Origin of the sequence: Bradyrhizobium sp. 4 (assembly GCF_023100905.1) — a bacterium.
Lineage (GTDB): Bacteria > Pseudomonadota > Alphaproteobacteria > Rhizobiales > Xanthobacteraceae > Bradyrhizobium.
On record NZ_CP064686.1, the window covers coordinates 5952831 to 6009464 of the forward strand.

The 56634-nt window shown below is 65.2% G+C and carries 49 protein-coding genes and 1 other RNA gene; 12 read left to right on the forward strand and 38 right to left on the reverse strand.

The annotated features are described in order from the left end of the window. Positions 1–53 precede the first annotated feature (53 nt). The 16 genes from lpxC to rsmH all read right to left on the reverse strand — a co-directional run bounded on the left by lpxC (position 54) and on the right by rsmH (position 20658). Positions 54–1016, reverse strand: coding sequence for a UDP-3-O-acyl-N-acetylglucosamine deacetylase (gene lpxC / locus IVB45_RS28415; RefSeq protein ID WP_026232696.1), 963 nt, complete (start codon positions 1014–1016; stop codon positions 54–56). A gap of 361 nt (positions 1017–1377) precedes the next feature. Beyond that, a complete protein-coding gene (gene ftsZ / locus IVB45_RS28420) occupies positions 1378–3183 on the reverse strand; it encodes a cell division protein FtsZ (protein WP_027570708.1) in 1806 nt (601 codons plus the stop codon). Between the two features lie 87 nt (positions 3184–3270). Further along, positions 3271–4593: a cell division protein FtsA gene (gene ftsA / locus IVB45_RS28425; protein ID WP_247358669.1), complete on the reverse strand. Its 1323-nt coding sequence runs from the start codon at positions 4591–4593 to the stop codon at positions 3271–3273. Further along, positions 4590–5630: a cell division protein FtsQ/DivIB gene (locus IVB45_RS28430; RefSeq protein WP_027570707.1), complete on the reverse strand. Its 1041-nt coding sequence runs from the start codon at positions 5628–5630 to the stop codon at positions 4590–4592. Before IVB45_RS28430 ends, ftsA begins: the two co-directional genes overlap by 4 nt. 350 nt (positions 5631–5980) lie before the next feature. Further along, on the reverse strand, positions 5981–6967 hold the full coding sequence (locus IVB45_RS28435; protein WP_247358668.1) for a D-alanine--D-alanine ligase: 987 nt from the start codon (positions 6965–6967) through the stop codon (positions 5981–5983). A 22-nt stretch (positions 6968–6989) separates the two neighbouring features. Beyond that, the gene (gene murB, locus IVB45_RS28440) at positions 6990–7910 is read right to left on the reverse strand and encodes a UDP-N-acetylmuramate dehydrogenase (protein WP_247358666.1); all 921 of its coding nucleotides are present in this window, start codon (positions 7908–7910) and stop codon (positions 6990–6992) included. A 4-nt stretch (positions 7911–7914) separates the two neighbouring features. Then, a complete protein-coding gene (gene murC, locus IVB45_RS28445; RefSeq protein ID WP_247358665.1) occupies positions 7915–9318 on the reverse strand; it encodes a UDP-N-acetylmuramate--L-alanine ligase in 1404 nt (467 codons plus the stop codon). A 137-nt stretch (positions 9319–9455) separates the two neighbouring features. After that, positions 9456–10556 carry an undecaprenyldiphospho-muramoylpentapeptide beta-N-acetylglucosaminyltransferase gene (gene murG / locus IVB45_RS28450; protein ID WP_247358662.1) on the reverse strand — a complete coding sequence of 367 codons (1101 nt, stop codon included), beginning with the start codon at positions 10554–10556 and terminating at the stop codon, positions 9456–9458. 117 nt (positions 10557–10673) lie between these two features. Then, complete coding sequence (gene ftsW, locus IVB45_RS28455) at positions 10674–11825, reverse strand: putative lipid II flippase FtsW (RefSeq protein WP_247358659.1); 1152 nt, start codon at positions 11823–11825, stop codon at positions 10674–10676. An 87-nt stretch (positions 11826–11912) separates the two neighbouring features. Beyond that, positions 11913–13313 carry a UDP-N-acetylmuramoyl-L-alanine--D-glutamate ligase gene (murD, locus tag IVB45_RS28460; protein ID WP_027570701.1) on the reverse strand — a complete coding sequence of 467 codons (1401 nt, stop codon included), beginning with the start codon at positions 13311–13313 and terminating at the stop codon, positions 11913–11915. A 7-nt stretch (positions 13314–13320) separates the two neighbouring features. Next, entirely contained in the window at positions 13321–14424 is a 1104-nt protein-coding gene (mraY, locus tag IVB45_RS28465; protein ID WP_027570700.1) for a phospho-N-acetylmuramoyl-pentapeptide-transferase, read from the reverse strand. Positions 14425–14588: 164 nt separating this feature from the next. After that, positions 14589–15968: a UDP-N-acetylmuramoyl-tripeptide--D-alanyl-D-alanine ligase gene (gene murF, locus IVB45_RS28470; protein ID WP_247358657.1), complete on the reverse strand. Its 1380-nt coding sequence runs from the start codon at positions 15966–15968 to the stop codon at positions 14589–14591. Next, on the reverse strand, positions 15965–17437 hold the full coding sequence (locus tag IVB45_RS28475; protein ID WP_247358653.1) for a UDP-N-acetylmuramoyl-L-alanyl-D-glutamate--2,6-diaminopimelate ligase: 1473 nt from the start codon (positions 17435–17437) through the stop codon (positions 15965–15967). The genes murF and IVB45_RS28475 overlap by 4 nt, the downstream gene beginning before the upstream one ends. Before the next feature lie 84 nt (positions 17438–17521). Next, positions 17522–19276 carry a penicillin-binding protein 2 gene (locus IVB45_RS28480; protein WP_247358649.1) on the reverse strand — a complete coding sequence of 585 codons (1755 nt, stop codon included), beginning with the start codon at positions 19274–19276 and terminating at the stop codon, positions 17522–17524. Further along, the gene (locus IVB45_RS28485; RefSeq protein ID WP_027570696.1) at positions 19273–19665 is read right to left on the reverse strand and encodes a hypothetical protein; all 393 of its coding nucleotides are present in this window, start codon (positions 19663–19665) and stop codon (positions 19273–19275) included. The genes IVB45_RS28480 and IVB45_RS28485 overlap by 4 nt, the downstream gene beginning before the upstream one ends. Positions 19666–19668: 3 nt before the next feature. Next, on the reverse strand, positions 19669–20658 hold the full coding sequence (gene rsmH / locus IVB45_RS28490) for a 16S rRNA (cytosine(1402)-N(4))-methyltransferase RsmH (RefSeq protein ID WP_247358647.1): 990 nt from the start codon (positions 20656–20658) through the stop codon (positions 19669–19671). A gap of 523 nt (positions 20659–21181) precedes the next feature. Here rsmH and IVB45_RS28495 point away from each other — a divergent pair. Continuing rightward, the gene (locus IVB45_RS28495; RefSeq protein ID WP_247358645.1) at positions 21182–21964 is read left to right on the forward strand and encodes an N-acetylmuramoyl-L-alanine amidase; all 783 of its coding nucleotides are present in this window, start codon (positions 21182–21184) and stop codon (positions 21962–21964) included. A gap of 50 nt (positions 21965–22014) precedes the next feature. Here the strand turns inward: IVB45_RS28495 and IVB45_RS28500 are convergent, their stop codons facing one another. Further along, positions 22015–23247, reverse strand: a complete 1233-nt coding sequence (locus IVB45_RS28500) for an RNA polymerase sigma factor (protein WP_247287992.1) — start codon at positions 23245–23247, stop codon at positions 22015–22017. A 22-nt stretch (positions 23248–23269) separates the two neighbouring features. Further along, positions 23270–23623, reverse strand: a complete 354-nt coding sequence (locus IVB45_RS28505) for a YciI family protein (protein ID WP_007600836.1) — start codon at positions 23621–23623, stop codon at positions 23270–23272. Positions 23624–23772: 149 nt separating this feature from the next. On the opposite strand from IVB45_RS28505, the gene rnpB reads away from it, so the two are divergent. Further along, an RNA gene (rnpB, locus tag IVB45_RS28510) (RNase P RNA component class A) lies at positions 23773–24203 on the forward strand. 114 nt (positions 24204–24317) lie between these two features. On the opposite strand, the gene IVB45_RS28515 is transcribed toward rnpB, so the two are convergent. Beyond that, positions 24318–25031: an alpha/beta hydrolase gene (locus IVB45_RS28515; protein ID WP_247358643.1), complete on the reverse strand. Its 714-nt coding sequence runs from the start codon at positions 25029–25031 to the stop codon at positions 24318–24320. A gap of 72 nt (positions 25032–25103) precedes the next feature. Continuing rightward, positions 25104–25568, reverse strand: coding sequence for a DUF983 domain-containing protein (locus IVB45_RS28520; RefSeq protein ID WP_256464269.1), 465 nt, complete (start codon positions 25566–25568; stop codon positions 25104–25106). 49 nt (positions 25569–25617) lie between these two features. On the opposite strand from IVB45_RS28520, the gene IVB45_RS28525 reads away from it, so the two are divergent. Further along, positions 25618–26988: a PLP-dependent aminotransferase family protein gene (locus IVB45_RS28525; protein ID WP_247358639.1), complete on the forward strand. Its 1371-nt coding sequence runs from the start codon at positions 25618–25620 to the stop codon at positions 26986–26988. A 7-nt stretch (positions 26989–26995) separates the two neighbouring features. On the opposite strand, the gene IVB45_RS28530 is transcribed toward IVB45_RS28525, so the two are convergent. After that, positions 26996–27256, reverse strand: a complete 261-nt coding sequence (locus IVB45_RS28530; protein ID WP_247358637.1) for a hypothetical protein — start codon at positions 27254–27256, stop codon at positions 26996–26998. Between the two features lie 231 nt (positions 27257–27487). Between IVB45_RS28530 and IVB45_RS28535 the strand changes: the two genes are divergently transcribed. Next, entirely contained in the window at positions 27488–28231 is a 744-nt protein-coding gene (locus IVB45_RS28535; protein WP_247358636.1) for a sulfite exporter TauE/SafE family protein, read from the forward strand. On the opposite strand, the gene IVB45_RS28540 is transcribed toward IVB45_RS28535, so the two are convergent. The 5 genes from IVB45_RS28540 to IVB45_RS28560 all read right to left on the reverse strand — a co-directional run bounded on the left by IVB45_RS28540 (position 28228) and on the right by IVB45_RS28560 (position 36255). Beyond that, the gene (locus tag IVB45_RS28540; protein ID WP_247358634.1) at positions 28228–29496 is read right to left on the reverse strand and encodes an O-antigen ligase family protein; all 1269 of its coding nucleotides are present in this window, start codon (positions 29494–29496) and stop codon (positions 28228–28230) included. The genes IVB45_RS28535 and IVB45_RS28540 overlap by 4 nt on opposite strands. A 69-nt stretch (positions 29497–29565) precedes the next feature. Beyond that, the gene (locus tag IVB45_RS28545; RefSeq protein WP_247358632.1) at positions 29566–30972 is read right to left on the reverse strand and encodes an MATE family efflux transporter; all 1407 of its coding nucleotides are present in this window, start codon (positions 30970–30972) and stop codon (positions 29566–29568) included. 78 nt (positions 30973–31050) lie between these two features. Then, positions 31051–32850 (reverse strand): ABC transporter ATP-binding protein, encoded by a 1800-nt coding sequence (locus IVB45_RS28550; RefSeq protein WP_247358631.1) that lies wholly within the window; start codon positions 32848–32850, stop codon positions 31051–31053. 473 nt (positions 32851–33323) lie between these two features. Next, positions 33324–34910 (reverse strand): DHA2 family efflux MFS transporter permease subunit, encoded by a 1587-nt coding sequence (locus IVB45_RS28555; RefSeq protein WP_247358629.1) that lies wholly within the window; start codon positions 34908–34910, stop codon positions 33324–33326. A gap of 25 nt (positions 34911–34935) precedes the next feature. Next, the gene (locus IVB45_RS28560; protein ID WP_247358627.1) at positions 34936–36255 is read right to left on the reverse strand and encodes an HlyD family secretion protein; all 1320 of its coding nucleotides are present in this window, start codon (positions 36253–36255) and stop codon (positions 34936–34938) included. A 195-nt stretch (positions 36256–36450) separates the two neighbouring features. Here IVB45_RS28560 and IVB45_RS28565 point away from each other — a divergent pair, with 195 nt between their 5' ends. The 4 genes from IVB45_RS28565 (at position 36451) to IVB45_RS28580 (ending at position 38614) form a co-directional block, all read left to right on the forward strand. After that, positions 36451–37086, forward strand: coding sequence for a TetR/AcrR family transcriptional regulator (locus IVB45_RS28565; protein WP_247287981.1), 636 nt, complete (start codon positions 36451–36453; stop codon positions 37084–37086). A 52-nt stretch (positions 37087–37138) separates the two neighbouring features. Then, positions 37139–37480, forward strand: a complete 342-nt coding sequence (locus IVB45_RS28570) for a DUF6665 family protein (RefSeq protein WP_027570682.1) — start codon at positions 37139–37141, stop codon at positions 37478–37480. Between the two features lie 372 nt (positions 37481–37852). After that, complete coding sequence (locus IVB45_RS28575; protein ID WP_247807532.1) at positions 37853–38221, forward strand: response regulator; 369 nt, start codon at positions 37853–37855, stop codon at positions 38219–38221. A 15-nt stretch (positions 38222–38236) separates the two neighbouring features. Beyond that, on the forward strand, positions 38237–38614 hold the full coding sequence (locus IVB45_RS28580; RefSeq protein ID WP_247358624.1) for a response regulator: 378 nt from the start codon (positions 38237–38239) through the stop codon (positions 38612–38614). A 133-nt stretch (positions 38615–38747) separates the two neighbouring features. On the opposite strand, the gene IVB45_RS28585 is transcribed toward IVB45_RS28580, so the two are convergent. From IVB45_RS28585 to IVB45_RS28615, 7 genes are all read right to left on the reverse strand, one after another. Continuing rightward, complete coding sequence (locus tag IVB45_RS28585; RefSeq protein ID WP_247358621.1) at positions 38748–39476, reverse strand: Crp/Fnr family transcriptional regulator; 729 nt, start codon at positions 39474–39476, stop codon at positions 38748–38750. A 47-nt stretch (positions 39477–39523) separates the two neighbouring features. Beyond that, positions 39524–40903: an amidase family protein gene (locus tag IVB45_RS28590; RefSeq protein WP_247358619.1), complete on the reverse strand. Its 1380-nt coding sequence runs from the start codon at positions 40901–40903 to the stop codon at positions 39524–39526. 61 nt (positions 40904–40964) lie between these two features. Next, on the reverse strand, positions 40965–41972 hold the full coding sequence (locus IVB45_RS28595; protein WP_247287976.1) for an aliphatic sulfonate ABC transporter substrate-binding protein: 1008 nt from the start codon (positions 41970–41972) through the stop codon (positions 40965–40967). A 29-nt stretch (positions 41973–42001) separates the two neighbouring features. Beyond that, a complete protein-coding gene (locus IVB45_RS28600; protein WP_027570676.1) occupies positions 42002–42841 on the reverse strand; it encodes an ABC transporter permease subunit in 840 nt (279 codons plus the stop codon). Continuing rightward, positions 42838–44136, reverse strand: coding sequence for a M20 family metallopeptidase (locus tag IVB45_RS28605; RefSeq protein WP_247358616.1), 1299 nt, complete (start codon positions 44134–44136; stop codon positions 42838–42840). The genes IVB45_RS28600 and IVB45_RS28605 overlap by 4 nt, the downstream gene beginning before the upstream one ends. A 318-nt stretch (positions 44137–44454) precedes the next feature. Further along, positions 44455–45645, reverse strand: a complete 1191-nt coding sequence (locus tag IVB45_RS28610) for an extensin family protein (protein WP_247358615.1) — start codon at positions 45643–45645, stop codon at positions 44455–44457. A gap of 306 nt (positions 45646–45951) precedes the next feature. Beyond that, positions 45952–46800: a DUF2147 domain-containing protein gene (locus IVB45_RS28615; RefSeq protein WP_247358613.1), complete on the reverse strand. Its 849-nt coding sequence runs from the start codon at positions 46798–46800 to the stop codon at positions 45952–45954. A gap of 195 nt (positions 46801–46995) precedes the next feature. Here IVB45_RS28615 and IVB45_RS28620 point away from each other — a divergent pair, with 195 nt between their 5' ends. Beyond that, positions 46996–47772 (forward strand): DUF2147 domain-containing protein, encoded by a 777-nt coding sequence (locus tag IVB45_RS28620; protein ID WP_247358610.1) that lies wholly within the window; start codon positions 46996–46998, stop codon positions 47770–47772. 271 nt (positions 47773–48043) lie between these two features. Continuing rightward, entirely contained in the window at positions 48044–49507 is a 1464-nt protein-coding gene (locus IVB45_RS28625) for a FecR domain-containing protein (protein WP_247359181.1), read from the forward strand. A gap of 156 nt (positions 49508–49663) precedes the next feature. Here the strand turns inward: IVB45_RS28625 and IVB45_RS28630 are convergent, their stop codons facing one another. After that, a complete protein-coding gene (locus IVB45_RS28630; RefSeq protein ID WP_247358608.1) occupies positions 49664–50230 on the reverse strand; it encodes an NUDIX hydrolase in 567 nt (188 codons plus the stop codon). Positions 50231–50297: 67 nt separating this feature from the next. Then, a complete protein-coding gene (gene asd, locus IVB45_RS28635; RefSeq protein ID WP_247358607.1) occupies positions 50298–51161 on the reverse strand; it encodes an archaetidylserine decarboxylase in 864 nt (287 codons plus the stop codon). A 35-nt stretch (positions 51162–51196) separates the two neighbouring features. On the opposite strand from asd, the gene IVB45_RS28640 reads away from it, so the two are divergent. After that, a complete protein-coding gene (locus IVB45_RS28640) occupies positions 51197–52861 on the forward strand; it encodes an aminotransferase class III-fold pyridoxal phosphate-dependent enzyme (RefSeq protein WP_247358605.1) in 1665 nt (554 codons plus the stop codon). A 146-nt stretch (positions 52862–53007) separates the two neighbouring features. On the opposite strand, the gene IVB45_RS28645 is transcribed toward IVB45_RS28640, so the two are convergent. The 3 genes from IVB45_RS28645 to IVB45_RS28655 all read right to left on the reverse strand — a co-directional run bounded on the left by IVB45_RS28645 (position 53008) and on the right by IVB45_RS28655 (position 55564). Next, positions 53008–53667, reverse strand: coding sequence for a hypothetical protein (locus IVB45_RS28645; protein ID WP_247358604.1), 660 nt, complete (start codon positions 53665–53667; stop codon positions 53008–53010). Positions 53668–53787: 120 nt separating this feature from the next. Next, complete coding sequence (locus IVB45_RS28650) at positions 53788–54477, reverse strand: methyltransferase domain-containing protein (protein ID WP_247358602.1); 690 nt, start codon at positions 54475–54477, stop codon at positions 53788–53790. Between the two features lie 34 nt (positions 54478–54511). Next, complete coding sequence (locus IVB45_RS28655; protein WP_247358600.1) at positions 54512–55564, reverse strand: glycosyltransferase family 1 protein; 1053 nt, start codon at positions 55562–55564, stop codon at positions 54512–54514. A 273-nt stretch (positions 55565–55837) separates the two neighbouring features. On the opposite strand from IVB45_RS28655, the gene IVB45_RS28660 reads away from it, so the two are divergent. Continuing rightward, positions 55838–56545, forward strand: a complete 708-nt coding sequence (locus IVB45_RS28660; protein WP_247358598.1) for a L,D-transpeptidase — start codon at positions 55838–55840, stop codon at positions 56543–56545. Positions 56546–56634 lie beyond the last annotated feature (89 nt).

Genomic DNA, 56634 nt, shown 5'->3' on the forward strand with positions numbered 1-56634 from the left:
CGCCTGCGGCGACGGGGCTCTTCAGGCCCGTCTCTCTTCGGGAATGTCTCGCTTCAGGAAACGTCCGGCCCGTAGACCGCGGCGATCCGGCCGCCGACGATGCCGCGACCGGTTTCAGCCACCGGACGCGTGGTACGGCGGGCTGCCTCGCCCTCGACCACCCGCCACGCTGTACGGTCGGCGAGCAGCGCGGTCAGGACGGCGTGGTTGAGCTTGTGGCCGCCACGCACCGAGCGGTAGGCGCCAAGCAGCGGCAGACCAGCCAGCGCGAGGTCGCCAATCACGTCCAGCACCTTGTGGCGGGCGCATTCGTCGGCGTAGCGCAGGCCTTCGGTGTTGAGCAGCCGCTCCTCGTCGAACACGACGGTGTTGTCGAACGAGGCGCCGAGCGCATACCCCGCGCTCCAGAGCCGTGCGACGTCGCACATCAGACCGAAAGTCCGGGCCCGACCGACTTCGCGGCGGAAACGCTCCGGGTTGAGGTCGAAGGCGTAGCTCTGCTGGCCGATGACAGGATTGGTGAAGTCGATCTCGACCTCGGCGCGGAACCCGTCAGCATAGGGCCTGATTTCGCCGAAGGAGTCGCCGATCTTGACCGAGATCGGCTTCAAAACCTGGATGAAGCGGCGCTGTGCCGGCTGGGTCACGATGCCGGCCTGGTCGATCGCCGCAACGAAGGCTGCCGCGCTGCCGTCCATGATCGGCACTTCCGGCCCGTCGATCTCGATGATGGCGTTGTCGACGCCCATGCCCCGCAGCGCAGCAAGCACATGCTCGGCGGTGGAAACCAGCGGGCCGTTGCGATCTCCGAGGACGGTGGCGAAATCGGTCGCGATCACCTGCTCGGCGGTGGCCTGAACTTCGCGGTCACTTCCCTCAAGCCCGGTGCGGATAAAAACAAAGCCCGCGTCGACAGGCGCGGGTCCAAGCGTGAGCGTGACGGGAAGACCGGAATGAACGCCGACGCCTGCCACACTGGCTTGCGCACGAAGCGTTGTTTGCCGGCTAAATTTCATCAGGAACCGCCCCACTACGACCACTGCGACTTATACTGAACCCGACTGAGCGGCCCAGACCGCTCGCTTCCGAATCCGTATCCCCAAGTCACGGCAAACCATAGTCACTGCCTCAAACAGCGCCAACTCACGCTTTTTTACCGATTGTTACCCCAAACCCGCCGTATTCGCGCCAAGGCTTAACCAAATTGGACCGGAGTTTGGGACCGTTTTCGGTAGTTTTACTGAACCATCGAATATGTAATTAATTATTTAAAATCAGTTGCTTGGCGACGCAATCCGGATACGCACGGGGCAAAAGAAAAGGTCCCGGCAAGCTTCCCGCCGGGACCCTTTTTCGTCTGCCTTATTGTAACAATCCTCAGGTCGCCTGCCGCCGCAGGAAGGCCGGGATATCAAGATGGTCGTCTCCCTGTGGCGCCGGGGCAACAGGCGCGGGACGGCCGTGCATGTCCAGGCCCTGCGGCGCGGGACGACGGGCATACTCCGACACCGGCTCGGTGGAAGCGATTTGCTGCGCCACGGTCTTCTGAGGCCGGCGATCGGGCAGCGGCGGCATCGCGGGACCGGCGGTGCGGGCCGCGATCGGCGCCTCGCTCTCCTCGTCACGACGGCCGAGGCCGACATTGGCGAGGCGCTGCAGCAGCGACAGCCGGGTCTTCTGCGGGGTCTCCTCCTCGACCTCGCCGCGGGCCTGGCGAAGCTCGGCCTGGGCGGGCATCGGAAGTTCCTCGATCCGCGGCATCCGCGGTGTGCGGACCGGCGCACGCTCGGCCTGCGGCGGGATGAAGGTTTCCGGCGTCATCGGCTCATGCATGGCCATCGGCGCCTGCTCGGGCTCGGGGAACAGCGTGGGCTTCTGCGCGATCGGCCGCACTGTGACGTCGCCATAGGTCTGCATCGGCGCGGGAGCCTGCGGGACGTCCGCAACGGCGGCGGCGATGGCGGCAAGCGCAGCGCGCTCCACGTTCGGACGCGGAGCCGTGGGAGCGGCGGCAAATTGGCCCGTTCCTGCGGCCGGGGTCTGCCCTTCGAACTTCTGGGCGCGCTCGGCCATGCGCTGATTGTCGGCGCGCAGCCGTGCGGTCAAATCGGCAAGACGGCTCTCGGCAGCCGCGGCCGGAGCAGCGGGAGCCTGCTGCGCCTGCGGAGCAGGATTCGCCACGGGAGCGCTGGTGGCCTGGCTGTTACGCGCGATCGCGGCCTGCTCGATGCCGGTGGCGACGACCGAGACGCGGATCAGGCCGTCGAGGGCTTCGTCGAAGGTGGCGCCGACGATGATGTTGGCGTCCTGGTCGACTTCCTCGCGGATGCGGGTCGCAGCTTCGTCGACCTCGAACAGCGTGAGATCCTTGCCGCCGGTGATGGAGATCAGGAGGCCCTTGGCGCCCTTCATCGAGCTATCGTCGATCAGCGGGTTGGCGATCGCGGCTTCGGCGGCGGTCAGCGCGCGCTTGTCGCCGGAGGCTTCGCCCGTGCCCATCATCGCCTTGCCCATCTCGCGCATGACGGCGCGAACGTCGGCGAAGTCGAGATTGATCAGGCCTTCCTTGACCATCAGGTCGGTGATGCAGGCAACGCCCGAATAGAGCACCTGGTCGGCCATCGCGAAAGCGTCGGCGAAGGTGGTCTTCTCGTTGGCGACCCGGAACAGGTTCTGGTTCGGGATGATCAGCAGCGTATCGACGACCTTGTGCAACTCGTTGATACCCGCTTCCGCGGTGCGCATGCGGCGGCCGCCTTCGAAGTGGAAGGGCTTGGTCACGACGCCGACGGTGAGGATGCCCATCTCGCGCGCGATCTTGGCGATCACGGGAGCCGCACCGGTGCCGGTGCCGCCGCCCATGCCGGCGGTGACGAACACCATGTTGGCGCCCGAGAGATGGTCGCGGAGTTCGTCCATCACTTCTTCGGCTGCGGCCGCGCCGACGACCGGCTGCGAACCTGCGCCCAACCCTTGCGTGGCGGCCGTGCCCATCTGCACGATGCGCTGCGCCTTCGACATCGTCAGCGCCTGCGCGTCGGTGTTGGCGACCACGAAATCGACGCCCTGGAGGCCCGCCGTGATCATGTTGTTGACGGCGTTACCACCGGCGCCGCCGACGCCGAACACGGTGATGCGGGGCTTCAGTTCGTGAATATCAGGAACATTGATGCTGATGGTCATGTTTGCCTCTCGATCACGCGCGCGTGGGTTCGCCCCGGCCGGCGGCCGCGGGAGTTGGTGAAAATCGAATATTGCGGGAAGGAGTCATCAGAAGCCCTCGCGTAGCCATCGTCCGACCTTTCCGAAATACCCGCCGGTCCCCGTCCTGACCTGCTGCCGCGTATGCCGCGGTTCGACATGTTCGTGATGAACATATTGCGGGTAGACGAGCAGTCCGGCCGGCACCGCGAAGGCGGCGTTCTTCGCCTCGTTGGGCAGCCGGCCGAAACCGAGCGGACGTCCGACCCGCACGGGCCGGCCGAGAATCTGCGTTCCGAGCTCGACCAGACCGGTGAGCTGCGAGGCCCCGCCCGAGAGCACGACACGGCCGTTGGGCTCCGAGGCGAAGGGCGAATCCTTCAGCTTGTCCCGAACCATTTCGAAGACTTCCTCGGCACGATGCTTGACGATGTTGGCGATGGTAGCGCGGGAGACGATCTGCGGCAGATCCTGCTCGTCACCGGCTGTCGGTACAGACATCAGCTCACGCGAGTCCGATCCGCCGGTGATGACGGTCCCGTATAACGTCTTGATTCGCTCGGCATCGGCAATGGTCGCGGAGAGTCCGCGCGCCAGATCCATCGTGATGTGTTGCCCGCCGACCGCAAAACCGGCGGCATGCACGAAGCGACCGCCGGAAAAGACCGCGATCGTGGTGGTGCCCGCGCCCATCTCGACCACGGCAGCGCCGAGATCGGCCTCGTCGTCGGTCAGCACCGACAGGCCAGCCACATAGGGGCTTGCTGCCATGGCTTCGACGTTGATGTGGCAGCGTTCGACCGCCAGCATCAGGTTCCGCGCCACCGTGGCGTCGCAGGTGACGACGTTCATGTCGATGCCGAACTGATGCGCGACCATCCCGCGGGGATCGCGGATGCCCTTGACGCCGTCGAGCGTGTAGCCGACCGGCAGCGCGTGCAGCACGGTGCGGCCTTCGCCGGTGGCGTGGCGCATGCCGGTCGAGGTGACGCGGCTGACATCGACCGGCGTCACGGCGCCGCCGCGGATGTCGGCCGCAGCTTCGACCAGCTGACCGGAGAGCCGGCCGCCGGAGACCGACAGCAGCACGGACTCGACCCGCACCTTGGCCATTTTCTCCGCAAGCCCGACGGCCTGTCGTACCGCCTGCTCGCATTCGCCGAGATCAATCACGGCGCCGGCCTTCATGCCGCGGGACTGGATCTGGCTGTAGCCGATCAGCTCCACCGCATGGGTCCGGTCGCGCAGGGCTTCGCTCGGCGCCGACGGCTTCAGCCGCGCGATCATGCAGGCAATCTTGCTGGTGCCGATGTCGAGGCAGGCGACGAGCCCGCCGCGCTTGTGCGGCATCGGGCGTGTCTTCGGTGTCTGGGTGCGATCAAGACCGGTCATGCAGCGTCCCCGGCCTTTTTCTTCTTCTTGTCCTTGAACAAATCGTCGCGCGCCTTGGCGGCGTCCTCGGACAGCTGCACCACCAGCCGATCGGGCAGGCGCAGGTCGACCGCGACGATGTCGCGGGAGAACAGCCTGTCCTCCTTGTCGAGCCTGGACAGCATCGCAAGCGCGTTACCGACGTCCTGCTCGGGCAGGCGGATGTCGAGGCCATCCTTGAGCCTCAGGTTCCAGCGCCGCTCCCCTACGAAGATCGCGGCCTTGGTGATCGAATTGACCTGCGGATAGCGCGCCAGCAAAGCGAGGAAATCGCGGGCCTGCGTATCGGCGCCCTTGCCGACCACGAGCGGCAGCGACAGGAACCGGCGCGAGACATAGGGTTCGAGCACGGCGCCGTCGTCGGCGATGACGGAGAGCCGGCCGGCCTCCTGCCACAGCGCGAAAGCCTTGCGCTCGGTGAGCTCGATCATGAGCTGGCCCGGATAGAGCTTCAGCACGGTCGCGTCCGCGATCCAGGGATTGGCCTTGAGCTTGTCGCGCACGGCGTCGGCGTCGAGGAACAGCAGCGAGGATCGGCCGCTGACGCCGCCGATCGCGAGGATCTCGTCCTGGCTGAGCTGCTTGCGGCCGTTGATCACGACGGAGGTGATGCGGAAGCCGGCGGAATTGGCCAGCGCGTTGCGGGTGTCGTTGACCGCCGTGATGAAATCCTGGAGATGGCCGCCCTTGACGATACCGAAGCCGCAGCTTCCGATCAGGAGCAGCACCGTCATGCTGATCCCGACCCGGCGCGGCAGATAGCGCTCGACCAGCGCGACCAACCGCGGCGTCGGCTCGCGCTCGATGATGGCTTTGGCCCGGGCTTTGGTTTTAATCTTTTCGTTGGCCGCAGCACGCGCGCCGTGAACTCGTTCCAGACGCTTGTCCTGCACCCACTCGCGCAGAAGCACGACCGCTCCGATAGCGGCCGCCTTCAGGTCAGCTTGGGGCCTCAGCGATCTGAAAAGCGACCGAGTGAGGCTTCCTGCTCCATCCATTGCACCAGCTCGTCAACAGTTTGCCCGCGACATCGCGCGGGTCCTGGCGAACATGACGTCTCGGACTTGCCGGGCCGGGTGCTGGTCTTCAGCAGAAGAAAACCTCTCCCCTTCAGAGCGTTCGCTGGGAGTGACAACACCCGCAACGGTCCACGCGCCGGCAGCCAAAGCGTCATATGCGCCGCCAGCGTTAACCTTCGGACGTCCTGGTAAACAAAAGGTAAAGTTCGTTAACGACGTGAGCGTTTTGCCCAGGCCTGTGAGGCATTTATGCCGCAATATCCGGCATTTTACCGGTTTTGGGTTCCAAAACCGGCCGTTTCGCCAGTTCGGCCGTTAACCAGTCCTAATTATTTTCGCACACCGGCCACGGCGAGTTCGACCAGGCCGCGCAGGAACTCGACGAACGCGATGCCCTCGGCCTTCAACGCCTTGGGGTAGAGCGAGGACTTGGTCAGGCCGGGTAGCGTGTTGGTTTCGAGATAGACCAGCCCCTTGTCCGAGACGATGAAGTCCGAACGCGAATAGCCGGTACAGGACATCGCCCGGTGCACCAGCATCGCCTGCTGCTTCAGTGCGGCGGTGATCTCCGCCGTGAAGCGGCCTGGACAGATCTCCTGGGTCGACTTCAAAAGATATTTCGCCGCGTAGTCGAAACTGCCCTCGCCCGGGATGATCTCGATCGGCGGCAGCGAGATGATCGAGCCATCCGGCCGCTCCAGCACGCCGCAGGTCGCCTCGATGCCGGCGATGTAGGGCTCGATCACATACTCTTCGTGCTTCGCTGCATTGCGGACGGCGACCAGATCCTGCTTGGCGTTGACGAAGATCAGACCGTAGCTCGAGCCATCCCTGGCGGGCTTTGCAATCAGCCGGCCGTATTCGGCGAAGGCCTCGTCGATCTGGTCCAGCGCAATGTTGGCCGGCGGCGACACGCCGCCGAGCGCGGCGAAATGCTTGGCCGCGAACTTGTCGAAGGCGAGATGCGAGGAGGCCGAGCCCGATCCGGTGAACGGCACGCCGCGCGCCTCGCACATCACCTGCAATTCGCCGTTCTCGGCACGACCGCCGTGCAGGCCGAGCACCAGCACGCGGTTCTCCGCCTTGGCCTGGTCGAGCGCCTGCTCCAACGGAATGCCTGACGTGCCCGGCTTGAACTCGTCCTCGAACGGGCGGGCATGTTCGAGCAGCTGTCTGGACTGCACGACATGCACCTTGTCCTCGACGTCCCACCACCAGAGATCGGCCTCGGGCAGCGCTTGATGCAGCGCCTGGGCTGAGGCGACCGAAACCAGACGTTCGCGGTTGGAGCCGCCGAAGAGGATGGTGATGCGCATGTTCTCTCGTCGCTTGTCCAAATTAGCCGGGAATTCCGATCCGCTTGATTTCCCAGTGTAGCTCAATTCCGGAATTCGTCTTCACCCGTTCACGAACGGTCTCGCCCAGCGTCTCGATGTCGTGCGCGGTGGCATTGCCCGTGTTGATCAGGAAATTGCAATGCATCTCGGAGACCTCTGCACCGCCGACGCGCAGGCCGCGGCAGCCGGCGGCATCGACCAGCTTCCAGGCGGAATGGCCGGGCGGGTTCTTGAAGGTCGAGCCGCCGGTCTTTTCGCGGATCGGCTGCGCGGTCTCGCGATGGCTCTGCACTTCCGCCATGCGCGCGCGGATTGCGTCGGCATCCCTGATCTCGCCACGGAAACGCGCGGAGGTGAAGATGATGGAGGGATCGACGCCGCTGTTGCGGTAGACGAACTTCATGTCGGCATTGGAGAAGACGTGCTTCTTGCCGTCGCGCCCGACGCCTCGCGCCTCGATCAACACGTCCCTGGTCTCGCCGCCATTGGCGCCCGCATTCATGCGCAGCGCGCCGCCGATCGTGCCGGGAATGCCGAAGTAGAATTCGAGCCCCCCGATGTTCGCGCCCGCGGCGACTTCCGCCACGCGCTTGTCGAGCGCTGCTGCGCCTGCGGTGACGACATCGCCGCTCGCGCTCGCCTCGCCAAAGGCGCGCGGCGCCAGACGGACCACCACGCCCGCAATGCCGCCGTCGCGCACGATCAGGTTGGAGCCGACACCGACGACATAGACGGGAATGTCGCTTGCGAGATGCGCGAGGAAATAAGCGAGATCGTCCTCGTCCGCCGGCGTGAACAACACCTGCGCGGGACCACCGACACGAAACCAGGTGAGCTCGGCGAGCGACTGGTTCGCCAGCAGCCGGCCGCGAAGATCCGGCATCGCGGCTTTGAGGTCGGGTGTGATGTCGGGGAAGCTCACTGCCCTACCCCAGCGCCTTCAACTCATCCGGCAAGGCATACGCCCATTGCGTGATGTTGCCGGCGCCCAGGCACACGACGAGATCGCCCGACTTCGCCACGCCCTTGACGATGCCGGCGAGATCGGACGCCGCCGGCAGCGGGATCACTTCGCGGTGGCCGTGGGCGCGCAGGCCGGCGGCGAAATGGTCGCGGTCGATACCCTCGATCGGCGTCTCGCCCGCGGCATAGACCTCGGCGACGATCACCGCATCCGCGTCGTTGAAGCAGGTGCAGAATTCCTCGAACAGCGACTGCAGGCGGGTATAGCGATGCGGCTGCACGACCGCGACGATCTTGCCGTTGGTGGATTCCCGCGCCGCCTTCAGCACCGCCGCGATCTCGACCGGATGATGGCCGTAATCGTCGATGACGGTAACGCCGTTCCACTCGCCGGTCTTGGTGAAGCGGCGCTTGACACCGCCGAAGCCGGCGATCGCCTTGCGGATTGCCTCGTCCGACACGCCGAGCTCGCGCGCGACCGCAATCGCGGCCGTCGCGTTGGAGGCATTGTGGCGTCCCGGCATCGGCAGCATGAGATCGGAGATCTCGTGCACGGCGCCCGTCTTGCGATCGCGGAACGCAACCTTGAACTTCGATCCGCCGCCCATCGGGGCCAGGTCGACGAAGCGCACATCGGCCTGCGGATTCTCGCCATAGGTGATGATGCGCCGATCCTCGATCTTGCCGACGAGAGTCTGCACCACGGAATGATCGATGCACATCACGGCGAAGCCATAGAACGGCAGGTTCTCGACGAAATGGCGGAACGCGTCCTGCACCGCTTCGAAGGTCTTGAAGTGATCGAGATGCTCGGGATCGACATTGGTGACGATCGCGACTTCGGTCGGCAGCTTCAGGAACGTGCCGTCGCTCTCGTCGGCTTCGACCACCATCCAGTCACCCGCACCGAGACGCGCATTCGAGCCATAGGCGTTGATGATGCCGCCGTTGATGACGGTGGGATCGAGGCCGCCGGCGTCGAGCAGCGTCGCGACCATCGTGGTTGTGGTGGTCTTGCCGTGGGTGCCGGCGATGGCGACGCAGCTCTTCAGCCGCATCAGTTCGGCCAGCATCTCGGCGCGGCGCACCACCGGGATACGCCGTTCGCGCGCCGCCGTCAGTTCCGGATTGTCACGCTTGATCGCGGTGGAGACCACGACGACCTCGGCACCGTCGACGTTCTCCGCCTTGTGGCCGACCGAGACCTTCGCGCCGTTCTTGCGCAGACGGTCGAGATTGTAATTGTCGGAGGCGTCCGAGCCCTGCACGGAATAGCCGAGATTGAGCAGCACCTCGGCGATGCCGCTCATGCCGATCCCGCCGATCCCGACGAAGTGGATGGGTCCGATCTCGCGCGGCAGTCTCATGGCGTATCCCGCAGTTCCCTCGTCATGCCCGGGCTTGTCCCGGGCATCCAAGAATCCTTACCACTTCTTGCAAGACGTGGATGGCCGGGACAAGCCCGGCTATGACGGCAAAAGTAGGAATTCTGGCTGATTTCGCGTCAGATTCCCGCGATTTTGGCCACCAGATCGGCCAGCCGCTCCGCTGCGTCGAGCCGGCCGGCGCCACGGGCGGCCTGCGCCATGACGGCAAGGCGCGCGGGCTCGGCGGCGAAGGCGGAGATCTCGGCGGCGAGGCGATCGGAGGAAAACTCGGTTTGCGGAATGCGGATCGCACCGTCGACCTTGGCCAGCACGCCGGCATTGGCGAACTGGTCCTGGTCGATCGCACCCGGCAGCGGCACCAGGATCGAGGGCCGCCCGATCGCGGCGAGCTCGGCCACGGTGCCGGCGCCTGAGCGCGACACCACCAGATGGTTGGAGGCGAGCCGTGCCGGCAGATTGGTGAAAAACGGCGCAAGCTCGGCCTTGATCTTCAGCCTGTCGTAGACCGCACGCACGCGCGCCATGTCCTCGTCGCGCACCTGCTGGGTGAGGACGAGCCGGCTCCACAGTGCAGGCTCGAGGCGCTCGATCGCGCCCGGCACGATGTCGGCCATGATGCGCGCCCCCTGGCTGCCGCCGACGACGAGCAGGCGCAGCGGACCGTTCGCTTCAGGCGCAGCATAGGGCACGCCAGCTGCGGCGAGGATCGCCGGACGCATCGGCGTGCCGACCGTCGTGGTCTTGCCTGATAGCGCCGGATCGCGGTCGAGCACGCCCGGCAATGACGTCGCGATGGCGCGGACGCGGCTCGACAGAAACCGGTTGGCGCGGCCGAGCACGGCATTGGCATCATGGATGATGCCGGGCACGCCCGCGAATTTTGCCGCGACCAGCGGCGGCAGCGTCGGATAACCGCCAAAGCCGACGACGGCGACCGGCTTCAATCGCTTGATCAGGCTGTAGGCGGACAACGTGCCGGCCGCGAGCGTCAGGCCGGCATAGGCCAGCTGCAGCGGATTGCGTCCACGCGCAGTCTCGCTCGAGACGACGTCGATCATGTCCTTGGTGAACAGGCCGCTGTAGCGCAGCGCGCGCTGGTCCGTGACAAGGCGGACGCGGAAGCCGCGCCGGATCAACTCGACGCCGAGCGCCTCGGCCGGAAACAGATGGCCGCCGGTGCCGCCCGCGGCGAGAAGAATCATGGGGGAGGTGTCCATAAAGACGGCTTTTACAATGTCTCTCCCGTCATTGCGAGCGAAGCGAAGCAATCCAGGCTGCCTCCATGGAAGCAGCCTGGATTGCTTCGTCGCTTTGCTCCTCGCAATGACGAAAAACTACGCGTAGTTGCGCATCGCCTCGGCGTGGCCGCTCGCCTCGACTTCAGTGCGCGGACGCAGCCGCGTCAGCGCCAGCATCATGCCGACACCATAGGCCAGCGACACGATCGAGGAGCCGCCATAGGAGATGAAGGGCAGCGTCATGCCCTTGGCGGGGATGAGCTGGAGATTGACCGACATGTTGATCGCGGCCTGCACGCCGAACAGGATCGCAAGACCCGAGGCCGCGAAGCGTGAGAACATGTCCTCGTTGGCATAGGCGCGCGACAGCGTGCGGATGACGACGAAAGCAAACAGGGCCAGCATCGCGAGGCACAGGATGATGCCGAACTCTTCGGCGGCAACCGCGAACACGAAGTCGGTGTGGCTGTCCGGCAGGCTGCGCTTGGCAATGCCCTCGCCCGGTCCGAGCCCGAACCAGCCGCCATTGTAGAAGGCCTCCATGGCGGTATCGACCTGGAAGGTGTCACCAGAGGCCGGATTCATGAAGCGCTTGATGCGGCCGGCGACGTGCGGAACAAAAAGATAGGCGCTGAACAGTCCGGCGGCGCCGAGGCCGGCGAGCCCGAACACCCAGATCATCCGCATGCCCGCGATGAAGAACAACGAGCCCCACACCATCAGGATCAGCATGGTCTGGCCGAAGTCGGGCTCCATGACGAGAAGCGAGACCAGCATCAGGAGCAGCGCGAGCGCCATCGAGGTCGCCGGCATCTCCGGCCGCTTGGTCGATTCCGCGAACAGCCAGGCGGCGATGACGACGAACGACGGCTTTGCGATTTCGGAGGCCTGGATGTTGACGCCGAGCAGCGTGATCCAGCGCCGCGAGCCCTTCACCTCAGGACCGATCGCGAGCGTCAGCACGATCAGGACGATGCTGGCCGCGAAGATGATCAGCGCCGAGCGACGGATCGCCCGCGGCGACAGAAAGGACACCCCGAGCAGCACCAGGCCGGACGGCGCCAGGAACATCACGTGGCGGCTGAAGAAATGGAAGGGATCGAGCCCGATGCGGGTCGCAACCGGCGGGCTCGCTGCCAGCGACAGGATCACGCCGGTCAGCATCAGCGCCAGGATGGCTCCCATCAGCGGCTTGTCGACGGTCCACCACCACTCGGAAAAGGGGGTGCGTTCTTCACGGGAGAGCATGGCGGCCGCTTTCGGACAGAGGTCGGTCCATTGGTCGCCGAGGTTGGTTACCGGGAGGTTAAGAAATCGCGGATGATTGGAATTGCCTCACACCACCGGCTTCACACCCGGCAGCGCCTGCACCAGCTCGCGGAACCTGGTGCCGCGAATTTCGAAATTGCGGTACTGGTCGAAGGAGGCGCAGGCGGGTGACAGCAAGACGACCGCGTCGGTGATGCCCGACGCCTCCGCATCGCGTGCGGCTTGCTCGACCGCGACGTCGAGGGTCTGGCTGATCTCGTGCGGCACCTGCGTGCCGAGCGTGCCGGAAAACTCCTGCGCGGCCTCGCCGATCAGATAGGCTTTTCGGATGCGCGGGAAGTAGCCGGTGAGGCCAGTTATTCCGCCGGCCTTCGGCTTGCCGCCCGCGATCCAGAAGATGTCCGAAAAGGACGACAGTGCATGCGCGGTGGCGTCCGCATTGGTGCCCTTGGAATCGTTGACGAACAGCACGTTGCCGCGGCGGCCGACCTGCTCCATGCGATGCGCAAGGCCGGGAAAGCTGCGCAGGCCGTTCTGAAGCATATCGAGGCCGATGCCCATCGCGAGCGCGGCGGCTGCCGCGCACGCCGCGTTCTGCGCATTGTGCAGGCCACGCAGAGAACCGATGCCGCCGAGCGCCGCGATTTCACTGCGTGCGCCGCCGGAATTGCGCACGATATTGCCATGCTCGACATGGATGCCGCTGGCCAGCGGATTTTTGACGGAGATGCGCACCACATTCTTGCCGGCACGGTCGAGCCGGTCGGCGATGTCGCGACAAAAACCGTCGTCGACGCCGACGATCGCGGTACCGCCAGCCTGCACGCCGGCAACGAGGCGTTCCTTCACCGCAGCGTAATGCACGATGGTGCCGTGACGATCGATGTGGTCCTCGCTGACATTGAGCAGAATGCCGACGGAGGGATCGAGCGAGGGCGTGAGGTCGATCTGGTAGGACGACATCTCGATGACGTGGACGCGCCCCATGCCCGGCGGCTCCAGCGACAGGATCGCGGTGCCGATATTGCCGCCCATCTGGGTGTCGTATCCGGCGACCTTGGTCAGATGCGCGATCAAAGCCGTCGTTGTCGACTTGCCGTTGGTGCCGGTGATGGCGACGAACGGCGCATCCGGCGCGTGCCGGCGCCGTTCGCGGCAGAACAGCTCGATGTCGCCGATCACCTCGATAGCTGCCTCGCGCGCCTTCAACACGCTCCAATGCGGCACCGGGTGGGTCAGCGGAACGCCGGGCGCGAGTACCAGCGCGGCGAAGTTGGCCCAGGAGACGTTGCGCAAATCAGCCGTGATGAAGCCGGCTTGCGCCGCCTTGGCGACGTTCTCGGCATTGTCGTCGGCGGCGATCACCTCGGCGCCGCCCGCCTTCAACGCGTGACAGGAGGCGAGCCCCGAGCCGCCGAGGCCGAACACCGCGACCGTCTTGCCGGCAAAGGACGTGACGGGGATCATCGACCGATCACCGCAGCTTCAGCGTGGACAGGCCGGCCAGCGCCAGCATCACCGAGATGATCCAGAAGCGGATCACGATCTGCGGCTCGGTCCAGCCGAGCTGCTCGAAATGGTGATGGATCGGCGCCATCCGGAAGATGCGTTTTCCCGTCATCTTGAACGACACCACCTGCACGATGACGGAGACCGCCTCCAGCACGAACAGGCCGCCGATCACCGCGAGCACGATCTCGTGCTTCACCGCGACCGCGATCGCCCCCAGCATGCCGCCGAGCGCGAGCGAGCCGGTGTCGCCCATGAAGATCGAGGCCGGCGGCGCGTTGAACCAGAGGAAGCCGAGACCGGCGCCCAGCAGCGCGCCGCAGAGCACGGCGAGCTCGCCGGTTCCGGCGACATATTTGATCTGGAGATAATCGGCGAACACCGCGTTGCCGGCGAGATAGGCGATCATCGCAAAGCTCGCAGTCGCGATCATTACGGGCACGATGGCAAGACCGTCGAGACCGTCGGTCAGGTTCACCGCATTGCCGGCGCCGACGATGACGAAGGCGCCGAACCCGACGAAGAACCAGCCGAAATGCAGCACGGTGTCCTTCAGGAAAGGAATCGTCAGCGCGGTCGACGCAGGATCGCGGTTCAGCCGCACCAGCGCGTAGCAGGCAACCAGCGCAATCGCCGCCTCGATCAGCAGGCGAAGCTTGCTGCCGAACCCGGTCGTGGTCTGCTTGGTCACCTTGAGATAATCGTCATAGAAGCCCACGAAGCCGAAGCCGAGCGTCACCGCCAGCACGATCCAGACGTAAGGGTTGAGCGGATTGGCCCACAGCACCGTGCCGACCGTGAGACCGGACAGGATCATCAGCCCGCCCATGGTGGGCGTGCCCTTCTTGGCGAGATGCGATTGCGGACCATCGGCCCGGATCGGCTGGCCCTTGCCTTGCCGGATGCGCAAATGGTCGATGATCCAGGGGCCGAACAGGAACACGAACAGCGCGCCGGTGACGACAGCGCCGCCGGTGCGGAAGGTGATGTAGCGGAAGACGTTCAGGAAGGTGCGAACGGCACCGAAGCCCGGAAATGTGTTGGAGAGCTCGATCAGCCAGTAAAACATTCAGACGGTCCTATGGCGCCTTTGCACGCGCCTTGATCTTGGCCTTATCAACCTGTCTCACGCGCATTCGCTGGTCTTCATCCTGGGGTCGGGCGACCTCTAAAGAAAACGAACGGCTTCGCGCCGGAAAGGGTGGGATTCGGGAACAGCGCCTTCCAAGCAGTTTACGCCCTTGCCTGCAAGGCGGCCACTAGGCCCGGCACAAACTTGTTGACCCAGAACATCTTCTTGCTGCCCTTGACAACCACGACATCGCCTGCCCTCAGCAGATTTGCGACCTCGCCCGGCTTCAGCGTGACGGGGTCGTCGTGCCAGCCGAGACCCTTGCCGGCTGGAAGCACCTCGAAGAGGTGACGCATCAGGGGCCCGACGCAATAGATCCCGTCGATGCCGTCGAGATGCCTGGCGAGATCGGTGTGATAGGCCGGCGCGCCGTCGCCCAGCTCCAGCATGTCGCCGAGCACCGCAATGCGGCGGCCGCCGGTCGTGTTGCGCGCCTGCAGACTTTGCAGCGCGGCAGCCACGCTGGCCGGATTGCCGTTAAAGCTGTCGTCGATCACGGTGACGCCGCCGACCGCCTGCTCGACGCCACGGCCGGTCATGATGCCGACCCGGTCGAGCTTGATCGCAAGCGTCGCCGCATCGAGGTTGGCCGCACGGATCGATGCGAGCGCGGCGAGCGCATTCTGAACGCGGTGCGGCGCGCCCGGCGTCAGGCTAAACGCGATCTCCTTCTTGCCGAGCGCGGCCACGACCTGCCAGCTGTCGCCATGTGGCGCGTGCGCGACCTCGTGCACCTCGGCTTTGTCGCCGAAGCGTATGACCTTGCCCTTCCAATCCGGCGCCCTGATCCCGGCGGGCAGCACCAGCACGCCTTCCGAAGGCAGGCCGAGGGCAATCGACACCTTCTCGCGGCGGATGGCCTCGAGCGAGCCAAGCTTCTCCAGATGCACCGGCTGGACGTTGACGATGAGCGCGACCGTCGGCCGCGTCAGTTCGCTGAGCCGCGCGATCTCGCCGGCCTGGTTCATGCCCATTTCGACGACCCAGAGACTGGCATCGGGCCGCGCATTGCACAGCGTCAGCGGCACGCCCCAGAAATTGTTGAAGCTCGACGGGCTGGCATAGGCATTGGGGTAGGCCGCGAGGAATTCCTTGGTGCTGGTCTTGCCCGCGCTGCCGGTGAGCCCGATCACCGGCCCGTTGAAGCGCGCGCGTGCCGCGCGCGCTAGACCCCAGAGACCGTCGATCAGCGTGTCCTTGACGACGATCTGGGGAATGCGGACGCCCGCGATCTCGTGCGGCACGATCATCGCGACCGCGCCCGAGGCTTCCGCCTTGTCCGCGAACTCCCAACCGTCACGCGCGCTGGCGAAGGCCGAGATGAAGCCGCCGCTCGGGGTGCCGCTCAGCGCCACGAACAGGCTGCCCGGTTTCACCAGCCGGCTGTCCTGGGTGACGAAGTCGATCGGCGTGTCCGGGAACGATCCGGCAGCGCCCAGCGCGCGCGCCACTTCGGCCACCGTCCATATGGGCGCGCTCATGTAATCCTCGACGCTAATGCGGCGGCGACCGCCTCGTGATCACTGAAGGGCAAAACCTCTCCGCCGACGATCTGCCCGGTCTCGTGGCCCTTGCCGGCGATGAGCAGCGCATCGCCATCTTCCAATTCCGCGATCGCGGTGCGGATCGCAACGGCGCGGTCGCCGATTTCGCGGGCACCCTTGGCGGCAGCGAGGATTTCGGCGCGAATGGATTCCGGCTTCTCGCTTCGCGGATTGTCGTCGGTGACGATGATGCCGTCGGCGTTGCCGGCCGCGATCTCGCCCATGATCGGACGCTTGCCGGCATCGCGGTCGCCGCCGGCACCGAACACGACGACCAGCCTGCGCCTGGCGTAGGGACGCAGTGCCTGCAGCGCCTTGGCCAGCGCGTCGGGCTTATGCGCATAGTCGACGAAGATCGGCGCACCGTTGCGCTCGCCGACGCGCTCCAACCGGCCTTTGGCGCCTTCGAGATGTTCGAGGCTCGCGAACACATTTGCGGCGTCGCTGCCGGTGCCGATGGCGAGGCCGGCCGACACCAGCGCATTCTCGATCTGGAATTCGCCGACCAGCGGCAGCCGGATCGCATATTGCTTGCCGCGATGTTCGAGCGCGAGCATTTGCGAAAATCCTTCGACCTCCGCACCGGCGAGACGAATGCCCTCGCCCGCCCCGTCGCCGTTGCGACCGACCGCCATCACGCGCAAGCCGCGCGATGTCGCAGCACTGATTGCCTCCGCCGAGCAATCATGATCGGCGGAGATCACGGCCGCGCCCCCCGGCGGGACCAGTTCGCGAAACAGCCTGAGCTTGGCCGCAAGATAATGCGCGACGGTCGGATGATAATCCATGTGGTCGCGCGAGAGATTGGTGAAGCCGCCGGCCGAGACGCGCACGCCGTCGAGGCGATACTGGTCGAGCCCGTGCGAGGAGGCCTCGAAGGCGAGATGCGTGACGCCCTCGCGCGCGATCTCGTCGAGCTGCCGGTGCAGCGCGACCGGGTCGGGCGTCGTCAGCGAGCCGTAGACGGTACGCTTCGGCGAGACCAGGCCGATGGTTCCGATGCTGGCGGAGGCGTGCCCGAGCCGCTCCCAGATCTGCCGGGTGAAAGCGGCGACCGAGGTCTTGCCGCTGGTACCGGTCACCGCTGCAATTGTCGCGGGTTGCGCGGGAAAAAATCTTGCCGCGGCCAGCGCCAGCGCGCGGCGCGGATTGGCGACTGTGATGAACGGCACCTTGCAGCCATCAGGCGCATGGTCGCCGACAACCGCCACCGCGCCTGCGGCAATCGCGGCATCGATGAAGCGCGCACCGTCGGTCTTGCTGCCCGCAAGTGCGAAGAAGAGATCGCCTGGCTTGACCGCGCGGCTGTCGAGGGCAACGCCGCTCACGTCGAGCGCCGCGACCGCGGGCTCGATTGCGGCGTCATTGCCCTGAACATCCTGATCGAGGAGGTCGCGCAGCTTCATGGTCTTCCAGTCGACATGCCGGACCGGATCGCCGAATCTTCAGGGAAATCCCGACTCAGCAGCGGCAACGGCCCACCCGGTTGATTACTGGGTTGTCCTGGATGCTGCAAGAATAAGGCGCTCGGACGGCGGCAGGTCGAACCGCGGCTCGACGCCCAGAAGCGGCGCGATCCGCTCGATCACCTTGCCGCCGGTCGGCACCGCGTTCCAGCCCGAGGTGATGAAACCCTTCGTTTCGGGAATCGCCTGGGGCTCGTCCAGCATGATCAGGATCTGATATTTCGGATCGTCGCAGGGCATGATCGCGGTGAAGGAGTTGAGCACCCGCTTTTTGGCATAGCGGCCGTTGATGACCTTCTCGGACGTGCCGGTCTTGCCGCCGACATAGTAACCCTTGACGTCAGCGGTCTTGGCGGTGCCGATTTCGGCATTGAGCCGCATCAGGAACCGCATCTTGTCGCTGGTCTCCGTCCTGATGACGCGCTTGGCCATCGCCGCCGCTTCGGACTCGCTGCGCTTCATGAAGGTCGGCGGAATCAAATAGCCGCCGTTCACCAGCGCGTTGATGCCCATCACCGCCTGCAGCGGCGCCACCGACATGCCCTGGCCGAACGCAATGGTCACCGTGTTCAGCTCGCCCCAGCGGCGCGGTATCAGCGGAGCTGCGCTTTCCGGCAGTTCGGTGCGCAGCCGCGTCAGCTGGCCCATCTTGGCGAGGAATGCCTTGTGCGCCTCGACGCCCTGGCCGAGCGCGATCCGCGCGGCGCCGATATTGGACGAGAAGGTGAACACTTCCTTGGTGTTGATGAAGCGTCCGAGCGGATGGCTGTCGTGGATGGTGAACTTGCCGTAGTGCAGGTTTCCGCGTGCATCCCACGACGTGTTCAGATTGATCTTGCCGGAATCGAGCGCCATCGCCAGCGTAAATGCCTTGAAGGTCGAGCCCATCTCGTAGACGCCGGTGGTCAGGCGATTGATGCGGTCGGGGTCGTGCGCTTCCTTCGGATTGTTGGGATCGAAGTCCGGAAGCGAGACCATCGCCACGATCTCGCCGGTCTTGACGTTGGAGACGATGCCGGAGGCTGCCTTGGTGTGGTATTTCTCCTTGGCCTTCAGCAGTTCGTCACGCAGTGCGTGCTCGACGCGCAGATCGACCGAGAGCTCGATCGGCTTTTGCAGCCGGTCGGTGGCAAAGCCCGCGCGGTGGAGATCGGCGAGCCCCTGATTATCGAGCCACTTCTCCATGCCGGCGATGCCCTGGTTGTCGATGTTGACGAGACCGATGAGGTGGGCGACCTCGTTGCCGGTTGGGTAGACGCGCTTGTTCTCGCGCAGGAAGCCGATGCCGGGAATGCCGAGCTTGTGGATGTCCTGCTGCTGCTTCGCCGTGATCTCGCGCTTGAGCCAGACGAAGCCCTTGCGCGTCTTCAGGCGCTCACGCACCTCGGCCTCGTCGAGGTCGGGCACGGTGGCGGTCAGAAGTTCGATTGCCTCGTCCTTGTCGATGATGCGGCGCGGCTCGCCGAACAGGCTCGACGCCTTGACGTCGGTCGCGAGGATCGCGCCGTTGCGATCGACGATGTCGGGCCGCGCGGTCGCGACCACCTCCTGCGCCGCGGCGCGACGCGCGCCGTGGGCGTCGGCGCCGATCGCGAACATCACGAGCCGGCCGCCGATTAGGGCGTAGACCGCGCCAAAGGCGAGCATCGCCAGGCCGACGCGCGCCCGCGCCTTGGCCGCGCGATCGACATTGCGCCCGTACAGCAGGCTGCGGATCAGCCGTTGGCGCCAAGGTTCGGTCGGCTTTTCTGTGGGTTTGGCCGGGGTCACAGCACTCATGGCTTGTCCTCGGGCTGAGGCACGGAGCCCGTCACATTATCGGGATCGCTCGCGGCTTCGATGGTGTTGAGCATGGCGCCGATCGGATCCGGCTCGCCCGGCCTGAACATCCGCGGCGGACGCTCGGGCAAATTCTTCAGTGAGTCATACTGCGTGCCGTTGACCGGCTTGAGCTGCAGATGCCGGTCGGACAGGCCTTGCAGGCGCAGGGGCGCATCGAGCTTGGCCCATTCGGAGCGCAGCGCCGCGATCGCATCGCGCTGCTCGCGGATCTCCGCATGCAGACGCAATACCTTTTCGGTGCGCGCCGTGGAGTCCATCTTGATCCGGTAGACATGAGCCGCCGCGAAGATCAGCGCGCCGATGACGAGGAGGTGGATGAAGCGCATGCGCTAGCCACCTCTCATGACGTCGGAGAGTTTTGGCCAGGACGATTGCTCGCGATCGTCATGCGCGGGAGCCGAGGTGCGCTCGGCGGCGCGCAGTTTTGCCGACCGCGCGCGCGGGTTATGCGCGACTTCGTCCTCGCCCGCGATCACCGGCCGCCGCGTCAGCAGCTGGAAGCTCGGCACCGCCTGAGACACTTCCGGCAAATGGCGTGAGCCGCCACCTGTCTTGCTGCGCTCGGCGAGGAAGTTCTTGACGATGCGGTCTTCCAGCGAATGGAACGAGACGACCACGAGGCGACCACCGGGCTTGAGCACACGCTCGGCAGCGATGAGCGCGCTCTGGAGTTCCTCGAGCTCTTCGTTGACGAAGATGCGCAGGGCCTGGAACGTCCGCGTCGCGGGATGAATATCGCCGGGCTTGGAACGAACCACCCTGCCGACGAGATCGGCGAGCGCGCGCGTGGTCGTGAACGGCGTTTCCTGACGGTCCGCGACGATGGCGCGGGCGATCCGGCGCGACTGCCGCTCTTCGCCGAGGAGATAGATGATGTCGGCGAGATCGCCTTCCGACGCGCGCGCCACGACATCGGCTGCAGTCGGGCCTGCCTGCCCCATCCGCATGTCGAGCGGACCATCGAGGCGGAACGAGAAGCCGCGGCCGGCCTGGTCGAGCTGCATCGAGGACACGCCGACGTCCATCACGACGCCGTTGACGCCTTCGAGCCCTTGCGCCGCGCAGACATCAGCGAGGTTGGAGAAACGATCTTCAACGAGGGTCAGCCTGCCCGCGGAGCGGGCGGCCAGCTCGGCGCCACCCTCGATCGCAGTACGGTCGCGATCAATGGCGATCACCCGGGTTCCCGGCACGTCGAGAATCGCGCGGCTGTAGCCGCCGGCGCCAAAGGTCGCGTCGATGTAAGTGCCACCTTCGCGTGGAGCGAGGTGGTCGATGGCCTCGCGGCCAAGAACGGGGATGTGCGGAACCGAGCTCATGCGCCAAGCCTGCCGATCGCCCCGCCGGACTCCCAAGTGAGATCGGGGACGAACAAGCTCATAATGCCTCGAAAGATTCCGCGTCGCGGCGGTTCCACGACCCAACCCCCGTCCAACATAGTTACCGAGCCCGGTCGTCCCGGGCCACCAACCCAGTATTCCCCTTGGAATTTGTCGGGCAGCCATGGGATTTCGAGCCAAAATACGCTTTGGCCGCCTCCGGACGCGGGTCGGCTCTTCATCCCTCAGTAACGGCCCTTAGCGTTAAGAAAGCGTTGATCGGCTCGCGACAAGTCGAAAAGCTGACGCGGCGGTGATGCTTCATCCACACACATGCGCCAAAATGCATCCGTTAACCTCGTCGCGCGGTTGCGCACGTTGGAGGGTAAAGGAATAGTAAAGAGAAGGGCTTGGCCCACTCTCCGTCTGTCTCGAGCTGTTTATGTCGTCCGGTTCGTCCACGCCGTCTGGATCTGATTCGAAGCGTCAACGTGTTCTCCCGGTTCCCAAGGCCGCCGCGAACATGCGGACGTTCGAGCCGGATTCCTCGATCGTCTCCGACATCATCCCCTCACCGAACCATGGCGACCGTAACAAGGGCCGGCAGCCCGACATGATCGTGCTGCATTACACCGGCATGCCCGACGTCGAAGGTGCGCTGGCGCGGCTCTGCTCGGCGGGCACCGAGGTGTCGGCACATTATGTCGTGCTGGAAGACGGCCGCATCGTGCAATGCGTGCCCGAGGCCAGGCGCGCCTGGCATGCCGGCGTGTCCGCCTGGGCCGGCGAGGACGACATCAATTCCTGCTCGATCGGGATCGAGATCGTCAATCGCGGCCACGACTGGGGCTATCCGGAGTTTCCGCTGCGCCAGATCGCCGCCGTGATCGCGCTGTGCCGCGGCATCATGCTTCGCCGCAAGGTGCCCGCGCACCGGGTGCTCGGCCACTCCGACGTGGCGCCCGCGCGCAAGAAGGATCCCGGCGAAAAATTTCCGTGGCATTCGCTGGCCAATTCCGGCGTCGGCCATTGGGTCACGCCCGCGCCGGTGGTGCGCGGCGAGAGCCTGATGCTCGGCACCATCAGCGACGAGGTGCTGAGCCTGCAGCAGGCGCTCGCCAGATACGGCTACGGCGTTCCCCTCACCGGCAAATACGACGCCGCGACCATGGAAGTCGTCACCGCGTTCCAGCGCCATTTCCGCCCGGCGCGACTGGATGGGGTCGCGGATCACTCGACGCTGTCGACCTTGCAGGCGCTGTTGGGGAGTCTCCCTCAGGAGGCAACGACCGTCGCGACGAAGTGACGGGAATCGTCATTGCGAGCGAAGCGAAGCAATCCAGGAGTATTGGGCGACTACTCCATCTCCCGCATCCTTCGCGCATAAAGTCGTCGCAGCGGCTCCAACTGCGTCGCCTCCGTCGCCGCGCGATAGGCCTCGCGCGCCTCCTCATTCCGGCCGAGCCGCCGCAGCAGATCGGCCCGCACCGCCGGCAACAGCTCGTAGCCACGAAGCCCGCCGCGCGCCGTAGTCGCATCCACGAGATCGAGCGCACGTGCCGGCCCATCGACCATCGACACCGCCGCCGCATGGTTGAGCTCGATCACCGGCGACGGGTTGATGCGCAATAGTACTTCGTAGAGCCCGGCAATCTGCGGCCAGTCTGTCTGCTCATAGCTCGGCGCGCGCGCATGCAGCGCGGCGATCGCGGCTTGGACTGCATAGGGCTGCGGCCGGCCGGGCACGCGCAGTGCGTCGTCCACCAGACGGAGACCCTCCTCGATCTGTGCATGGTCCCACCGCGAACGATCCTGCTCTTCCAGCAGCACGATGTCGCCGGCGGCGGTCTGGCGCCCTGCGCGGCGCGCATCGTGCAGCAGCATCAGCGCCAGCAGGCCCTTGATCCCCGCGCGATCGGGTAACAGCCGGTCGAGCAAGCGGCCAAGCCGGATCGCCTCGGCCGCAAGATCGGGCCGCATCAAATCCGCACCTGACGTCGCCACATAGCCTTCGGTGAAGACCAGATAGATCACGGCAAGCACACCCTCGAGCCGCGGCACCAGCGTGTCGCGCTCGGGGACCTCATAGGGAATGCCGGCGAGCCGGATCTTCTGCTTGGCGCGGACGAGACGTTGCCCCATCGCCTCCTCAGTGACGAGGAAGGCGCGCGCAACCTGCGCCGTGGAGAGCCCGCAGACGGTGCGCAGCGTCAGCGCGACCTGGACTTCGGGCGCAAACGCCGGATGGCAGCAGGTGAAGATCAGCCGCAGCATGTCGTCGTCGACCATCGCCGGCGGCTCGACGGGCGCCTGCGCGTTCAGCTCGAGCTCGTGCACGAGCGCCTGCTCCTTGCCGCGGAAAACGGCCTGGCGCCTGATACGGTCGATCGCCTTGTGCCTGGCGACATTGACCAGCCAGGCACGCGCATTGTCGGGGACCTCGCACGCCGGCCAGCGCTCCAGTGCCACCGCAAAGGCGTCCTGGAGCGCGTCCTCGGCAAGATCGAAATCGCCGACGAGGCGGATCAGCGTGGCCAGCGCCCGCCCCGCCTCGTCGCGGAAGATCTTGTCGATCTCGGACAATGTCATATGTCGATGCGCGACTGCGCCTTCACTTGTCGTAGACCCAGATCGGCCGCACCTCGATCGAGCCGATGCGCGCCGACGGAATCCGCGACGCGATCTCGATCGCGGTATCGAGATCCTTGGCCTCCACGAGGTAATAGCCGCCGAGCTGCTCGCGCGTTTCGGCAAACGGGCCGTCGGTCGTCAGCGTCTTGCCATCGCGCACGCGCACGGTCGTCGCGGTCGTGGTCGGCTGCAGCCGGTCGCCGGCCTTGAAATTGCCGCTCTGGATGATGCCTTGCGTGAAGGTCTGATATTCCGCCGTCATCTGCTGGCCGGCCGCCGGACGCATATTCGCGTACTCGGCTTCGTTCTGGTAGATCATCAGCAAATACTGCATCGCTTAACTCCTGTTGCACGGCTGGATCGCCGACATCCAGTCGAACGGGACACGCGCCCAACGACATCTTCAGGATAAATTATTTCGGGCGAACCGTGCATGGCGTTATCGGCTTGCGGAACCGACACAAATGCTTCATGCGTAAGCCGTCAGTCGGCCGGACGGCCGCTCCGGCAAGTGCCGAAAGGCCGCCGGGGAGGAAAGTCCGGGCTCCCTTGACATACGGTGCCGGATAACGTCCGGCGGGGGCGACCCCAGGGAAAGTGCCACAGAGAACGAACCGCCCGCCGTGGCAGCGCAAGCTGCGTAGGCAGGTAAGGGTGAAAAGGTGCGGTAAGAGCGCACCGCGGCTGCGGCAACGGAGCCGGCATGGTAAACCCCACCGGGAGCAAAACCGAATAGGGACGGCGTAGCGGGCTGTTCGCGAAAGCGATAACGCCGCGGGGCGATGTCAGGCCCGCCGTCCGGGTAGGTTGCTCGAGGCCCTGTGCAAACATGGTCCCAGAGGAATGGCCGTCACGTATCGTTCGCGCAAGCGGACGGTGCCTTACAGAACCCGGCTTACAGGCCGGCTGATATTCTAAAGCGTTTTCGAGCGAAGTGGTTTTCCGGTTCGCGTGAAGAAAACGTGTCTTACCAAGAAGTGACGAGGGGCTCGGTGTTAATGCATCGGGCCCCTCACCATTTTGGCTCTCTATCCGACGATCTTCTCCAGGACCGCCATCAACGCCTCCGGCGCCGTGACATTCGGTGCATGGCTCGCGTCGAGTTCGAAAGTGCGCCAGCCATCCTCGCTCTTGGTGCGCTTCGCAAACTGCCCGAACACGTCGCCCGGCGGAATGCGCGTGCAATAGATGTAGCTGCGCGGCATCACCGGCTCGCCATGTTCGAGCTTCAGCTTCGTCTCGAAACATTTGATCGGCATGTTGATCCGGCGCGCGTTGAGCCAGTCGAGATCGGCCTGCGGCGTGTCCGGCGGCGGCGGGTTCGGCAGGATGCGGTAGCCGTCGCCTGAGCTTGCAGCCTTGCGCATCGGCTCGCGCCCGCCCTCATGGAGATCGAACAGCGATTGGCCGTCACGCGGCACGAAGGCGTCGAGGTAGATCAATTGCGTCACCCGCTCGCGCGCGCGATCGGCGACGCCGGTGGCGACCATGCCACCATAGCTGTGGCCGAGCAGCACGATGTCCTCGAGGTCCTCGAACCTGATGACATTGAGAATGTCCTGGATATGCGTATCGAGATCGATCGCGGGACTGGCCAGATGCGCGCGCTCGCCGAGGCCGGTATAGGTCGGCGCAATCAGGCGATGGCCGGCCTGCGCCATCAGCGGATGCATCTTCTTCCAGGCCCACCCGCCGGACCACGCGCCGTGACAAAGCAGGAAGGTTTTTGAGCGTGCGACCATCGGCGTTTCCATCGTTCTTGTTTGTACGATGGAGTGTAGCGGCCGGTCTCGCGATGTAAACGCTACGGCCCCTTAAGCCGCGCGCGTGTTCACCTTGACGAAAACGGGTGCACCCTGACCAGCTTCGCGCCGCAGCTTGCCCGCCTCAAAACCGTGCATGCCGATCTGCCATTGCAGCCCGACGATGGCGCCCTTGGTCGGCTGCAGCAGCGCAAGCGAAGCGAACAAGGTCACCGGCAGCCACACCGCCAGTTGCAGCCAGACGGCCGGCGCATAGGCGGTCTCGACCGCGAGGATTGCCGGCACCACGAGATGGCCGACGACGACCATCACGAGATAGGCCGGGAAATCGTCGGCGCGCTGGTGAAACAGCTCCTCGCCGCAATGGTCGCAGGTATCCGCCACCTTCAGGAAACGGCCGAACGCGTGCCCCTCGCCGCAATTGGGGCATTTGCCCAAGAAACCGCGCCACATCGCTTTCGTGAGAGAGACTGAACCGGTCGCCATGACCCCACCTCTTCCTTTTCTACGATCCATACAATAAGATCTTGCATCCATACATTCAAAGGATATGGACCTTAATTGCATGGATTGGACCCCTACAATCTCGGAGCTGAGCGGGCCGCGCTATCAGCGCATCGTCGAGGCCATGGAGGCCGACATCGCCGCCGGCCGGCTGGTGCGCGGCCAACAATTGCCGACGCAGCGGGCGCTGGCAAAGGCGCTCGGCATCGATCTCACCACGGTGACGCGCGCCTACACCGAGGCGCGGCGCCGCGGCATCATGGAGGCCCGGGTCGGCCAGGGCTCGTTCGTGTCGGAGACCAGCGCGCGCCGCGCGGTCGATCTGCCGCATCCCGTCGCGATCGACCTCTCGATGAACGTGCCGCCGCAACCTCTCGAAGCGCAACTCGACGAGCGCATCATCGCCGGGATGGAAGCCATCCGCGCGCAATCGGGCCTGACGGCGCATCTCAACTACCAGCCGCCCGGCGGCAGCGCACACGAGCGCGAGGTCGCCGCGCGATGGATGCGCGCACGCGTGCCGCATGCGCATGCCGACAGGCTCGTGATCTTTCCCGGCGCGCAGACGATCCTGTTCAGCCTGCTCGCCCACCTCGCCCGGCCCGGCGACGTGGTGCTGACGGAGGCGCTCACCTTTCCCGGCATCAAGGCCGCCGCGGCGCGGCTCGGCGTCAAGCTCGTCGGCGTCGCCATGGACGACGGCGGCATCCTGGCCGACGCGCTGGCGAAGGCCTGCCGCACGCATAGACCGAAAGCGGTCTATCTCATTCCGACGCTGCACAATCCGACCACTGCGACGCTTCTCCCCGAGCGCCGCAGCGCTCTCGCAAAGATCATCAAAGATGCCGATACGATTCTGATCGAGGACGACGCCTACGGGCTGCTCGATCGGTCGGCATCGCCGATCGCCAATCTCATTCCGGAACGGACATATCTCGCAACCACGCTGTCAAAATGCATCGCGCCCGCGCTACGGGTCGCCTATCTGGTGACGCCAGATAACAGCTCGCAGCGGCAGATGCGCAACTCTTTGCAGGCGACGGTGCAGATGCCGGCACCGCTGATGGTCGCGCTGGTGACGCATTGGATCGAGACCGGCATCGCCGACCGCATCATCACCGCGATCAGGAGCGAGGCCGTCGGCCGGCAGCAGCTCGCGCAACGCGCGCTGAAAGGCTTCGAGTTCCAGGCCAAGTCCGCCGCTCACCATCTATGGCTGCGGCTGCCGGAGGACCGTCCCGACGTCGCGGCACATCTGCTACGGAATGGACTGGCAGTCGTCGCCGGCGAGGCCTTCACCGTCGACGGGACCGCGCCACACGCGGCGCGCGTCTCGCTAGGCGCGGCGCGCAACAGGGCGGAATTGACGGAAGCACTGCGCATCCTGGTCGGCGCGCTGCACAGGCCCGCCGACACCAGACAGATCGTCTAGCAACAGCCTATTGATGCTGGCGGCGATGCCGCGAGCGCACGACCGGCGCGACGGGGGACGGATAGGCCGCATAGGCTTCGCTCGGCGCGAAGGACTCGCCGCGAGCCCCGCGCGCGGCGGGCGTGAGCTGGCCGCCATTCAGAACGTCGCGGTCCGGATGGGCAGCCTGATAGGCCGCAGGCTCGGAAAACTGGGCCTGCGCCATTGTCGGCATCAAGGCCGCCGCCGCCACTAGCGCGGCCGCGACGGCAATCTTCGTGCGGGTCATCGTCCTTCTCCATACGCTCATTCGGGAAATCACCGATCGAACCGCATGATGGCGTCGAACGGACCCCCCGGTTTAAGTACGAGCATCATCTAGGGCCTGTCTTTCGCGAACGCCCGCCGCTGGGGATCACGCTTGCGTGCGGTTTTGAAATTGACCTGCACGGCCGCAGCTGTGCTATGCGAGCAATGGCGATCAACAGTTCGGGATCGCCCAGGCGACAGGGACTATCTGTTGGAAATACTCACCTACGCGCTGCTGCTGCTCGGCGCACTGGCCGGGGGCTTCGTCTCGGGCCTTGCCGGATTCGGCACGGCGCTGATGGCGCTCGGCATCTGGCTCTACGTGCTGCCGCCCTCGCTCGCGGTGCCGCTGGTGCTGATCTGCTCGGTGATCGCGCAGAGCTCGACGCTGCCCTCGATGTGGAAAAGTTTTGATCTCTCGCTGGTCTGGCCGTTCCTGATTGGAGGACTGATCGGCGTGCCGCTGGGCACCATGCTGGTCGCCTCCGCCGATCCAAAAGTGTTCAAGCTGAGCGTCGGCGTGCTGATCCTTGTGTTTTCGACCGCGCTCTATCTGAACAAGCGGCCCCTCGCCGTCACCTTCGGCGGCCGCATTGCCGACGGCGCGATCGGCTTTGCCGGCGGCATATTAGGTGGCCTTGCCGGACTGTCGGGGCCGCTTCCGATCCTGTGGGCCAACATCCGCGGCTGGAACAAGCACGAGCGGCGCGGCATCTTCCAGCTCTTCAATTTCACCGTGCTGGCCGCCGCTTTGGTGTTGCAGACCGCCTCGGGCCTCGTCGCGTTCAAGGTGATCTGGCTCGCGGTGATCGCATTTCCGGGCACGCTGATCGGCGCATGGGCCGGCGCGCGCGTCTACCACGCGCTGAGCGACAAGCATTTTGGCGATGTCGTGCTCGGTCTCTTGTTCCTGTCGGGCCTCGGCCTGGTCTGGAACAGTTTGGGCACGCACTAGCTCCGTATTGTCTTCGCGGCGAGCGCCATGCCGCCGGCAACGCCGACTCCAAGCACGTAGATCCAGCCCTCGGCGAAATCGAACAGATGCGAGTTGAGCAGCGAGGAGAGCAAGTTCTGCACCATGACCAGAAGGCCCACCCAGCAGGCCAGCCCCTCGCCGCGAAACAGCGAGAGGTGCGCGAACCAGAGCGCGTAGAGGATCACGACGCCCAAGGCGCCCCATTGCACGGCGACATTGAGCGTCTGGTTGTGGGGATCACCGACGATTTCCGCCCGAACCCCGCTCTCGCCGACAGCCGCGCGCGCGAACAGGCCGCGGATCGCGCCGGTGCCGTGACCGAGCAGCGGCGCATCCGCGGTGAATGCCAGCGATTTGCGCCAGAACTCCAGTCGCGATCCCATGCCGCTGACGTCGTTGCCGACGATGCTGACCTCGTAGTCTCCGCTGAATTTGGCGACGGTCGTGCGCAGATGCGGCGAGGCACTCCACAACGTCAAGGCCAACAGCCCCATCGCACCGACGGCGAGCAGCGCGGTGCGGCGGCGCAAATGCAAGAGCGCGAAGACCACGATCAGGATCGGCAGCGTCACCAGCGCCGTGCGCGAGACCACGACGAACATCATGTTGGCGAGGAATCCCATCGCGAGCGCCACGAACAGCGCCGCGCTACGGTAGCGGCCTCGTCGTAGCAGCGACACGGTGGGATAAACCAGCGCGATCGCACAGAGCGCGAATTCCTGGCTCTGGTCGATATAATTGCGCACCGCGATCCCGCTTTCGACCTTGTAAGGCCCGCGCGACAGATAGAGTTTCAGCGACAGTGCGGGATCGGCGGCGACGGCAAAGGAATAGAGCATCAGCGCCGTGCAGGACACCAGGAACGCGGAAAACACCCAGTTGCCATAGGGCCAGCGCTCGAACTGGTAGATCAGGAGCGGAATCACCAGCAGCTTCGCTGCCGGGCCGATCGCATGGATTCGGTCCGGCCACGGCGCATCCGACCAGAGCGTGCCGATGGCGGCGAGTGCGACCAGCGCAATCGGCAGCAGGCACATCGGCCGAAGCAGCGAACGCGGAAATTCGCGAAGGTCGAGGAACGCGAACGCGATCAGCCAGGGAATGAGCGCGAAAATGAGCCCGGTCGTGGTCCATGGCAACAGCAACGCGATCAGCGCGACGAAGCGGGCTGGCGTGCGATAGCGTGCCGCCCAGATCGCGGAGAGCCAGGAATTGGGCCGCTGCTCGTACAACACTCCGGTCATTTGGCCCCTGCAGGCGATCCCCACGGCGCGGCAAGTTTGCCGGAGCCGTGGGGCGGGGACAAGCGATCGCTACGCCGGCGCGCGTACAGGAGACGCCACGGGCTCCGGCGCAGCCTGCTCCGGGGATTCCTCGTGTCGGAGCATGACAAGGCGCTTCCTGAATTCACGCCGTAGCAGCCACAAGCTCAGGGCCGCCTGCAGCGTGGTTGCCGCGATCGACAGGTACCAGACGTGCTCGATCCGGAAGCCCGGCCGCGTCGACAGCCAGATCGCCGGCAGCGAATAGGTGAGCACGCGCGTTGCCGAACTCCACAGCACCGGCTTGGTATTGCCGAGGCCCTGGAACATGCTCGAGCAGGTGAAGATCACGCCCTGCGCCACCATGTTGAGCGAGATGATCCGCAGGAACAGGAACGCGATCTCCATGGTTTCCCGATCGTTCGAGAACCCCGCGAGCAGGAGCTGCGGCTTCGACTGCGCGAGGCACATGAAGCCGATCATCACGACACTGGTGATCAGCGCCGCCTTGACGAAGGTTTCGCGCACGCGCTCGCCTTTTCCGGCGCCCATGTTCTGGCCGGCGATCGGCCCGGCGGCGAGCGCAACCGCAAGCGCCGGCATCTGGATCAGGCCCAGGACCCGTTGTCCGATCCCGAAACCGGCCTGCGCCGCCGCACCGAAATCGCGCAGCACGAAATAGACCACCGCCATCAAGATGAACATCATCGCGAACTCGCCGCCGGCAGGCAGACCGACATTGAGGATGCGCTTCAGATGCTGCGCTTGCGGACGCCACTGCGCCGGATTAAAGGCGACATAGCGCTCGACCTTGCGAAAATACGCAAGCAGCATCACGACGCCGATCAGCACCGCGATCGAGCTCGCCAGCCCCGCACCGGCAACGCCGAGCGCATGGCCCGTGCCCAAGCCCGCGATCAGAACCGGCGCCAGCGCGATGTTGATGGCCACCGCAAGCGCCTGCACCAGCATCGTGGGACGCACGATGCCGGTGGCGCGCAGCGCGGATCCCATCACCTGGCTCGCGAATTGCAACGCGAGCGCCGGCATGAACCACAGCAGATACGTGGTCCCCGCCTCGATCGTGGCTTCGTCCGCGGCGATCGCATGCATGTAGGCGCGCGACAGCGCCGCGCCTGCGACCAGGGTCAACAGTCCGAACAGCACCGACAGCACGATCGCCTGATTGAAGATCAAATTGGCATCCGGCCGATCCTTGCGTCCCACGGCATGCGCGATCAACGACACCGCGCCGACGCCGAGCACCTGCATCAGCGCGTTGATGAGAAAGCCGGCATTGCCGGCCGCCGCCACGCCCGCGACCGCGGCATCGCCCAAGCCCGAGACGAAGTACAGATCGACCAGCTGGCAAAGCATGATCGTGACCATACCGACCATGATCGGCGGCGCCATGCCCAGAATGTGCTTCGCGATGGAGCCGTTGGTCAGGTCTTTCATGTCATTCCATCCTTGACGGATTTCCTCGACCGATTCTTTGACGACGCGGCCGACATTGGTCCGCCGGCTGCGCGTCACTCATTCCGCTGCTGCGATCTGTCCGAGCTCCACCACCTGGCGCTCGAACAGCCCGCGATAGATGCCGCCGGGCTTGGCCGCGAGCTTGGCATGGGTGCCTTGCTCGACGATCTCGCCGCGGTCGAACACCAGGATGCGATCGAGGCTCTTCACCGTCGACAGCCGGTGCGCGATCACGATCGAGGTCCGGCCTCTCATCAGCCGCTCCATCGCCTGCTGGATCAGCGCCTCGGATTCCGAATCGAGGCTCGAGGTCGCTTCGTCCAGGATCAGCACCGGCGCATCGGCCAGGAAGGCACGCGCCAGCGCCACGCGCTGCCGCTCGCCGCCGGAGAGCTTGACGCCGCGCTCGCCGACCAGCGTGCCGTAGCCCTTGGGCAGGCGCACGATGAAGTCGTGCGCGTTGGCCAGCCGTGCCGCCTGCTCGATCGCCTCCAGGCTGGCGCCGGGCCGGCCATAGGCGATGTTCTCGGCGAGCGAGCGGTGGAACAGGATCGGGTCCTGCTGCACGATCGCGATCTGGCTGCGCAGCGAGTGCTGCGTCGCCTTGGCGATGTCTTGCCCATCGATCAGAACGCGGCCGCCGGTGACGTCGTAGAGCCGCTGCACCAGCTTGACGAAGGTGGTCTTGCCGGAGCCGGAGCGGCCGACGAGACCGACGCGTTCGCCGGCGCGGATCGTGACCGACAATCCGTCATAGAGCGGCGCGTGGTGGCCGCCGTAATGGAACGTGACATCGTCGAACACGAGCTCGCCGCGCTCGATCGCGATCGGCCGCGCGTCCGTCGCATCCGCAATCCCGATCGGCTCGTCGTGGATCGCCACCAGCTCCTCCATGTCGTTGACCGAGCGCTGCAGGTTGTTGATGTGCATTCCGACGTCGCGCAAATAGGCATGGATGACGTAATAGCTCGTCAGCACATAGGTGACGTCGCCGGGCGAGGCCTGCCCCGACATCCACAGCAGCACGGCACCGCCGATCACGGAGGCGCGCAGGGCCAGCAACACCGAGAGCTGCGCCAGATTGGTGTAGTTGTAGCGCAGCCAGGTCCGCCGCACGCGCGCGCGCCAGCGGTTGACGACACGGGCAAGCCGCGCATCCTCGCGCGCCTCCGCGCCGAACGACTTCACCACGGCGTTGCAGGTCAGCGCATCCGCCAGTGTGCCGCCGACCTTGGTGTCCCAGGCATTGGAGACGCGCGCGGCCGGCGCGATGTAGCGCGTCGAGAACAGCACCGTCATCGTGACATAGGCCAGCGCGCCGAGCGCGATCACCGCGCCAAGCGAGGCCCAGTGCACGCCGAGCAGGATCGTCGACCCAATCAGTACCAGCAGCGACGGCGCCAGCGCCATCAAGATGGTGTCGTTCAACAGGTCGAGCGCCCACATGCCGCGGGTGACCTTGCGCACCGTGGATCCCGCGAAGGAGTTGGCGTGCCAGTCGGTCGAGAACCGTTGCACGCGCATGAAGGCTTCCTGCGCGACCTCGGACATGATCTTCAGCGAGAACGGCACGATGGCCTGGAGGCCGGTCAGCCGCAGCACCATGGAGGCTGCGCCCAGCGCCACGATACCGCCCAATGCCATCAGCGCCGCGTGACGCGCGGCGGGATCGGATGGGCCGCGCGTCAGGGCGTCGACCAGATGTCCGGAGAAGACCGGCATGAACAGGTCGGCGATGGTCGCACCCAACAAGCCGCCGGCCACGACGAGCGTACGCCCCGGCTGCTTCAGCCAGTGCCGGAACACGAAGGGCAGCACCACGCGTATCGCCGCGGGCCTTTTTGACAGAGCGGTCATGGCATCATCCGGCCGCTTATGCCGCGGGCCGGCTCCATTGATGGACGCAGGTCGGCCGCGAGGGCCGAGACGGCGTCACTTGAAGTTGGTTTTGGACTTGGGGAGCGGAGCGATCGGGACTGGAAGCCCAATCGAAACTGGCGGAAGAGGCCTCTAGGAGGCCGAGCAGATACCGAGCCAGAACATCATCGAGCGCGGGCGTGCGATCTGCGAATGCGACGAAATCATGCAAATCCTCCCGGTTCGATGGAATGAGGTGCGCTTTATAGATGTGTCATTGGTGATTTGCAACGGGGCTCGCGCGAGATCACGCACGAGTGTTGCAAATTAGTACGCTTCGCCGCGCTCTCCTCCGTCATGCCCCGCGAAGGCGGGGCATCCAGTACGCCGCGGCGCCTCGGCTCTATTACAGGCTTTTCGGAATACTGGATCGCCCGGTCAAGCCGGGCGATGACACCGAATGAGTGGCTGGCTTAGTGCGCGTCGCCGCTGGCGCCGAACGGCGAGGCCGGCCTCTTCAACAGTGTGACGAGCAGGGTGAGGCCGAGATAGAACAGCGTCAGGATGAAGAAGGCATCGCCGAAGCCCATCACCACGGCCTGGCGATGCACGAGTTGCGACAGCTGCTTCATCGCCATCAGCGTGGAATCGCCAAGCCCCTGGAACTTCTGCATGAACATGGTCAGGGTTTCGGTCGCGGTCGCGTTGCCCCAGGTGACGCGCTCCTGCAGGCGCGTGATGTGCAGGTCCGTGCGGTCGTTGAGCACGGTGTTGATGACGGCGAGACCGACCGCGCCGCCGAGATTGCGCATCAGGTTGAAGAGGCCCGAGGCGTTCTTCACCCGGTCGGGCGCGAGCGTGCCGAGCGCGATGTTGTTGGTCGGCACCATCGCGAACATCATGCCGATGCCGCGCAGGATCTGCGGAATCAGCAGCTCGTAGAAATCGTAGTCGCGCGTGATCCACGTCATCTGGTAGGAGCCGAGCGCGAACACGACGAGCCCAAATGCGATCATGTAGCGCATGTCGTACTTCGCCATGAGGCGGCCGACCACCGGCGCGACCAGGAACATGGTGATGCCCGAGACGAACATGGTCTCGCCGATCATCAGCGCGCTATAGCCGCGCACTTCGGCGAGATAGCGCGGATAGATGTAGGTCAGACCGTAGAGGCCGATGCCGATGCAAAACTGAAGGACGCAGCCGATCGCAAAATTGCGGTTGGAAAAGGTGCGTAGATTGACGATCGGCTCGACCGCCGTGAAGACGCGCCAGAAGAAGGCAATCGCGGAGATGCCGCAGATCCAGGCGCAGATCGCGACCGAGGGGTCCTGCATCCATTCATATTGCGGCCCTTCCTCCAGCACGTATTCCAGCGTGCCGAGGAACCCGGCCATGAACAGCAGCCCCCACCAGTCGAAACGATCGAGCAATTCGAAATGCGGCTCGTCGAAATCGACCAGCGCCAGCACACCGATGGTGATCCCGATGCCGGGCACGATGTTGATGAAGAACAGCCAGTTCCAGGACATCAGGTCGGTGATGTAGCCACCGACGGTCGGCCCGATGGTCGGAGCCAGCGTCGCGACGAGCCCGATGATGGGACCGACGATGTGGAATTTGGTGCGTGGGAAGACGGTGTAGGCCGAAGCGAACACCGTCGGGATCATGCCGGCGCCGAGAAAACCTTGCAGCGCGCGCCAGAGGATCATCTCCTCGATGGTGGTGGCGAAGCCGCAGAGCAGGCTCGATGCGGTAAAGCCGGCCGCCGAGATCGCAAACAACAGCCGCGTGCCGAAGGCGCGCGACAGAAATCCCGACAGCGGAATCGCGATCACTTCGGCGATCAGATAGGCGGTCTGAACCCAGGAGACCTCGCTGGAGCTTGCCGACAGGCCGGCCTGGATTTCACTCAGGGACGCCGAGACGATCTGGATGTCCAGGATCGACATGAACATCCCGAACACCATGATGATGAAAGCGAACAACCGCTTCGGCGCAATGCGCTCCGAAGCGGGGTCCGCCATCATGGCAGGTGAAGCGGTCGTGGCGTTCGCCATGGTCTGACCTCGCGGCGCAGGCGCGCTACTGCGGATGGATCATGGTGGCGTCGTCGAGATCGACCTCGCTGTCGGCGTCGGCCGCGCCCTTGTTAGTGTCGACCGTCGCAGTGACCGACATGCCGGCGCGAAGCAGGTTTTGCTTTGCGACCGACTTCGGCACGCGGATGCGGACCGGCACGCGCTGCACGATCTTGGTGAAGTTGCCGGTGGCGTTGTCAGGCGGCAGCAGCGTGAACACCGAACCCGCGCCCGCCGCGATGCTGTCAACGACACCGGAGAACTTGCGCATGCCGTAGGCGTCGACCTTGATCGTCACCGGCTGACCGGGGCGGATGCGCTTGAGCTGGGTCTCCTTGAAATTGGCGTCGATATAGACGTTGTCGAGCGGCACGACGTTGCCGAGCCGCTGGCCCACCGCGACGAAGTCGCCGGCGCTGACGAGCCGGTTCGAGAACGTGCCGTCGACCGGCGCGCGCACCGCGGTGAAGGCGAGATCGCGCTCGGCCTTGGCCAGCGTGGTCTTGAGTTCGGCGAGCTGCGCCTGCGCTTCGGCCTGCTGCGCCTTGGCGACGTCGACATTGCTGAGCGCGACGTCGTAGGCGGCCTGCGCAGCCTTGACCGCGGCGGCGCCCTGGTCGCGTCCGGCTTCGGAGCTCTCGAAGGTGGCGCGCGAGGCAAACCCCTTGTTGCTCAGCGCTTGCTGGCGCTCATAATCGAGGTCGGCGCGCTTGAGGCCGGCTTCGGCGGAGACGAGCTGCGCCTTGGCTTGTGCGACCTGGCTGTCGAGCGCCGCGACTTGGCGGCCGATGCGATCGATGGTGGCCTGCTGGGTCGCGATCCTGGTCGCGGCGGCGTCGACCGCGATCTTGTAGTCGCCGTCGTCGATGCGGAAGACGATGTCACCGGCGCGGACCGTCGTGTTGTCGCCGGCGAGGATCGAGGAGACGTGGCCGGCAACGCGCGCGCCCAGCATGGTGTTATTGGCGCGGACATAGGCGTCGTCGGTCGCGACGTAGAAGCGGCCGACCAGCGTGTAATAGCCGGCATAGCTCGCGGCCGCGAGCGCCAGCACCAGCCCTACTCCCATCATCACGAACTTGCGCTTGCCGGACTTCGGCGCGCCGGCGGCGGCGGGCGCGTCGGGGGCTGCGGCCGGCTTGTCGGTCACGGGCGTCTCCGGCGCCTCGCTGGGGCGGCGCTTGGTTTCCTCGGCCACATGAGAGCGCAACTGCTCGGCGAGAGCTACAGACGTCTCGGTGGCAGCGTCACCACCCGCGGGCGTCGGCGTCTCCGCGGCGTCCGGGCGAAGGACGCGCGCAGCCTGATCTCTCACTACGGCCATGGAGGCCTCCCCCAAAAAAGCGCAATGAGGGACGGCCGCCGTGCGGCCGGGTCCCTCTCGCCGATCCCAAATATCATTGACCGAACGGTTCGGTCAATATAGATAATATTCCCGGACAGACCCTACTGGCCCGAATCCTTTATTTCGGTTTCATGACCCTCGACCGAAGCAAAAACTTTCCGAGACCCTGAACCAATGGTTGTAACCGGCCGCGAACATCTGCACGTCATCCAAGAGGAGGACAGCTCCAAACGCCGCCAGATCCTGGACGGGGCCCGCAAGGTGTTCATGGATCTCGGGTTTGACGGTGCCAGCATGGGCGAAATCGCCCGCGCGGCGCAGGTCTCCAAAGGCACGCTTTACGTCTACTTCGCTGACAAATGCGCGCTGTTCGAAGCCATCCTTGAGCAGGAGGCGCTCCAGCACGGGCAGGTCGCGTTCAATTTCGATCCGGCACGCGATGTTGAAACCACGCTGAAGGATTTCGGCCGGGCCTACAATCGTCTGCTGTGCCGGCCCGGCGGCGGGTCCGCGATCCGCACCGTGATGGCGATCGCCGAGCGCATGCCCGATCTCGGCCGCCGCTATTATGCGCGCGTGCTGGACAAATCCATCAACCGCCTCTCCGACTATCTCAACACCCATGTCGCCTCCGGCGATCTCGAGATCGACGATTGCGATCTGGCGGCGTCGCAGTTCATGGAACTGTGCAAGGCCTCGCTCTTCCTGCCCTTCGTCTTCCAGGCCGCGCCCGCACCGTCGGAAGAACGCATGAGCGAGGTCGTCGACAGCGCGACGCGGATGTTCCTGGCGGCTTATCGGGCGAAGTAGCGCCAGGCGGGCATGCGTTGCAGGCCATTCCGGCGCTCCTATATTGGGCCTCATGTCCCGTGATCTTCGGCCGCCGGTCGATATCCTCCATTATGAGATCGTTCAGGAACAGGCCTCCGCGCTTGGACGGATGGGCCGCACGCTCGAGCAGGCGCTCGCGCGCTTGCGCGAGTTCGACGCCGCCCATGCCCTCCCCGAGGTGCCGGACTCGATGCAACCGGCCAGGCGCAAGCTGGTGATGGAAGCCGGTCACGCGCTCTGGATGTTCGTGGTGCAGCGTGAGGCATCCGGCTTGCGCGACAGCCGCCACATCATGCGGACCTACAATGTCCCGGCCGAGGTGCAGCTGTGTATGGGGCTGGTCCCAGCACCGTCGAAGTCGGCCCGAAAATGATTTGCTACGGCGCCCGGCGCTCGGGCGTGCACTCCTTTGACAAGAAGCGGTTGTGCTTCCCGATGTCAGCTAAATCGTCAGGGAAAAACAGGCCCCAGCTCGCGGGGGGGCATTGAGCTGGGGCCATTGGGGTCACCCTTGGGGAAGGGTATCGGGAAAACTTGGCAATGGCAGGAATGTTCCTCCATTAATTTTGAAGAGGAATTGGCGCCGCGGGAGGAATGGCACGTACTGGTCTCTAAGTGCCCGGCGTAGCTTGAACTGCTTCGCTTTGTTCGTTCCACCGATGGAACAAAGAACCTTATGTGCACTTTGTAACGTTGGGCGAAGCAGGGGGAAGATGTGAATACGGCGGAACTTCCAACCATTCTGTTGATCGAAGACGAGGATGCGCTCCAGCTCATCGTCGAAGACGCTCTCTCGGAGGGAGGATTTCAGATCGCGACCGTGAAGACGGGCGAGGAAGCCGTCACGCTCCTGAAGGGTGGTCAGCCCTACCGGGCGCTCGTCACTGACCTCAATCTGCTGGGGCGCCTCGACGGCTGGGAGGTCGCAAGGGCCGCCCGTGAGATCGACCCGCATTTTCCCGTAGTTTACATGACCGGCGGCGCGGCCGATAAATGGCCCATCTGCGGTGTACCGAACAGCATTCTGCTTCAGAAACCATTTGCGCCCGCGCAAGTCGTTTCGGCTGTTTCCCAGCTCCTGAACGCGGCCTCGCAGCAGACGGGTCCCGCCTGAGAAACGGCGAGATCCGTGTCTGCATCAGTCCTCCTCATCGAAGATGAAGCGCTCATCCGAATGATGCTGGTCGAGATGATCGAGGAAGCGGGTCATTCAGTTGTTGCAGAAGCGGGAAACGTCACCAAGGGTGCCGTTCTTGCGACGGATGCCGAGTTCGATCTCGCGATCCTGGACATCAATCTCGGCGGCGACACCATCGAGCCAATCGCCACAGCAGTTGCGGGACGCGGCAAGCCCTTTTTCTTCGTGAGCGGCTACGGATCGTCGGGTGTGCCTGATGCCTTCAGGGGCACCCCGGTCGTGAGAAAGCCTTGCTTGCTGGCAGAGTTGCAAACCGCCATCGATGCCGCACTGGCGCGAGTGCCGAGTAAAAACCTTGGGCCGATCTAGCCGATTGCCTCGGCCTGGTATCGTAGTCGATGTGCATTGCTGCGATCGTCCGCAACGGGTCACAAGCCGTCCATCATGCTCAACGCGGAAGACTTCCGTTTGCAACGGTGAGCTGACCTTCATGCGTACACGCCTAGTCGGTCACCTGCTTCCGGAGCGCGGCGAGATCGTTGACGACCATCTTGGTCGGGCCGGTCCAGATGATGCCGTCGTCCTGGAGGCGGCTGAGGATCAGGCTGATCGACTGGCGCGTCGCGCCGATCATGCGCGCGAGATTGGCCTGCGTGATGCGGCCGAGCGAGATCGGGCCGCTCTCGTCCTGGGCTGCGTTCTCGCACAGCTTGACCAGGAGCAGCACCAACCGTTCCGCCGCCTTCTGTCCCGCCAGCGTCTGCGCCAGCATCGAATAGGTCTCGCCCTTGAAGCCGAGGCACTCAATCAGCGCGACTGCGAACGACGGCGACTGCGCGATCAGCCGGCGGACGGCATCCTGGTCGAGATGCAGTGCTTCGACCCGCCCGAGCGCGCGAGCCGACCAACTGTGGCGGTGATCGCCGAGGATATAGGGCGCGCCGACGAAGTCGCCTGCCTCCCAGGTCGACAGCATGAGCTCGCGCCCCTGCGTGCCGGCATGGGTGCTTTCGACGATCCCGTTCAGGATGATGTGGACGCCGTTTGCAGGCTCGCCCTCCCGGAGTAGATATTCGCGGTTCTGGTAGTTCGCGAGCCTGCCGGTTCGCATCACCAGCTCCAGATCGGGCTTGTCCAACGCCTTCAGCACATAACGTCCGGTCCCGGGCCGTGACGTTTCGGCGCGCGGCTCAGCTGGATCGGCCACCTCATGCGCATCGCTGCGCTCCACGATCGGTCTCCCTTCGAGTGACGGCTCGAAGGCTAGGAGGTCTCCGCTCAGATTGCAACGCGGCGCAGATGGTCGGGCCCGGCTGAAGCCTCCACGAAAGCGCAAGCCAGATCGGTGAGCAGGCGTTCCCGGCCGGCCGGCGCCAGGAACGTGACGCCATAGGGCACGCCGGCTGCGGTGACGGCGTTCGGAACGGCGATGGCGGCCAGGCCCAGCGGGTTGGCGTAATTGGTGTAATAGCCGTTGTTGAAGTTGGCCGTCAGCGGATCGCGCGCGACGTCGTCGATGCTCAGCACGGTGCCGACCGTCGGCACGACCAGCGCGTCGTGATCTTGCCAGAAATCGCGCAGCGACCGCTGGACCTCCTTGACCTTGTAGAGCGCGCGATAGGCGTCGGCCGCCGTGAACTTCCGGCTGCCGATGACGAGGTCGCGCACGATCTTCACGCCCGCGTCCGGGTTGGCGTCGAGGAATGCGCCGACCGAGACGTCCCGTTCGGCGAGGAACGGTCCGAAAAACATCAAATCGTTGACCGAGATGAACGGCGCGAAATCGACCGATGCGACCGACAGATCGAGTTGCCGCAGCTTGCGAAGCCCATCGCCGAACAGCGCCTCCGTCTCCGCATTGCCGAAGAACCTGAGCTGATCCGGACGCGGCGTTGCGATGTTGAGGGGCCGGGTTGGCGATGCCTGCTCCGTCCATCCGGCGAAAGCTTCTGGTGAAAAACAGTCCTCGGCATCGCGCCGCGCCAACACGCGATAGATCTCGTGGCCATCGCGGGGGTCGCGCGTGTAGAGCGAGATGGTATCAAAACTACGGCACGCGTAGACCATGCCGCGCTGACTGAAGGCGCCGGGCGCCGGCTTGAAGCCGGTCACGCCACAATAGGACGCCGGCACCCTGCCCGATCCGCCAGTATCGGTGCCGAACGCAAAGGACGAGGTGCCCGTCGCGACCGACACCGCTGCGCCCGAGCTGGAGCCGCCGGGGATGTAGTCGGGGTTGTGCGGGTTGCGGGCGATGCCATAGGGCGAGCGCACGCCGACGAGGCCGGTCGCGAACTGATCCATATTGGTTTTGCCGAGATAGATCGCGCCGGCGGCGATGGCGTAGGCGACGACCGGGCTGGTATCTTTCGCGGTGTAGGCGAATTCCGGGCAGGCCGAGGTGGTCTGCTCGCCGGCCACGTCGATACAATCCTTGACCGAGAACACGAGACCGTAGAGCGGCAGCTCGCCGATCTCGCCAATGCGCGCATCGAGCGCGCGGGCCTTCGCCATGACGCCGTCTGGATTTGCCGTCGAGATCCAGACGCCGCTCTGGTCGGCGTCGTCAAGGCGCGACAACACATGCGCGGCGACATCGGACGGCGTGAGCTCACCGCTGTGATAGGCGGCACGGAGATGGCCAGGTGCGAGATTCATGTCGGTCACGTGCTTGCGGGAATTGGCAATGTGCCGGCGAGGCAGACCCGCCGGCACCGACCTAGCGGCCGATCACCTTCTCCAGATAGGCGGGCTGGATGAAGGCTTCGAAGTCGGCGCGCGGCAGCAGCTTCGGCAGGCGCTCCTGCTTCACCAAGAAATCGGCGGTCGAGATCAGCGTGTCGACGAACTTGCCCTTTTTCGCGGATGTGCCGAGATACTCCTCCGTGAGCTGCTTGTTGCAGGGGATCATCCCGGTTCCTTTCATCATTCGCTGCGCGTCCTCGATGGGCAGCGAAAGCTCCTCCGCGATGATCTCGGCGGTCTTCTCCGGGTTCTTCAGCCAGAAGTCGATGCCTTCGCATTCGGCCTTGATGAACTTGTCGACGTAGGACGGATACTTCTCCGCGAACGTGTTCATGACGACGCCGATGTCCCAGGTCGGGTAGCCGCGCTTGGCCATCTCGCCCGAGGTGACGAGGATCTTGCCGCCGTTCTTCACAGCCTTGCCGAGATTCGGCTCCCAGAACCAGGCCGCGTCGATGTCGCCGCGAAGCCAGGCCGCCGCGATGTCCGACGGCGCGAGGTCCAGAATCTTCATCGAGGCGGGATCGACACCCTCGTCCTTGAGCGCCTGGAGCAGGAGGTAGTGCGTCGTTGAGCCGAACGGCGCCGCCACGGTCTTGCCCTTGAGGTCCTTGAGCGAGGTGATGTTCTTGTCGGCGCGAACCACCATCGACTCGACGTAGTCGAGCATGTTGATCACCAGGATGCCCTTGATCGGCAGGGCGCGCGTCGCGCCGATCGCGGTCGGCGGGTTGCCGAGGCCGCCGAAATCGACGTCGTTGCCAGCGATCGCGCGCAGCATGTCGCCACCGCCGCCGATCTTGACGTATTTGATGTCGACGCCCGGCATCTCCTTGGCGAGCAGGCCAAGATGCTTGGTGACCAGCTGCGCGTTGACGAGGTTCAGATAGCCGACGGTCACCTTCGCCGGCTTGTCCTCGGCGCGGACTGCACCCGTGAGCGCCAACGTGGTAACCGCGAGCGTCGCAATCAGTCTCTTCATGGAGGTCTCCCCTACGATCAGAATTGGATTCAGGCCCACGGCATCAACAGTTTCGCGATGCCGCGCATCATGAGGTCGAGCACGACGCCGGTGAGACCGAGCACGATCAGCCCCATGATCACGACGTCGGACAGCAGGAATTTTGCGGCGTCCCAGATCATCCAGCCGATGCCGGCGGATGCCGCGACGATTTCGGCGGCGACGAGAACGGTGTAGGTGAATCCGAGCGAGATGCGCATGCCGGCCAGAATCAGCGGTCCCGCCGCCGGCAAATAGACGTGAAACAGCAGGTGTCGCCGGGTCGCGCCGAGCGACTGGGCGGCGCGCACATAGACCGGGTCCACGCTGGTGACGGCCTGGATCGTCGAGATGACGATGCCCGGAAGACCGGCAAGAAACAGCAGCGACAGCTTCGAGCTCTCACCGATGCCGAGCCACATCACCAGCAGCGTATAAAGTCCGAGCGGCGGCAATGGCCGGTAGAACTCGATCAACGGATTGAGCAGCGCGCGTGCGTTGCGCGACACGCCCATGAGGACACCGAGCGGAATGCCGATCAGGCAGGCCAGCGTGAAGGCGGTGAGGATGCGATAGAGGCTTGCGCCGAGATGCTGAAGCAGGGTCGCGCCCTGATATCCCTTCGTCATCGTCTTGACGAACGCGGCCCAGACCGCCTGCGGCTTCGGCAGGAACAGCTCGTTGGCCCAGCCTCTCTCCGTGACAATGGCCCAGCCGGCCAGCAGCACGGCGACGGTCAGCGTCGAGAGCAGCACCGATCGCGAGACCTTCGGAAGCCGCAGCCGCAAGCTGCCGCGTCGCGTGCGATCCGGCGAGATTGGAATCGTCATGTGGGTCGCCTCGACGCTCATGTCCGCACTCCCAGGATCTGCATGATGGTCAGCGCGTAGATCCGCGTCGCCATCACCGACTTGGTGATCGAGATGTTCTCGTTGTCGACGGCCCAGCCGTCTTCTCCGGGACCGAACGTCACCGCATTGATGCCGGCTTCGCGGAAGCGGATCGTGTCGTTGAAGGCGTTCTTGCGGTTGACCCCGGGCTCGCGGCCCATCAGACGCCGGTAAACCGCGCGCAGGGAGCGGCAGGGCTCCTCCTCGACCGGCACCGGTTCGGTCGCGTTGACGAACAGCGAGCCGGGCACCTGGCGCACCTCCACCTTGACGTCGTTCACGCCGGCAAAAGTGTCCCGTCCGAGACGCTCGATGTCCGCAATCACGCTCGACAGCGTCATGCCGGGCACGATGCCGACCACGGCGAGTGTGATGGTGCAGGCATCCGGCGAAAACTGCATCTCGCCAGGCAGGCCGGACCGAATGCGCACCACGGCGCAGCAGGGCGGCGTATGTCCCATGAACTTGCTGGGGATATGCGTGAACGCCATGTCCTTCAGTTTCGGCAACAGCTTTGCCGCTTCCATGATGGCGTTGACGCTGATGTCCGGTCGCCAGATGTGCGACTTGATCCCGTGAACGGTAAGCTCGATCAGGCAGTGGCCGGAATTGGCCACCGACAGGTTCATGCCCCAGTCCTTGTTGACGTCGCCCCAGGCGGTCGGCTCGGCGGTGATCTCGTAGTCGGCGGTAAGGCCAACCTTGTTCAACATGTAGATGGAGCCCTCGGTGCCGTTCCGCTCCTCATCGACGGTGTAGCAGCACATCAAGGTGCCATCGAACTTCACACCCGCTTCGGTCAAGGCCTGCACTGCGAGCAACGATGCAGCGAGGTTGCCGCGCGTGTCGGACGTGCCGCGCGCATAGAGCAGATCGCCGTGGCGCGTCGCCTTGAACGGATCGAAATCCGTCATGTGCCATTTCTCGGGCTCGACGGCCGGATAGGTGTCGAGATGGTCGTTGAGAATGAGCGAAGGCGCGCCGTCCCGTCCCTTGAGCACGCCCAGCACGTTCGGCCGGTGCGGCTGCGCGCTGTGCTTGGTGACCTCCATACCGAGCGCTTCGAGCTTGCCCGCGACCAGCATCGAGATCGCCTCTTCCTCGGCAGGCGGCAAATCGGGATCCAGCGGATTGCCGGAACGGGGCTGGCCGGTGCGGATCAGCTCGGACGCGAGCTCAAGCCAGCGCTCCTCCGTGATGCGCGACAGCACGCGCTGTTCGAGATCCGAATAAGGAGGGGTGACAGGCATCTGCATGACGGGATCCGCTGGCTCACGGCGCCGGCAGCGCCGCTTCGTGGCAGCTTCCTCATTGCAGCGACCGTGCCAACTGCTGGAAAACCCCGAGGCGGCAGAGTTGTCTTCCTGACTTCAATGGCTTAGGCGAGATTTGCGCATGCGCAAATTTTTGCGCTCGAGACGCGCTCTGCCGAAGACGCGACGCCGGCTGAACAGGCTGGGGTCAGCGCGAAGCCGGCCGGCGTGGGGTCGTAGCCCGCACCCAGCGAAGCGGAATGCGGGAACACCTTCCCTATTGCGCTGCCCGTAATCCAGGCTACGGGCCACGCGCGATCCTCAGTCGTCGGCGTACTCGTCCTCTTCGTGCTTTCGCGCCATGCTCTTGCGCGTCCCCAGCGAGCCGGTCACGGAGGGATCGCGTGCATTCGCATAGGGATTGCGCCCGCCCGCTCGCGCGGCAACCTCTTCGCCGGAGACGGCGGCGGGCTGGCAGATCAGGCGGCGGCTGGCGCGGCGCATCAGATCGACGTGGATGTGATCGTAATGATAGACGTTCGAGCCCGGCGCCAGCACCGTGGTGAAATGCACGCAGGCGCCCGACTGCACGTCGCGCAGGAATCCCTGCTCTTCCGGCATGCCGCGCCAGCCATCCTTCACGGTGACGCGGCGGCCGTCGGCGAGCACGAAGGCGGCGATGTCGAGCGCATTGCCGAAGGCGTGCTCGGAAATATGGGCATGCGAATTGCCGTTCATGCCGCGGCAGGAATAGGCGGAGATCTGCTTGATCTCCGCGACGCGGGTGCCGAACCAGCGCATAGCCGAGGGCTGCACGGTGTCAGCAAGCCAGCGGTCGAGCTCGGACACGATCGGACAGGCCAGCGTCGCAACCGGCTTGATCGCAACAGGGCCGACGGCGGTGACGGGATCGCCCCGTGCCGGACCAAGACGCGGCGGCGGCTGCTGCGCGGGCGCCTGCGAGTACGGCGCCGGCCGCGCCGGATAGCTCGGCGCATTCATGTAGCGCGACGCACCCGCGGCATCGGTGCCCTCGGGCGGCAGGTCGATCTCGTCCTCCTGCTGCGCCACGCCTGGCGCGTTCAGAGGCATTGGACCAGGGGAAGCGCCATAGCCGGAGGGCTGACGCACCGCGCTCTCGGGATAGTTTGAGCGTTGCGGATAGTTCTGGCTCTGCGGGTAATTCGATCGCGGCTGCGTCACCGGCCAGCGCGGCTGGTTGCCAATGCTCCCGGGCGGTCGCAAATCCTCATCGGCAAAGCCGTAGCTGCTCGAGCCTTCGCCGAGGGCGGCGACCTTGAGCGGAAACTCGGCGCCGCACATGCCCGGCCCGGAGATCGGGTCGATGCGGACGAGATCCGGCCCTTCTTTCACCGCGCCTGATTTCAGGCATGCGGCTTCGGCCTCGGCCCGCCACGGTTCACGTTCGGCCTGGAAGACGCCGCGTCCGCAACCCGCTAACGAAACAAGGACGATGGAGCCGACAAGATACAAACGAACTCCGCGCGTCATGCACGCACGTTCGGTGAATTTACTTAAAGACTCTTCAACGTGTTGATTTCAGTGTTCTTTAACCATGTCAGCTCGCGCGAGCAGCGGCCCCTGCCCCGACGAGCGACAGCAAGGCTGACTTTTCCGAAAAGAGACACTCTGTTAACCATGACGTCCTCGCGCAAGGCGGCGCGAGCAGCGGGAGCGACCTCATGACGTTCGCCGGGAGACTGAGCGTTATCACCGCGTACCTCGCCATGGCCTTTGTCGGCGCCATCGTGCTCGGCATGATCTAGCGGCTTCAGCCGGAGGTATCGAACGCGTCCCTTACGACCGCGCGCTCCACTGCCGCGACGTCGTGATCAGCTTCTCCGGCCGCTCTTCGGCTCGCGTCCAGTCGTTGCCGGAACACCAGAAATGGCCCAGTGCGCAGGCTTCGACGTGGAGCTTGCCGGAGTTCTTCAGCGTCATCGTCGCATAATAGGTGCTGCCGCTGGAGCGACTGTAGATGTTGCCGGTCCAGACCTCGTGCGTTTTCGGTTTCATGTTGACGAGCACGCTCTCGCCCCTGGTCGATGCTTCCGTCAGCGCGAAGCCGCACAGTGCCGGTCCGCAGCGTTCGATGCGAACCGTGCCCTTGGCGCCTGCGCTCTCCCATTCGCCGAGCGGCAAATAGGCGAGTTCGTCGTCGCTGCGCTCAGGGCTCGTCACCGCCTGCTCGAGCACCGGCCTCGGCGAAACGACCGGCGCCTCCATGCGCGGCGGATCGATCGCGACGGTCTTCGGCGGATCCGTCCGCGGTAGCTCGACCCGTGGCGGATTGGAGCTTGGCGCCGGCGGCAGGACAACTGGCTGCGACGTCGTCGAGGCAAGGACAGGAGCCGCCGGCGCCGGTGGAGGCGCGACCGCAATGGCTGGCGCCGGCCTGACCGGAGCCACGGGATAGAGCGGCTGCGGCGGCGGTAGCACCGGCGTCGGCGCCGGTGTCGTATCGACGTCCGGCCGAAAGCTGCGATGGGAGGAAACCGCGACACAGGAAGCCGATCGGCAATTCCTGGGCGACTCGACCTGGAATCGATGACCGCCGATCGAGAACGCGTAGGATCCGGCCTCGGCTGCGGGCGCAATCGCCATCAGCGCGATCAAGGTGCCAAGCGAAGTCACAAGCCGCATCATCGGCGCCTCCCTCTGTGTGGCGACGAGGTTACGCGGATGGGATCGCGGTCGAATGTGCGCTGCGTCACCCAGCGGCCGCGAGCCGTTGTGATGTCTATCACAGAACGTCCGGTCAGCCCGGCGTAGGGTCGAACCACGCTTCATCCACCCGCGACTTCAGTCCCATCGGGACCCACACATTCTTCGGAGGTTGTCATGAACAAGCTCACCATCGCCGCCACCGCTCTCTTCCTCGCGTCCACCGCCGCCGCGCATGCCGGCAATGCGATCTCGTTCCAGATCGAAGGCCAGAACATCCGCATCGAGACGCCGCGCAACTGCGCCTCGCTCAACTGCGTGACCATCGTGGCGCCGGGCTTGTCGGACAAGCCGATCAAGCTGAACAACATCAACCTCAAGGGCCTTGGCTCCAGCTCCAAGGACGACGACGTCGATACCACGCCGGCTCCGGCCACGACCGCGCAGCCGGCGCCGGCTCCGGTGCTGCAGCAGCCCGCGCAGCAGGCGCCGGTGCAGGCGACCGCCCCTGCAGCGCCCGCTATCGCGGCACCGAGCACGACGATTGCCGCTGCTCCGTCCACCGGCTACGACGCCACGACACAGACCGCGCCCGCTGCTGCGCCCGCGCCCGTCGCGGTTGCTCCGGCCCCCGCTCCGGCTCCGGTCGCCGCCGCGCCTGTTGCGGTTGCCAACACGCCGATCGGCGTCTGGGCCACCGAAGAGAACAAGGGCAATGTCCGCGTCGAACAGTGCGGCGTCAATCTCTGCGGCTACGCCGCGAAGACCAATGAGCGCATCCTGATCAACATGAAGCCCGACGGCGCGAAGTGGAGCGGGCGCATCCACGATCCCGACTCCGGCCGCAATTACGACTCGACGATCGCGATGAAGGGCCCGAATGCAATGCGTGTGCAGGGCTGCGCCTTCGGCGGCATGTTCTGCGGCGGCCAGACCTGGAAGCGCGTGAGCTGACGCCGCAGGTGTCGTCTCCAACACATGCACATTCTTCGTCATGCCCGGGCTTGTCCCGGGCATCCACGCTCTTAGTCCCGCGCTTAAAGGCGTGGATGGCCGGGACAAGCCCGGCCATGACGGTGGAGAGGCTTGGCCACAAGCTAACGTCGCGTACCATTTGAACGTTCGCCGCCCCCGTGCGATAGACATTCATCCGCCGTTCAGCTGTACGCGGCTGATATCGGTCGATCTCGCCTCGCGTTTCTCACCGGGACTCTTCGTGACATTTATCGTGGCCTGGCGCCGCTTCATGTTCGCGCTTGCGCTGCTGGCGTTGCCGCCGGCCGGGGCGAGCGTTGCGTTCGCATCCGATGCGATCGAGCTTGCGCAGGCGCAGCCAGAAGCGCAACCGTCGCCCGCCCCCTCGCCGACGCCATCGGCTTCACCCGCTCCCCCGACCGAAGCGCAGCCCGCCGCCGTCGAGCCGATCGGCAACGTCGCGACGGTGACGGGCATCGCGACCGTGATCCGCGACAAAAATTCCTATCCGCTACGCGTGCGCGACGACATCTTTCTCAACGACGTCGTGCAGACTTCGTCGAACTCATCGCTCGGCATCACCTTCAACGACGCGACCACGTTCAACCTCTCGGCCAGCGCAAAAATCACCATCGACACTTACGTCTATGAGGACGGCGGCAAGCAGAACGCAGGCATCTTTGACATCGGCAAGGGCACGGTCGCCTTCGTCGCGGCGGCGGTGGCAAAGACCGGCAACATGAAGATCACGACGCCGACGGCGACGCTGGGCATCCGCGGCACCACGGGCGTCGTCGACGTGCCGGAAGGCGCGGCCGCGAACAAGACCAACAACGTCAACATCAAGCTCTATCCCGACGCCGACGGCCGGGTCGGACACATCGACGTCGACGACCGCACGAGCGGGACGCGGCTCGGCGCGCTGACGCAAGGCGCGAGCGGTTTTGCGATCCGGCCGGGCGCAGCCGCGGCCGGCGTCATGCGCTTTGCCGCGGTGCCGATCACGATCGCACCACAGCAGATCGCGCGCGACCGCGGCTTCGTCAGCCAGGTGCATCTGGCGCAGACTACGGGCCGGCAGATCGTCACCGAGCAGCGCGACTTCCGCCGCGCCAATCCGACCGCGAGCCCGCGCATTCCGCGGCCGTTCCAGCCGCCGCAACAGCAACAATTGCGGCCAAACACGGCGCCAGGACAACAGCCACAACAGCCCCAGCGGCCGAACGGTCAGCCCGGTCAGAACAACCGTCCGGGGCAGCAACAGCCAGGCACGCCAGGCCGTCAAGGCAGCCAGCCGCCGCAGCGGCAGGGCCAAGCGCCGGGCCAAGGCGGCGCCGTGCAGCCCGGTACGCCGCGCGTGGGTCAGGGTCAGCAGCAACAAGGCCAGAAGCAAGGCGCGGGACGTCCGGCAGGCCTACCGCGCGCCGGTCAAGGCACGCAGCCTGACGGCAGGCCACAAAACCAGCCGCAGCGCGGTGGACAGATTCCGACGCAGCCCGGCGGAGTCGCGCCGCAGCAGCCGGCCGGAACGCAGCAGCAGCCCCACGTGCAGCCGCAACTTCCGCGCACCGGCATGCAGCCGGGGCAGCCGCCCGCCGCTCAACCTCCGGGCATGCAGCGCCCGGGCGGATTCCAGCAGCGCCTCCCCGCCGCGCAACGTCCCGTAGCGCCGCGAAGGCCAGCGCCAGTTCCGAAGGAGAAGGAGCGGCGATGACTTTCTTCCTTCTCCCCTTGTGGGAGAAGGTGGCGCGAAGCGCCGGATGAGGGGTTCTCACCGCGAATCCATTGCGACAGCTTCGCGCGTGGAGAGACACCCCTCGCCCCTTGTGGGAGAGGGTGCACCGTCAACGCGGGGCGAGGTGAAGAAAACTCACGCGTCACCGCGCAGCCAGGCCTTCACCTTCTGCAACAGACCGTGCCGCAACTCGCCGACCGAAGCCGCTTCGGCTGGCGTCAGCGTCTGCAAGGCTGCATCGACATCCTCGGTCGCGAGCGGCGATCTGACGTCGGCATCCCCCGGCGCAAGCCCAGCGGCCGCGAGCGCGATCGGGCCAACCTGGGTCAGGAACACGCGCTCGTCCTCGCGCGACAGGCGCCCGAGCGCGTCTTCCAGCGTCAGCCAGTCGACGGCCTTGATGTCGTTCATCAGCTTGCGGACCGGACCGTCCCCGGCCTCCATGCGCCAAAAATGCACGACCTTTGAACGTCCGCCCGACTGGTAGACGAGTGTGCCCAAAAATTCGTGGATGGTGACGTCGTGACCGGTCTCTTCCAGCACTTCGCGATGCGCGGCTTCTCTCGGCGTTTCGCCGTCGTCGAGCTTGCCCTTGGGCAAGACCCATTCGTTGCGCTTGCGCTGGCGCACGACGGCAATCAGCGGCGGCGCACCTCGCCGCAGCACAATACCACCCGCCGCCATGACCGGCGCCCGTGCCATCACCCAATCCGTCGTCGCAGAAACGTCCCCACGAACGATATAGGCAGCCGACGCGGCAGATTGAAGGCTAGTTTTTTCTCAGCAGCGCTTGACCTGCGCGAATACGCGTGCCTTCGGCGATGCCGTCGCAGAAGGTGAAATCGCCGGGCGCGAGGATGATGATGGTCGAGCCATGCTCGAACCAGCCGAGCTCCTCGCCTTTGCTCACGTTGACGTCGCAGGGGAAATTGACCGGCCCCCTGGTCTGCGCATTCAGCACCATGTCGAGGAAGTGCAGACGGATGCTTGCGACCAGGATCGCGGCGACCGGTACCAGCGTCACGGCTTCGCCCGTCGGCAAACGCGTGCGGATCACCGCGCGCTCGTTCTTGCAAAACAGACGCTCGACCCGCTTCAGCGCGATCGGGTTGACGTTCCAGACATCGCCATGGATCAGCGTGACGCGTTCGATATGCGCGTCAAAGGGCGCGTGGAAGCGGTGATACATGCTCGAGGTCAGCCGCAGCGTGATGAAGGAGCCGTTGCGGTGCTGGTCGACCAGCACGGAGTCTCCGAGCAAATCGAGCAGCGAGTACGGCGCGCCCTTGACCTGGAACAGCTCGGTGTTGGCGATCCGGCCATGGGCGCCGACGATGCCGTCGGACGGACTGGCGACAATGGAGGGGTCCGGATCAAAGGGCCGCAAGCCGGGTTTGAGCTCCCGGGTGAAGCAGTCGTGCAGACTCCTGAAACGGGTCTTGCGCGCCCCCGACAGATCGAGGTCGGAGAACAGCTTCCACAGCGCGATGGAGCCTTCACGCACCAGTGGGTTCTCGATCTTGGAGAACCAGCCCATGAAGCGGGTCAGGGCCGCGCGGGGGATGCGGTTGGTCAACAGGAAGTTGAGGTCTTCCTGCTGGGTGAAAGAGGCGATGAGGGCTTTGACTGTCATGAATCTGTCAGCTCGCAGTATTAGCGCTTGTTGTCATGGAAACGACACTCCCGATTCTTTCTTTGTCCGTGGCCGCCGCAGCTTCCGTTGCCGCCGCCTTCCCGAAAATCAAGGCGCGGATCGAATTGTCCCGCGCCAAGCACCGCTCGCTCGCCGGGCACTCCAAGATGTCCCGCCGGGTGGCCAAGCTGCTTCCGTTCTACGAATTCGAAGGCGATGCCTACTTCGCCTGCGACGGCGCGCCGGCGAACGTCGCAACGCAGCGCAAGGACGGCTTCTTCCGTCTCGCGTGTCTCTACGCCGAGCGCTACCCCAAGGGCCGCGCGATGACGAAGGACGCGGCGGAGAAGATCTCCGACCTGCACTTCACCGAGAGCTACCGCGTGCCGTTCCAGTTCTCGCGCCTCGTTCGCGAGCATCTGGGCACCTCGACCTTCGTGGAGTCGTCGCGCGGCGTCACGGTCACGGATGTCGACGGCAATACCTCCTACGACCTCACGGGGTCCTACGGCGTCAACATCTTCGGCAACGACTTCTACAAGGAATGCATCGAGGGCTCCGAGAAGCGCGCGCACGCGCTCGGACCGGTGCTCGGCCCCTACCATCCCGTCATCCTCGAGAACGTGGCGCGGCTGTGCCAGATCTCGGGCCTCGACGAAGTCTCCTTCCACATGTCCGGCACCGAAGCCGTGATGCAGGCGGTGCGGCTCGCGCGCTACCACACCAGGCGCACCCATCTCGTCCGCTTCGCCGGCGCCTATCACGGCTGGTGGGGCGACGTGCAGCCCGGAGTCGGCAATCCGATTCCCGCGCACGAGACCTACACCCTCGCCGAGATGTCGGAGAAGACGCTGCACGTGCTGCGGACGCGCAAGGACATCGCCTGCGTGCTGGTCAACCCGCTGCAGGGGCTGCATCCGAATGGCAACGCGCCCGGCGACTCCTCGCTGGTTGATTCCTCCCGCGGCGGCAATTTCGATCGCGCGGCTTATACGGAATGGCTCAAGAAGCTGCGCGAGGTCTGCGACCAACGCGGCATCGTGCTGATCTTCGACGAGGTCTTCGTCGGCTTCCGCCTCGCCCCGGGCGGCGCCCAGGAATACTTTGGCATCAAGGCCGACATGGTGACCTACGGCAAGAGCCTCGCCGGCGGCCTGCCGGTCGGCGTGGTCTGCGGCCGACGCGAGCTGATGCGCCGCTTCCGCGACGATCGCCCCGCCGACGTTTGCTTCGCCCGCGGCACCTTCAACTCGCACCCCTACGTCATGACGGCGATGGACGAATTTCTGAGCCGGCTCGCCAGCCCGAACTTCCGCGCCGTCTATGACGGGTTGGACGAGACCTGGAACGAGCGCGCGCAACAACTCAACCGGATGATGGAGGGCGCGGACCTGCCGGTGCGGTTCGCCAACTTCTCCTCGATCTGGACGGTGAAATACACCACGCCATCCCGCTACAACTGGATGCTGCAGTATTACCTGCGCGCCGAAGGCCTGTCCCTGAGCTGGGTCGGCACCGGCCGGCTGATCTTCAGCCTGAACTACACCGATGCCGATTTCACCGAGGTCGCCGAGCGTTTCGTCCGCGCGGCCGAGAAGATGAAAGCCGACGGCTTCTGGTGGCACGATGGCGTCCTCACCAACAAGGCCATCAAGCGGCAGATCCTGAAAGAGATGCTCGCCAAGCGCTTCCGGCGCTGAGGCCAAATCCGCCAATGCCGTCATTGCCGAGCCCGTCCCAGCCATCCACGCGCTTCCGCGCGAAAGCCGCAAGACGTGGATGCCCGGGACGAGCCCGGGCATGACGCAACCGCCAGACATCGGAAGCCTTGGTGAGATCGCGGCGCTCAGGCGTGCCGCTCTTCGAGCGTGGGCTCGCCGATCAGGCCCAGCGTGTGCTCGGGGTTGAGGTGCAGGCCGGGGTCCATCAGCTCGCCGCGCATCAGCGCCAGCGGCGCGTTGCGGTAGAGCATCAGATCGTGGAAGGGGTCGGTCAGGATCTTCGTCATCCAGACGAGGCCGGTCTCGACGTCGCGAATGAAGAACAGGTGCACCGTGCGGAACATCAGACCGCCGCCGCCGACGACGAGCCAGACCTTGGCGACCTGCCGCATGAAATCGGTCGCGCCCGCCCAGGGCGTGAACAGTCCGAACAGCGTGGGATCGACCAGCAGCACCAGCGGCGACAGCGCCCAGATCGACATCAGCACCACCTTGCGCCGAAGATTGTAGCCGACCTTGATCTCTTCCTTGTGCTCGTGCGTCGCCTGGTTGATCTGGTCGTAGCCGTGCGGCTCGAAGAAGAAGTGACCCGCCTGGCGCGAGGTCATCGAGACCAGCCATCCGACCAGCGCGGAGACCATGGGATCGATGAACAGCCAGACATAGGCGAACAGGAAGCTCAGCGCGCTCACGAAATGCAGGCTCTGATTGATGCGGCTGTGGTGATAGTAGCGATGGTCGTCCCAGCGCTGGATCCGCAGCTGCTCGAGATAGTTCTTGATCATGCTCTCCCCCAAAATGCTTTCGGGTTCAGGATTTACAGAGATTCGATGTAGGCCGTGTGACATCATCATTTTGTCATGTGACGATGTGCAGCGACGCGGTGACGCACGCGTGAGCTTGGGTTACGCCGCTTTTGCGACGTCGATCTTGCGGAAGCGCACCAGCGAGAAATGGCCGAGCGGCGGAATCAGGCGACGCTCGGCGAGCTCGATGCCATTGGCGCCGGCCAACCATTTGGCGTAACGCGACCAGGCGAACTCGGCGGTGCGGAAGCCGAGCGGACGCACCACCGGCTGCAACTTCTGCTCGATGAAGCGGCGCATGCCGGTATCGGCGCTGACGCGGGTGAGGATGATCAACTCGCCGCCCGGACGCAGGACGCGGGCGAATTCGTCCAGCGCGACTTCCGGATTCGGCACGGCGGTGACGACGTATTGCGCCATCACGACGTCGAAGGAATTGTCGGGGAATTCGAGCTTCTCGGCATCCATCACCGCGAGGCCCTCGACGTGCTCTAGGCCGCCCTCGGCGACGCGCTGGCGCGCCTTGTCGAGCATCGCCTCCGAGATGTCGGTGCCGAAGATGCGCAGATGCGGCGCGTAGAGCGGCAGCGAGATGCCGGTGCCGACGCCGACCTCGAGCACCCGGCCGCCGATCTTGTTGGTGGCCGCGATCGCGGCCTGCCGGCCTTTGGCGAACACGCCTCCGAACACGAGGTCGTAGACCGGTGCCCAACGATCATAAGCCTGCTCGACCGTGCCACGGGTGAGGTCGAGCTGCTGGGTGCCGTCAAGGTTCATGATCTTAGCCATCGATGAGGTTCTCGCTGTGGTCGAAACGTTGGGGTCAACCGCGCACCGGCCGCCGCGCCATGATCGGCGAGGCGCGCAAGGCACGACTGGGCTGAAGTGAAGTGAGGTTGCCGACGAATTGGCGCGCGCTGTTTTCCCAGGAGCGCTCCAGCGCGAAATTGCGGCAAGTCTGGCGCGACATGGTGAGTGCGCGCAGACACGCGGCCCGCAGATCATGGTCGATCGCGCCGATCGGATGATCGGCGATGACGTCCTTCGGACCCGTCACCGGAAACGCCGCAACCGGCGTGCCGCAAGCGAGCGCTTCGAGCTGCACCACGCCGAACGTGTCGGTCAGGCTCGGAAACACGAACACGTCGGCGGCGGCGAGATGCGCGGTTAGATCGGCGCCCTTCTTCTCGCCGAGGAAGACGGCGTCGGGATATTTCTTTTCGAGCGCGGCCTTCTGCGGGCCGTCGCCGATGACGACCCTGGTGCCTGGCAGGTCGAGCGACAGGAACGCCTCGAGGTTCTTCTCCACCGCCACGCGGCCCATCGTCATGAAGATCGGCCTGGGCAGATCGAGCCTGGCCGGAGACTCAGGATGGAACAGCTCGGTGTTGACGCCGCGGGTCCAGAAGCCGAGCCGCTTGAAGCCGCGCTCGGAGAGCTCCTGCCGCAGCGAGGGCGTCGCCACCATCGTCATCGCGGCGGCATCGTGGAAGTGGCGCAGCACGGCGTAGCCGACGCTCGCGGGAATGCCGGTCCGCACCGAGACGTATTCGGGAAAGCGCGTGGTGTAGGAGGTGGTGAAGGCGAGCCGGTTGCGGCGGCAATAGGCCCGCGCCGCCCAGCCGATCGGCCCTTCGGTCGCGATGTGCAGCGCCTCGGGCGCCGCCTTCTCGATCCGCCGCGCAATCTCCTTGCCGCTCGGCAGCGCAACGCGCAGCCCCGGATAGGTCGGCAACGGCCATGACCGAAAGCCGTCCGGCGTGAGGAAGTCGATCTCGACATCCAATGCCTTGGCCGCGCCAGCCAGCGAGGTCAGCGTCCGCACCACACCGTTGACCTGCGGATGCCAGGCGTCAGTCGCGATTAATACCCGCATGGGGAAATCCCGAGATTTTTATGATTCTCGGCTTAGGACCATCAACCACGGATATTTCAGGCGTGTGACGTCATGGAAGTGTCGGCCCGCTGTTTTGTTCGTTAACGGGTCCGCTCAGCCACGAAACCGTCATGAAACAATCCTTTCCGCCATGAAACCGTTTTCGGTTTTCCGCGCAAACGTCCCGAAACTTCTTGTCGCTAGTGATCTAGGCAACAGAGCACCGAAACGGTGCCGGGGCGACCAAGAACACGGCGCAAACAGGGGCGACCAATGATCAATCTGGAGACGTTGAAGACTTATTCGCGCGCCGTTGCGTTTGGCGCAGTGGCTGTCACCGCGATCGCGTTCGCCGGCCCGGTGAAGGCCGCGCCGGTGCAGCTCTTCCCGTTCTTCCAGCCGCTGCCACCGATCGCAGCGCCGCAGCCGTACCAGCCTTATCAAGCCGCGCCCTATCAGGCCGCGCCGTCCGAAGATCAGGACGCCGTCGAAACGCCGGCCCGCTTCCGTCGCCAGACGGTCTCCTACGCGACGCGCGAGGCGCCCGGCACCATCATCATCGATACACCCAACACCTACCTCTATCTCGTGCTCGGCAACGGCCAGGCGATGCGCTACGGCATCGGCGTCGGCCGCGACGGCTTCACCTGGTCCGGCACCCAGTCGGTGACCAAGAAGGCCGAGTGGCCGGATTGGACGCCGCCGCCGGAAATGATCGCCCGCCAGCCCTATCTGCCGCGCCATATGGCCGGCGGCCCCGGCAATCCGCTCGGCGCCCGCGCCATGTATCTCGGCGGCACCATCTACCGCATCCACGGCACCAACGCGCCCGACACCATTGGCAAGCACGTCTCCTCCGGCTGCATCCGCCTGACCAATGACGACGTCGCGGACCTCTACTCCCGCGTCAACGTCGGCACCAAGGTGATCGTGCTGCCGATGACGGAACGCCGCGCGGATCTCGGAGCCGCAACGCGGTAAGCGACAGGACATTGTGACGCAAACGGCCCCGGAACCCACCGGGGCCGTTTTCGTTTGCCCTCGGCATCCCGACGCGCGCGCGTGCTGCG

Excerpts from the sequence above, each read along its gene's own strand:
- lpxC (WP_026232696.1), bottom strand. The coding sequence starts at position 1,016 with ATGAAATTTAGCCGGCAAACAACGCTTCGTGCGCAAGCCAGTGTGGCA.
- ftsZ (WP_027570708.1), bottom strand. The coding sequence starts at position 3,183 with ATGACCATCAGCATCAATGTTCCTGATATTCACGAACTGAAGCCCCGC.
- ftsA (WP_247358669.1), bottom strand. The coding sequence starts at position 4,593 with ATGACCGGTCTTGATCGCACCCAGACACCGAAGACACGCCCGATGCCG.
- IVB45_RS28430 (WP_027570707.1), bottom strand. The coding sequence starts at position 5,630 with ATGGATGGAGCAGGAAGCCTCACTCGGTCGCTTTTCAGATCGCTGAGG.
- IVB45_RS28435 (WP_247358668.1), bottom strand. The coding sequence starts at position 6,967 with ATGCGCATCACCATCCTCTTCGGCGGCTCCAACCGCGAACGTCTGGTT.
- murC (WP_247358665.1), bottom strand. The coding sequence starts at position 9,318 with ATGAGACTGCCGCGCGAGATCGGACCCATCCACTTCGTCGGGATCGGC.
- murG (WP_247358662.1), bottom strand. The coding sequence starts at position 10,556 with ATGGACACCTCCCCCATGATTCTTCTCGCCGCGGGCGGCACCGGCGGC.
- ftsW (WP_247358659.1), bottom strand. The coding sequence starts at position 11,825 with ATGCTCTCCCGTGAAGAACGCACCCCCTTTTCCGAGTGGTGGTGGACC.
- murD (WP_027570701.1), bottom strand. The coding sequence starts at position 13,313 with ATGATCCCCGTCACGTCCTTTGCCGGCAAGACGGTCGCGGTGTTCGGC.
- mraY (WP_027570700.1), bottom strand. The coding sequence starts at position 14,424 with ATGTTTTACTGGCTGATCGAGCTCTCCAACACATTTCCGGGCTTCGGT.
- murF (WP_247358657.1), bottom strand. The coding sequence starts at position 15,968 with ATGAGCGCGCCCATATGGACGGTGGCCGAAGTGGCGCGCGCGCTGGGC.
- IVB45_RS28475 (WP_247358653.1), bottom strand. The coding sequence starts at position 17,437 with ATGAAGCTGCGCGACCTCCTCGATCAGGATGTTCAGGGCAATGACGCC.
- IVB45_RS28480 (WP_247358649.1), bottom strand. The coding sequence starts at position 19,276 with ATGAGTGCTGTGACCCCGGCCAAACCCACAGAAAAGCCGACCGAACCT.
- IVB45_RS28485 (WP_027570696.1), bottom strand. The coding sequence starts at position 19,665 with ATGCGCTTCATCCACCTCCTCGTCATCGGCGCGCTGATCTTCGCGGCG.
- rsmH (WP_247358647.1), bottom strand. The coding sequence starts at position 20,658 with ATGAGCTCGGTTCCGCACATCCCCGTTCTTGGCCGCGAGGCCATCGAC.
- IVB45_RS28495 (WP_247358645.1), top strand. The coding sequence starts at position 21,182 with ATGCGGACGTTCGAGCCGGATTCCTCGATCGTCTCCGACATCATCCCC.
- IVB45_RS28500 (WP_247287992.1), bottom strand. The coding sequence starts at position 23,247 with ATGACATTGTCCGAGATCGACAAGATCTTCCGCGACGAGGCGGGGCGG.
- IVB45_RS28505 (WP_007600836.1), bottom strand. The coding sequence starts at position 23,623 with ATGCAGTATTTGCTGATGATCTACCAGAACGAAGCCGAGTACGCGAAT.
- IVB45_RS28515 (WP_247358643.1), bottom strand. The coding sequence starts at position 25,031 with ATGGTCGCACGCTCAAAAACCTTCCTGCTTTGTCACGGCGCGTGGTCC.
- IVB45_RS28520 (WP_256464269.1), bottom strand. The coding sequence starts at position 25,568 with ATGGATCGTAGAAAAGGAAGAGGTGGGGTCATGGCGACCGGTTCAGTC.
- IVB45_RS28525 (WP_247358639.1), top strand. The coding sequence starts at position 25,618 with ATGGATTGGACCCCTACAATCTCGGAGCTGAGCGGGCCGCGCTATCAG.
- IVB45_RS28530 (WP_247358637.1), bottom strand. The coding sequence starts at position 27,256 with ATGACCCGCACGAAGATTGCCGTCGCGGCCGCGCTAGTGGCGGCGGCG.
- IVB45_RS28540 (WP_247358634.1), bottom strand. The coding sequence starts at position 29,496 with ATGACCGGAGTGTTGTACGAGCAGCGGCCCAATTCCTGGCTCTCCGCG.
- IVB45_RS28545 (WP_247358632.1), bottom strand. The coding sequence starts at position 30,972 with ATGAAAGACCTGACCAACGGCTCCATCGCGAAGCACATTCTGGGCATG.
- IVB45_RS28550 (WP_247358631.1), bottom strand. The coding sequence starts at position 32,850 with ATGACCGCTCTGTCAAAAAGGCCCGCGGCGATACGCGTGGTGCTGCCC.
- IVB45_RS28555 (WP_247358629.1), bottom strand. The coding sequence starts at position 34,910 with ATGGCGAACGCCACGACCGCTTCACCTGCCATGATGGCGGACCCCGCT.
- IVB45_RS28560 (WP_247358627.1), bottom strand. The coding sequence starts at position 36,255 with ATGGCCGTAGTGAGAGATCAGGCTGCGCGCGTCCTTCGCCCGGACGCC.
- IVB45_RS28565 (WP_247287981.1), top strand. The coding sequence starts at position 36,451 with ATGGTTGTAACCGGCCGCGAACATCTGCACGTCATCCAAGAGGAGGAC.
- IVB45_RS28570 (WP_027570682.1), top strand. The coding sequence starts at position 37,139 with ATGTCCCGTGATCTTCGGCCGCCGGTCGATATCCTCCATTATGAGATC.
- IVB45_RS28590 (WP_247358619.1), bottom strand. The coding sequence starts at position 40,903 with ATGAATCTCGCACCTGGCCATCTCCGTGCCGCCTATCACAGCGGTGAG.
- IVB45_RS28595 (WP_247287976.1), bottom strand. The coding sequence starts at position 41,972 with ATGAAGAGACTGATTGCGACGCTCGCGGTTACCACGTTGGCGCTCACG.
- IVB45_RS28600 (WP_027570676.1), bottom strand. The coding sequence starts at position 42,841 with ATGAGCGTCGAGGCGACCCACATGACGATTCCAATCTCGCCGGATCGC.
- IVB45_RS28605 (WP_247358616.1), bottom strand. The coding sequence starts at position 44,136 with ATGCAGATGCCTGTCACCCCTCCTTATTCGGATCTCGAACAGCGCGTG.
- IVB45_RS28610 (WP_247358615.1), bottom strand. The coding sequence starts at position 45,645 with ATGACGCGCGGAGTTCGTTTGTATCTTGTCGGCTCCATCGTCCTTGTT.
- IVB45_RS28615 (WP_247358613.1), bottom strand. The coding sequence starts at position 46,800 with ATGATGCGGCTTGTGACTTCGCTTGGCACCTTGATCGCGCTGATGGCG.
- IVB45_RS28620 (WP_247358610.1), top strand. The coding sequence starts at position 46,996 with ATGAACAAGCTCACCATCGCCGCCACCGCTCTCTTCCTCGCGTCCACC.
- IVB45_RS28630 (WP_247358608.1), bottom strand. The coding sequence starts at position 50,230 with ATGGCACGGGCGCCGGTCATGGCGGCGGGTGGTATTGTGCTGCGGCGA.
- asd (WP_247358607.1), bottom strand. The coding sequence starts at position 51,161 with ATGACAGTCAAAGCCCTCATCGCCTCTTTCACCCAGCAGGAAGACCTC.
- IVB45_RS28640 (WP_247358605.1), top strand. The coding sequence starts at position 51,197 with ATGGAAACGACACTCCCGATTCTTTCTTTGTCCGTGGCCGCCGCAGCT.
- IVB45_RS28645 (WP_247358604.1), bottom strand. The coding sequence starts at position 53,667 with ATGATCAAGAACTATCTCGAGCAGCTGCGGATCCAGCGCTGGGACGAC.
- IVB45_RS28650 (WP_247358602.1), bottom strand. The coding sequence starts at position 54,477 with ATGGCTAAGATCATGAACCTTGACGGCACCCAGCAGCTCGACCTCACC.
- IVB45_RS28655 (WP_247358600.1), bottom strand. The coding sequence starts at position 55,564 with ATGCGGGTATTAATCGCGACTGACGCCTGGCATCCGCAGGTCAACGGT.
- IVB45_RS28660 (WP_247358598.1), top strand. The coding sequence starts at position 55,838 with ATGATCAATCTGGAGACGTTGAAGACTTATTCGCGCGCCGTTGCGTTT.